General features: G+C 43.8%; 57 protein-coding genes, 2 tRNA genes and 1 riboswitch (2 of these 60 cut by a window edge). Of the genes, 42 read left to right on the plus strand and 17 right to left on the minus strand.

Features of this window, described 5'->3' with window-relative positions; translation table 11 throughout:
- Positions 1-236: the start of a citrate synthase gene (locus FE394_RS00255; protein WP_319924403.1), read on the minus strand. 1,048 nt of this gene lie to the left of the window's left edge; 236 of the gene's 1,284 nt are visible here — the first part of the coding sequence; it begins with the start codon at positions 234-236; the stop codon falls past the left edge of the window.
- A gap of 622 nt (positions 237-858) precedes the next feature.
- Here FE394_RS00255 and sdhC point away from each other — a divergent pair.
- The 23 genes from sdhC (at position 859) to aroG (ending at position 23,008) form a co-directional block, all read left to right on the plus strand.
- Entirely contained in the window at positions 859-1,248 is a 390-nt protein-coding gene (sdhC, locus tag FE394_RS00260) for a succinate dehydrogenase cytochrome b556 subunit (RefSeq protein ID WP_319924404.1), read from the plus strand.
- A complete protein-coding gene (gene sdhD / locus FE394_RS00265; protein ID WP_319924405.1) occupies positions 1,242-1,589 on the plus strand; it encodes a succinate dehydrogenase membrane anchor subunit in 348 nt (115 codons plus the stop codon). The genes sdhC and sdhD overlap by 7 nt, the downstream gene beginning before the upstream one ends.
- On the plus strand, positions 1,590-3,356 hold the full coding sequence (gene sdhA, locus FE394_RS00270; protein ID WP_319924406.1) for a succinate dehydrogenase flavoprotein subunit: 1,767 nt from the start codon (positions 1,590-1,592) through the stop codon (positions 3,354-3,356).
- A gap of 37 nt (positions 3,357-3,393) precedes the next feature.
- On the plus strand, positions 3,394-4,110 hold the full coding sequence (locus FE394_RS00275) for a succinate dehydrogenase iron-sulfur subunit (RefSeq protein WP_319924407.1): 717 nt from the start codon (positions 3,394-3,396) through the stop codon (positions 4,108-4,110).
- Between the two features lie 332 nt (positions 4,111-4,442).
- Positions 4,443-7,250, plus strand: coding sequence for a 2-oxoglutarate dehydrogenase E1 component (gene sucA, locus FE394_RS00280; protein WP_319924408.1), 2,808 nt, complete (start codon positions 4,443-4,445; stop codon positions 7,248-7,250).
- A gap of 13 nt (positions 7,251-7,263) precedes the next feature.
- Complete coding sequence (gene odhB, locus FE394_RS00285; RefSeq protein WP_319924409.1) at positions 7,264-8,478, plus strand: 2-oxoglutarate dehydrogenase complex dihydrolipoyllysine-residue succinyltransferase; 1,215 nt, start codon at positions 7,264-7,266, stop codon at positions 8,476-8,478.
- Positions 8,479-8,639: 161 nt separating this feature from the next.
- Positions 8,640-9,806 carry an ADP-forming succinate--CoA ligase subunit beta gene (gene sucC / locus FE394_RS00290; protein WP_319924410.1) on the plus strand — a complete coding sequence of 389 codons (1,167 nt, stop codon included), beginning with the start codon at positions 8,640-8,642 and terminating at the stop codon, positions 9,804-9,806.
- Positions 9,806-10,675 (plus strand): succinate--CoA ligase subunit alpha, encoded by an 870-nt coding sequence (gene sucD, locus FE394_RS00295; protein WP_319924411.1) that lies wholly within the window; start codon positions 9,806-9,808, stop codon positions 10,673-10,675. Before sucC ends, sucD begins: the two co-directional genes overlap by 1 nt.
- A 646-nt stretch (positions 10,676-11,321) precedes the next feature.
- The gene (cydA, locus tag FE394_RS00300; protein ID WP_319924412.1) at positions 11,322-12,893 is read left to right on the plus strand and encodes a cytochrome ubiquinol oxidase subunit I; all 1,572 of its coding nucleotides are present in this window, start codon (positions 11,322-11,324) and stop codon (positions 12,891-12,893) included.
- A gap of 14 nt (positions 12,894-12,907) precedes the next feature.
- Positions 12,908-14,047 carry a cytochrome d ubiquinol oxidase subunit II gene (cydB, locus tag FE394_RS00305; RefSeq protein ID WP_319924413.1) on the plus strand — a complete coding sequence of 380 codons (1,140 nt, stop codon included), beginning with the start codon at positions 12,908-12,910 and terminating at the stop codon, positions 14,045-14,047.
- Between the two features lie 12 nt (positions 14,048-14,059).
- Positions 14,060-14,176 carry a cytochrome bd-I oxidase subunit CydX gene (gene cydX, locus FE394_RS00310; protein WP_319924414.1) on the plus strand — a complete coding sequence of 39 codons (117 nt, stop codon included), beginning with the start codon at positions 14,060-14,062 and terminating at the stop codon, positions 14,174-14,176.
- Positions 14,173-14,463, plus strand: coding sequence for a cyd operon protein YbgE (gene ybgE / locus FE394_RS00315; RefSeq protein WP_319924415.1), 291 nt, complete (start codon positions 14,173-14,175; stop codon positions 14,461-14,463). Before cydX ends, ybgE begins: the two co-directional genes overlap by 4 nt.
- Before the next feature lie 115 nt (positions 14,464-14,578).
- On the plus strand, positions 14,579-14,983 hold the full coding sequence (gene ybgC, locus FE394_RS00320) for a tol-pal system-associated acyl-CoA thioesterase (protein ID WP_319924416.1): 405 nt from the start codon (positions 14,579-14,581) through the stop codon (positions 14,981-14,983).
- Positions 14,980-15,669 (plus strand): Tol-Pal system protein TolQ, encoded by a 690-nt coding sequence (tolQ, locus tag FE394_RS00325; RefSeq protein ID WP_319924417.1) that lies wholly within the window; start codon positions 14,980-14,982, stop codon positions 15,667-15,669. Before ybgC ends, tolQ begins: the two co-directional genes overlap by 4 nt.
- Before the next feature lie 24 nt (positions 15,670-15,693).
- Positions 15,694-16,125: a colicin uptake protein TolR gene (tolR, locus tag FE394_RS00330; RefSeq protein WP_319924418.1), complete on the plus strand. Its 432-nt coding sequence runs from the start codon at positions 15,694-15,696 to the stop codon at positions 16,123-16,125.
- A 35-nt stretch (positions 16,126-16,160) separates the two neighbouring features.
- Positions 16,161-17,240, plus strand: coding sequence for a cell envelope integrity protein TolA (tolA, locus tag FE394_RS00335; protein ID WP_319924419.1), 1,080 nt, complete (start codon positions 16,161-16,163; stop codon positions 17,238-17,240).
- A 190-nt stretch (positions 17,241-17,430) separates the two neighbouring features.
- A complete protein-coding gene (gene tolB, locus FE394_RS00340) occupies positions 17,431-18,729 on the plus strand; it encodes a Tol-Pal system beta propeller repeat protein TolB (protein ID WP_319924500.1) in 1,299 nt (432 codons plus the stop codon).
- Positions 18,730-18,776: 47 nt separating this feature from the next.
- Positions 18,777-19,280 (plus strand): peptidoglycan-associated lipoprotein Pal, encoded by a 504-nt coding sequence (gene pal, locus FE394_RS00345; RefSeq protein WP_319924420.1) that lies wholly within the window; start codon positions 18,777-18,779, stop codon positions 19,278-19,280.
- Between the two features lie 9 nt (positions 19,281-19,289).
- Positions 19,290-20,060: a cell division protein CpoB gene (gene cpoB, locus FE394_RS00350; protein ID WP_319924421.1), complete on the plus strand. Its 771-nt coding sequence runs from the start codon at positions 19,290-19,292 to the stop codon at positions 20,058-20,060.
- Between the two features lie 156 nt (positions 20,061-20,216).
- Positions 20,217-20,292: transfer RNA gene (locus FE394_RS00355), tRNA-Lys, on the plus strand.
- 32 nt (positions 20,293-20,324) lie between these two features.
- Positions 20,325-20,400 (plus strand) — tRNA-Lys (locus tag FE394_RS00360).
- A gap of 617 nt (positions 20,401-21,017) precedes the next feature.
- A complete protein-coding gene (gene pnuC, locus FE394_RS00365; RefSeq protein ID WP_319924422.1) occupies positions 21,018-21,743 on the plus strand; it encodes a nicotinamide riboside transporter PnuC in 726 nt (241 codons plus the stop codon).
- Positions 21,744-21,955: 212 nt separating this feature from the next.
- Positions 21,956-23,008 (plus strand): 3-deoxy-7-phosphoheptulonate synthase AroG, encoded by a 1,053-nt coding sequence (gene aroG, locus FE394_RS00370; RefSeq protein WP_319924423.1) that lies wholly within the window; start codon positions 21,956-21,958, stop codon positions 23,006-23,008.
- Between the two features lie 90 nt (positions 23,009-23,098).
- Here the strand turns inward: aroG and gpmA are convergent, their stop codons facing one another.
- The 4 genes from gpmA to modE all read right to left on the minus strand — a co-directional run bounded on the left by gpmA (position 23,099) and on the right by modE (position 27,381).
- Positions 23,099-23,851, minus strand: coding sequence for a 2,3-diphosphoglycerate-dependent phosphoglycerate mutase (gene gpmA / locus FE394_RS00375; protein WP_319924424.1), 753 nt, complete (start codon positions 23,849-23,851; stop codon positions 23,099-23,101).
- Between the two features lie 107 nt (positions 23,852-23,958).
- Entirely contained in the window at positions 23,959-24,804 is an 846-nt protein-coding gene (locus FE394_RS00380) for a CPBP family intramembrane glutamic endopeptidase (RefSeq protein WP_319924425.1), read from the minus strand.
- A 217-nt stretch (positions 24,805-25,021) separates the two neighbouring features.
- Entirely contained in the window at positions 25,022-26,497 is a 1,476-nt protein-coding gene (modF, locus tag FE394_RS00385; RefSeq protein WP_319924426.1) for a molybdate ABC transporter ATP-binding protein ModF, read from the minus strand.
- A gap of 92 nt (positions 26,498-26,589) precedes the next feature.
- A complete protein-coding gene (modE, locus tag FE394_RS00390) occupies positions 26,590-27,381 on the minus strand; it encodes a molybdenum-dependent transcriptional regulator (protein WP_319924427.1) in 792 nt (263 codons plus the stop codon).
- A gap of 169 nt (positions 27,382-27,550) precedes the next feature.
- Here modE and FE394_RS00395 point away from each other — a divergent pair, with 169 nt between their 5' ends.
- The 4 genes from FE394_RS00395 to modC all read left to right on the plus strand — a co-directional run bounded on the left by FE394_RS00395 (position 27,551) and on the right by modC (position 30,605).
- A complete protein-coding gene (locus tag FE394_RS00395; protein WP_319924428.1) occupies positions 27,551-27,685 on the plus strand; it encodes an AcrZ family multidrug efflux pump-associated protein in 135 nt (44 codons plus the stop codon).
- Between the two features lie 256 nt (positions 27,686-27,941).
- On the plus strand, positions 27,942-28,739 hold the full coding sequence (gene modA / locus FE394_RS00400) for a molybdate ABC transporter substrate-binding protein (protein WP_319924429.1): 798 nt from the start codon (positions 27,942-27,944) through the stop codon (positions 28,737-28,739).
- A 109-nt stretch (positions 28,740-28,848) separates the two neighbouring features.
- Entirely contained in the window at positions 28,849-29,541 is a 693-nt protein-coding gene (gene modB, locus FE394_RS00405; RefSeq protein ID WP_319924501.1) for a molybdate ABC transporter permease subunit, read from the plus strand.
- Complete coding sequence (gene modC / locus FE394_RS00410) at positions 29,535-30,605, plus strand: molybdenum ABC transporter ATP-binding protein ModC (RefSeq protein ID WP_319924430.1); 1,071 nt, start codon at positions 29,535-29,537, stop codon at positions 30,603-30,605. Before modB ends, modC begins: the two co-directional genes overlap by 7 nt.
- Positions 30,606-30,734: 129 nt before the next feature.
- Here the strand turns inward: modC and FE394_RS00415 are convergent, their stop codons facing one another.
- Positions 30,735-31,550: a pyridoxal phosphatase gene (locus FE394_RS00415; RefSeq protein ID WP_319924431.1), complete on the minus strand. Its 816-nt coding sequence runs from the start codon at positions 31,548-31,550 to the stop codon at positions 30,735-30,737.
- A gap of 147 nt (positions 31,551-31,697) precedes the next feature.
- Here FE394_RS00415 and pgl point away from each other — a divergent pair, with 147 nt between their 5' ends.
- The gene (gene pgl / locus FE394_RS00420) at positions 31,698-32,684 is read left to right on the plus strand and encodes a 6-phosphogluconolactonase (protein ID WP_319924432.1); all 987 of its coding nucleotides are present in this window, start codon (positions 31,698-31,700) and stop codon (positions 32,682-32,684) included.
- Positions 32,685-32,865: 181 nt separating this feature from the next.
- Here the strand turns inward: pgl and FE394_RS00425 are convergent, their stop codons facing one another.
- From FE394_RS00425 to bioA, 3 genes are all read right to left on the minus strand, one after another.
- On the minus strand, positions 32,866-33,438 hold the full coding sequence (locus tag FE394_RS00425) for a hypothetical protein (protein ID WP_319924433.1): 573 nt from the start codon (positions 33,436-33,438) through the stop codon (positions 32,866-32,868).
- A 341-nt stretch (positions 33,439-33,779) separates the two neighbouring features.
- Positions 33,780-34,346 carry a hypothetical protein gene (locus FE394_RS00430; protein ID WP_319924434.1) on the minus strand — a complete coding sequence of 189 codons (567 nt, stop codon included), beginning with the start codon at positions 34,344-34,346 and terminating at the stop codon, positions 33,780-33,782.
- A gap of 214 nt (positions 34,347-34,560) precedes the next feature.
- Positions 34,561-35,829, minus strand: a complete 1,269-nt coding sequence (bioA, locus tag FE394_RS00435; protein WP_319924435.1) for an adenosylmethionine--8-amino-7-oxononanoate transaminase — start codon at positions 35,827-35,829, stop codon at positions 34,561-34,563.
- A 95-nt stretch (positions 35,830-35,924) separates the two neighbouring features.
- Between bioA and bioB the strand changes: the two genes are divergently transcribed.
- From bioB to uvrB, 6 genes are all read left to right on the plus strand, one after another.
- A complete protein-coding gene (gene bioB, locus FE394_RS00440; RefSeq protein ID WP_319924436.1) occupies positions 35,925-36,965 on the plus strand; it encodes a biotin synthase BioB in 1,041 nt (346 codons plus the stop codon).
- A complete protein-coding gene (gene bioF / locus FE394_RS00445; RefSeq protein WP_319924502.1) occupies positions 36,965-38,116 on the plus strand; it encodes an 8-amino-7-oxononanoate synthase in 1,152 nt (383 codons plus the stop codon). The genes bioB and bioF overlap by 1 nt, the downstream gene beginning before the upstream one ends.
- Positions 38,100-38,873: a malonyl-ACP O-methyltransferase BioC gene (bioC, locus tag FE394_RS00450; protein WP_319924437.1), complete on the plus strand. Its 774-nt coding sequence runs from the start codon at positions 38,100-38,102 to the stop codon at positions 38,871-38,873. The genes bioF and bioC overlap by 17 nt, the downstream gene beginning before the upstream one ends.
- Positions 38,863-39,546, plus strand: coding sequence for a dethiobiotin synthase (bioD, locus tag FE394_RS00455; RefSeq protein ID WP_319924438.1), 684 nt, complete (start codon positions 38,863-38,865; stop codon positions 39,544-39,546). Before bioC ends, bioD begins: the two co-directional genes overlap by 11 nt.
- A gap of 432 nt (positions 39,547-39,978) precedes the next feature.
- Complete coding sequence (locus FE394_RS00460; protein WP_319924439.1) at positions 39,979-40,260, plus strand: hypothetical protein; 282 nt, start codon at positions 39,979-39,981, stop codon at positions 40,258-40,260.
- Positions 40,220-42,247 (plus strand): excinuclease ABC subunit UvrB, encoded by a 2,028-nt coding sequence (uvrB, locus tag FE394_RS00465; protein WP_319924440.1) that lies wholly within the window; start codon positions 40,220-40,222, stop codon positions 42,245-42,247. Before FE394_RS00460 ends, uvrB begins: the two co-directional genes overlap by 41 nt.
- A 92-nt stretch (positions 42,248-42,339) precedes the next feature.
- On the opposite strand, the gene yvcK is transcribed toward uvrB, so the two are convergent.
- The gene (yvcK, locus tag FE394_RS00470) at positions 42,340-43,248 is read right to left on the minus strand and encodes a uridine diphosphate-N-acetylglucosamine-binding protein YvcK (protein WP_319924441.1); all 909 of its coding nucleotides are present in this window, start codon (positions 43,246-43,248) and stop codon (positions 42,340-42,342) included.
- A 305-nt stretch (positions 43,249-43,553) separates the two neighbouring features.
- A riboswitch (molybdenum cofactor riboswitch) is annotated at positions 43,554-43,710 on the plus strand.
- Here yvcK and moaA point away from each other — a divergent pair.
- The 5 genes from moaA to FE394_RS00495 all read left to right on the plus strand — a co-directional run bounded on the left by moaA (position 43,700) and on the right by FE394_RS00495 (position 46,797).
- The gene (gene moaA, locus FE394_RS00475; protein WP_319924442.1) at positions 43,700-44,680 is read left to right on the plus strand and encodes a GTP 3',8-cyclase MoaA; all 981 of its coding nucleotides are present in this window, start codon (positions 43,700-43,702) and stop codon (positions 44,678-44,680) included. (Overlaps the previous riboswitch by 11 nt.)
- Positions 44,681-44,737: 57 nt before the next feature.
- A complete protein-coding gene (gene moaC / locus FE394_RS00480; protein ID WP_319924443.1) occupies positions 44,738-45,217 on the plus strand; it encodes a cyclic pyranopterin monophosphate synthase MoaC in 480 nt (159 codons plus the stop codon).
- Positions 45,214-45,459 carry a molybdopterin synthase sulfur carrier subunit gene (gene moaD / locus FE394_RS00485; RefSeq protein ID WP_319924444.1) on the plus strand — a complete coding sequence of 82 codons (246 nt, stop codon included), beginning with the start codon at positions 45,214-45,216 and terminating at the stop codon, positions 45,457-45,459. The genes moaC and moaD overlap by 4 nt, the downstream gene beginning before the upstream one ends.
- Before the next feature lie 2 nt (positions 45,460-45,461).
- Entirely contained in the window at positions 45,462-45,914 is a 453-nt protein-coding gene (gene moaE, locus FE394_RS00490) for a molybdopterin synthase catalytic subunit MoaE (RefSeq protein WP_319924445.1), read from the plus strand.
- 172 nt (positions 45,915-46,086) lie between these two features.
- Entirely contained in the window at positions 46,087-46,797 is a 711-nt protein-coding gene (locus tag FE394_RS00495) for a Bax inhibitor-1/YccA family protein (protein WP_319924446.1), read from the plus strand.
- Between the two features lie 140 nt (positions 46,798-46,937).
- Here the strand turns inward: FE394_RS00495 and FE394_RS00500 are convergent, their stop codons facing one another.
- Positions 46,938-47,096, minus strand: coding sequence for a hypothetical protein (locus tag FE394_RS00500; RefSeq protein ID WP_319924447.1), 159 nt, complete (start codon positions 47,094-47,096; stop codon positions 46,938-46,940).
- A gap of 105 nt (positions 47,097-47,201) precedes the next feature.
- On the minus strand, positions 47,202-47,789 hold the full coding sequence (locus FE394_RS00505; protein WP_319924448.1) for a TetR/AcrR family transcriptional regulator: 588 nt from the start codon (positions 47,787-47,789) through the stop codon (positions 47,202-47,204).
- A gap of 150 nt (positions 47,790-47,939) precedes the next feature.
- On the opposite strand from FE394_RS00505, the gene FE394_RS00510 reads away from it, so the two are divergent.
- Positions 47,940-49,136: an MFS transporter gene (locus tag FE394_RS00510; protein WP_319924449.1), complete on the plus strand. Its 1,197-nt coding sequence runs from the start codon at positions 47,940-47,942 to the stop codon at positions 49,134-49,136.
- A gap of 97 nt (positions 49,137-49,233) precedes the next feature.
- Here FE394_RS00510 and FE394_RS00515 read toward each other — a convergent pair whose 3' ends face one another.
- From FE394_RS00515 to FE394_RS00535, 5 genes are all read right to left on the minus strand, one after another.
- The gene (locus FE394_RS00515; protein ID WP_319924450.1) at positions 49,234-50,340 is read right to left on the minus strand and encodes an ABC transporter permease; all 1,107 of its coding nucleotides are present in this window, start codon (positions 50,338-50,340) and stop codon (positions 49,234-49,236) included.
- Positions 50,341-50,352: 12 nt separating this feature from the next.
- Positions 50,353-51,510, minus strand: a complete 1,158-nt coding sequence (locus FE394_RS00520) for an ABC transporter permease (protein ID WP_319924451.1) — start codon at positions 51,508-51,510, stop codon at positions 50,353-50,355.
- The gene (locus tag FE394_RS00525; protein ID WP_319924452.1) at positions 51,507-53,243 is read right to left on the minus strand and encodes an ATP-binding cassette domain-containing protein; all 1,737 of its coding nucleotides are present in this window, start codon (positions 53,241-53,243) and stop codon (positions 51,507-51,509) included. Before FE394_RS00525 ends, FE394_RS00520 begins: the two co-directional genes overlap by 4 nt.
- Before the next feature lie 9 nt (positions 53,244-53,252).
- Positions 53,253-54,260, minus strand: coding sequence for a secretion protein HlyD (gene hlyD, locus FE394_RS00530; protein WP_319924453.1), 1,008 nt, complete (start codon positions 54,258-54,260; stop codon positions 53,253-53,255).
- A gap of 100 nt (positions 54,261-54,360) precedes the next feature.
- Positions 54,361-55,038, minus strand: a complete 678-nt coding sequence (locus tag FE394_RS00535; protein ID WP_319924454.1) for a transcriptional regulator — start codon at positions 55,036-55,038, stop codon at positions 54,361-54,363.
- A 361-nt stretch (positions 55,039-55,399) separates the two neighbouring features.
- On the opposite strand from FE394_RS00535, the gene rhlE reads away from it, so the two are divergent.
- Positions 55,400-56,872, plus strand: a complete 1,473-nt coding sequence (gene rhlE, locus FE394_RS00540) for an ATP-dependent RNA helicase RhlE (protein ID WP_319924455.1) — start codon at positions 55,400-55,402, stop codon at positions 56,870-56,872.
- Between the two features lie 3 nt (positions 56,873-56,875).
- Positions 56,876-57,671: the 5' portion of a tRNA dihydrouridine(16) synthase DusC gene (gene dusC / locus FE394_RS00545; protein WP_319924456.1), read on the plus strand. 161 nt of this gene lie beyond the right edge of the window; 796 of the gene's 957 nt are visible here — the first part of the coding sequence; the start codon lies at positions 56,876-56,878; its stop codon lies off the right edge, out of view.

Genomic DNA, 57,671 nt, shown 5'->3' on the forward strand with positions numbered 1-57,671 from the left:
GTTGCGAGCTGATCGATGGGAAAACCACGGTGCAGCAAAATGCCTTCATCGCCATCGATATAGGTGATTTTCGACTCACAAGAGGCAGTGGAAGTAAAGCCAGGATCGTAGGTATAGAAGCCTTTTGAGCCGAGGGTACGAACGTCAATCACTTCATAACCTAAGGTTGGCGTTAGTACGTCTAGTTCGATAGCAGCTGAACCATTTATGTTCAACGTAGCCTTTTTATCAGCCATTTACATCTCCTTAGCGCTTATATTGATAACCCCTAACAACCAGATAGGCGCAATTTATACTGTGCCGAAGGCATTGTGCTACCGGAGAGAATTTAAAATCAGGCTGGTATCACATTTAACGCTGAAATTTCATTACGGATGACAATGGTTTTCAGGTTGTTAAAAAGTTTCTGGGAAGTATGTTTAAAGTATTCTTAACATCAAATGTTATCATTTTGTGCTTATACGATACTTTTACATAACTTTTGTTTTTCGTTAAGTATATTTCTTCATCGTAAAACGATGCTAAACAATATATAACGACATATATGTAAGGTAAATGTTTAATCTTTGTCAAACAAGATAATGGTTTTTATGAAAAATGTTTGAAGCGTGATCTTTCTCACTGTTCAAGCTAAATGTTAACAATCATATTGTGTGGGAATTGTAATAACAATGTGAAGTACTTATACTCCCGTCAGGTCTCCGGATTACCCTGATGTAGGAGCACCCAGCGTAATCAAATCACAACTTTTGATAAACATGTAAGGATTGTTAATTTAATTATGTTGTGTTTTTGTATCCTCTTAGCGCTGTCTGATTCCCGCCCAGGACCGGAGGATGGAAAATAAAAAAAAGCTTTGTGGGCAAAATTGTGAAAAAACAAAGACCTGTCAACCTTGATCTGCGGACGATTAACCAACCCGTCTCCGCGATAGCATCGATCTTGCACCGTATCTCAGGCGTCATCACCTTTATCGCAGTTGGTATTTTGCTGTGGTTGTTAGGTATGTCACTGTCTTCGCAGGAGGGATTCCTACAAGCATCTGAAATCATGACTGGCTTCTTCGCCAAATTTATCCTGTGGGGGATATTGACGGCGCTGGCTTACCACATTTGTGGAGGCATCCGCCATGTATTGATGGATTTTGGTTTCTTGGAAGAAAACCTCGCTACCGGTCGTGCATCTGCCAAAGTAGCAATAGTGATCGCGATTATTCTGTCTATTCTGGCTGGGGTATTATTATGGTAAGCAACGCATCCGCATTGGGTCGTACGGGTATTCAGGATTGGCTGCTGCTACGTGCATCTGCAATTATTATTGTTTTGTACGTCCTTTACCTCGTTGGTTTTGTTGCAACAACGTCAGATATTTCCTATGAAATCTGGCGTGGTTTCTTCTCTTCATCTCTCACTAAAGTGTTCACAGTGTTGACACTGCTTTCCATTCTGGTTCATGCATGGATTGGTATGTGGCAGGTGCTGACAGATTATGTCAAGTCACTCGCACTGCGTCTGCCGCTGCAATTGGTGATTATTGTGGCGCTGTTGACTTATTTGATTTACGGAACAATTGTTGTGTGGGGTGCATAAATGAAACTGCCAGTAAGAGAGTTTGACGCTGTTGTTATTGGTGCTGGTGGCGCAGGTATGCGTGCTGCACTGCAAATTTCACAAATGGGTTTATCTTGTGCCTTGATTTCCAAGGTATTCCCAACTCGTTCTCATACCGTTTCAGCACAGGGCGGAATTACCGTTGCTCTGGGCAATACCCATGACGATAACTGGGAATGGCATATGTATGATACGGTGAAAGGTTCCGATTATATCGGTGACCAAGATGCCATTGAATACATGTGTCAAACTGGCCCTGAAGCCATTTTGGAACTGGAACACATGGGGTTGCCATTCTCCCGTTTGGATAATGGCAGTATCTATCAGCGTCCATTTGGCGGACAATCCAAGAATTTTGGGGGCGAACAGGCTGCCCGCACAGCTGCTGCGGCTGACCGTACTGGTCATGCTCTGCTACATACCCTGTATCAGCAGAATCTGAAGAATCATACGACTATCTTCTCTGAGTGGTATTCCCTGGATCTGGTCAAGAATCAGGATGGTGCGATTGTTGGTTGTACCGCTATCTGCATTGAAACGGGTGAAGTGGTTTATTTCAAAGCCAAGGCAACCATTCTGGCAACCGGTGGTGCAGGTCGCATCTATCAATCCACAACCAATGCGCATATCAATACGGGTGATGGTGTTGGTATGGCGTTGCGTGCGGGTGTTCCTGTACAGGATATGGAAATGTGGCAATTCCACCCAACGGGCATTGCCGGTGCCGGTGTTCTGGTCACAGAGGGCTGCCGTGGTGAAGGTGGTTATCTGCTGAATAAAGATGGTGAGCGCTTTATGGAGCGTTATGCACCAAATGCTAAAGATCTTGCTGGCCGCGATGTAGTCGCACGTTCCATCATGATTGAAATCCGTGAAGGCCGTGGTTGTGATGGGCCATGGGGACCTCATGCGAAATTGAAACTGGATCATCTGGGCAAGGATGTATTGGAATCCCGTCTGCCGGGTATCCTCGAATTATCCCGTACTTTCGCTCACGTAGATCCGGTGAAAGAGCCGATTCCGGTTATTCCAACCTGCCACTATATGATGGGTGGGATCCCAACCAAAATCACCGGTCAGGCATTGACAGTCAACGAAAAAGGCGAAGACGTTATAATTCCGGGCTTGTTTGCTGTGGGTGAAATTGCCTGTGTATCCGTTCACGGAGCAAACCGCCTCGGTGGTAACTCATTGCTCGATTTGGTGGTATTCGGTCGCTCCGCAGGTCTGCATTTGAAAGAGTGCCTGATGGAACAAGGAACCAGCCGTGATGCCAGCGAATCCGATGTTGATGCTGCACTGCAACGTCTGAACCGTTGGGATAACAATCGTTCAGGTGAAGATCCAGTTGAAATCCGCAAGGCTCTGCAATCCTGCATGCAGAATAACTTCTCAGTGTTCCGCGAAGGCGAGGCTATGGCGAAAGGGCTGGAGGAGCTGAAGGTAATCCGTGAACGTCTGAAAAATGCTCGTCTGGATGATACTTCATCAGAATTCAATACCCAGCGTATCGAATGTCTGGAATTAGATAACTTGATGGAAACCGCTTATTCGACAGCAGTTTCTGCGAATTTCCGTACAGAAAGCCGTGGTGCCCATAGCCGTTTTGATTATCCAGAGCGTGATGATGCTAACTGGTTATGCCATAGCCTGTATTTACCGCAAACTGAGAGCATGACTCGTCGTGAAGTGAATATGCAACCAAAACTGCGTGAAGCTTTCCCGCCGAAAGTGCGTTCTTACTAATTGCGTTGCTGATGTTCCAGTTGCGGAGAAATAGATTATGAAACTTGAATTCTCGATTTATCGCTATAATCCAGATGTAGATGATGTACCCCGTATGCAGGACTACACACTGGAAGCAGAGGAAGGCCGGGACATGATGCTGCTGGATGCTCTTATCCAGCTAAAAGAGCAAGATCCAACCCTGGCATTCCGTCGTTCTTGTCGTGAGGGCGTTTGTGGTTCTGACGGCGTGAATATGAACGGCAAAAATGGTCTGGCATGTGTGACACCCGTATCAGCACTGCATCGTGGTAATAAAAAAATTGTTATTCGTCCATTGCCTGGTTTGCCGGTTGTTCGTGATTTGGTTGTTGATATGGGGCAATTCTACGCGCAATATGAAAAAATCCGTCCTTATGTGATTAATGACGGTAAAAACCCTCCTGCGCGTGAGCATCTGCAATTACCTGAACAACGTGAAAAACTTGATGGTCTGTATGAATGTATCTTGTGTGCCTGCTGCTCGACCTCTTGTCCGTCGTTCTGGTGGAATCCGGATAAATTTATTGGTCCGGCGGGTCTTTTAGCTGCGTACCGTTTCCTGATCGACAGTCGTGATACTGAAACGTCGTCACGATTGGATAATTTGAATGATGCTTTCAGTGTTTTCCGTTGCCATGGGATTATGAACTGCGTCGACGTATGTCCTAAAGGACTGAATCCGACAAAAGCGATTGGCCATATTAAATCTATGCTACTGAAACACAGTGCATAAATGAAATATCGTGCATAAATAACACATAAATCGCGTGTAAATAATGCATATAATGTTGCCCTCCACAATTTTGAAATAAAAATCAAACCAGTGGAGGGCATAAAGAATGAAAAATGATAAATTGCCTACTGCTAATGACGGCGCATGTTTCTAAATAAAGGAACTTTTACAAACTGTTATTCAGTTTGTAAAGGTTCCTTGAGGGGTAGGAAAACCCGAATTAAAGAACATGTATTAAGCACGTCCAAATGAACCTTTTATCAACACCGCTAATTAAGCGGTATTTGTTAACCACGGCGAAAACTAAAGCTTTCAAAGCTTAAGGGATCACAATGCAGAACGGCGCAATGAAGGACTGGTTGGACTCAAGCTTTCTGGCTGGTGCAAACCAGTCTTACATAGAGCAAATCTATGAAGACTATATAACCGATCCTAACTCTGTTGATGCAAGTTGGAGAGAAATTTTCCAACAATTACCAGATGCAGGGCTTAGCGGGGAACAACTTCACTCACAGACACGCGACTATTTCCGTCGTCTGGCAAAGGATGCAACACGTTACCACACTTCAGTCAGCGATCCAGCAATGGATGCAAAACAAGTCAAAGTTTTGCAGCTTATCAACGCATTCCGCTTCCGCGGACACCAACAAGCAAATCTTGATCCATTGGGATTATGGAAACAGGAATCTGTATCAGACCTCGATCCTGCTTTCCATAATTTAACAAAGGCAGATTTCGAAGAAACGTTTAATGTGGGCTCTTTTGCCATCGGTAAAGAGACAATGAAATTGGCTGATCTGTATGACACACTGAAGCGCATTTATTGCGGTTCAATTGGTGCGGAATACATGCATATCACCAATACAGAAGAAAAACGTTGGATTCAGCAGCGTCTGGAATCTGTGGCAGTTGGCTCACAATTCAATACAGAAGAAAAGCATCGTTTTCTGAGAGAATTAACGTCGGCGGAAGGCTTGGAGCGTTATCTGGGTGCTAAATTCCCAGGGGCGAAACGTTTCTCCCTGGAAGGTGGTGATGCACTTATCCTCATGTTGAAAGAGTTGATCCGCCATGCGGGTAAACAAGATACTCGTGAAGTTGTGCTGGGAATGGCTCATCGTGGTCGCCTCAACGTTCTGGTCAATCTCTTGGGTAAAAAACCTGCTGACCTGTTTGACGAATTTGCTGGTAAACATAAAGAACACCTCGGTACGGGTGACGTGAAATATCACCAAGGTTTCTCTTCTGATTTCGAAACCGAGGGTGGTTTGGTGCATTTGGCTCTGGCCTTTAACCCGTCTCACCTTGAAATTGTCAGCCCTGTTGTTATCGGTTCAGTGCGTGCTCGCCGTGATCGTCTTGATGAAGGCCGCAGTAATATGGTTCTGCCAGTCACCATCCACGGTGATGCAGCAGTAACAGGACAGGGAATTGTTCAGGAAACACTGAACATGTCTCAGGCTCGTGGCTATGAAGTCGGTGGTACTGTCCGTATTGTGATTAACAACCAGATTGGTTTCACCACGTCTAATCCGAAAGATTCTCGTTCAACACAATATTGTACTGATATTGTGAAAATGGTTCAGGCCCCGATTTTCCACGTTAACGCAGATGATCCGGAAGCCGTTGCATTCGTTACTCGTTTGGCACTTGATTTCCGCAATACCTTCAAACGTGACGTCATGATTGATCTGGTCTGCTACCGTCGCCACGGTCATAACGAAGCTGACGAGCCGAGCGCAACTCAGCCATTGATGTACCAGAAAATCAAAAAACAACCAACAGCCCGTAAAATCTATGGGGATAAGCTGATAGCAGAGGGTTTGCTGGCTGCCAATGATGTTACCGAGATGGTTAATCTGTATCGTGATGCGTTGGATCATGGGGAATGTGTTGTTGATGAATGGCGTCCAATGGGCCTGCATTCATTCACATGGGAACCGTATCTGAACCATGAATGGGATGAAGAGTATCCGCATAAAGTGGATATGAAACGTCTGCAAGATCTCGGCAAGCGCCTCAGTACGATCCCTGACGAAGTGGAAATGCATTCACGCGTTGCGAAAATTTATAGCGACCGTGCGGAAATGGCCAACGGTGGTAAATTGTTCGACTGGGGTGGGGCTGAAACACTGGCTTATGCGACGTTGGTTGATGAAGGCATCCCTGTACGTCTCTCCGGTGAAGACGCGGGCCGTGGTACTTTCTTCCATCGCCATGCTGTTATTCATGATCAAAACAATGCTTCTGTTTATGTACCTTTGGCGAATGTCCACAATGCTCAGGGTGTATTCAACGTATGGGATTCCGTACTTTCAGAGGAAGCGGTACTGGCATTTGAATACGGCTATGCGACAACAGAACCTCGTGCGTTGACGATTTGGGAAGCCCAGTTTGGTGATTTCGCCAACGTAGCCCAGATTGTTATTGATCAGTTCATCAGCTCCGGCGAACAAAAATGGGGCCGTATGTGTGGTCTGGTCATGCTGCTGCCACATGGTTATGAAGGGCAGGGTCCAGAGCATTCATCGGCACGTCTGGAGCGTTACCTGCAACTTTGTGCAGAACAGAACATGCAGGTCTGTGTGCCATCGACTCCGGCTCAGGTTTATCACATGCTGCGCCGTCAGGCTCTGCGTGGTATGCGTCGTCCTCTCATCGTCATGTCACCTAAATCACTGCTGCGTCATCCATTGGCTGTATCTACTCTGGATGAACTGGCTAACGGTAAATTCGAGCCAGTGATTGGTGAAATTGACGCCTTGGATCCAAAAGATGTTAAACGCGTTGTACTTTGCTCCGGTAAAGTTTATTACGATTTACTGGAACAGCGCCGTAAGAATGAACAGACCAATGTCGCTATCGTGCGGGTTGAGCAGCTGTATCCATTCCCACGTCAAGACATACAAACCCTGTTTGAACAGTATGCCCATGTGCATGATTTCGTCTGGTGTCAGGAAGAGCCGCTGAACCAAGGGGCTTGGTATTGTAGTCAACATAATTTCCGTGAAGCGATCCCATTTGGGGCATCTTTACGTTATGCAGGTCGTCCGGCATCTGCTTCCCCGGCTGTGGGATATACGTCTGTTCACCAGCAGCAACAGAAAGCACTGGTTGATGACGCATTGAACGTTGAATAAATAAGGATAGAAAATGAGTAGCGTAGAAATTCTGGTTCCAGAACTTCCTGAATCGGTTGCCGATGCCACTGTTGCAACATGGCATAAAAAACCAGGTGACACCATTGAGCGTGATGACGTGCTGGTTGAAATTGAAACTGACAAAGTTGTTTTGGAAGTGCCGGCAAGTGAAGCGGGTGTTCTGGAAGCGATTTTGGAAGAAGAAGGAGCCACCGTACTGTCCAAGCAACTGCTCGGTCGTATTCGTCTGGGTGACAGCACAGGCATACCTGCTGACGTAAAAGAAAAAACAGAAGCAACACCAGCGCAGCGCCAAACCGCGTCTTTGGAAGCAGAAAGCAATGATGCTCTGAGCCCGGCTGTTCGTCGTTTGATTTCAGAACATGATTTAGATCCTGCTGCGATTAAAGGCAGTGGTGTTGGCGGCCGCATTGTTCGCGAAGACGTAGAAAAATATATCGCTGCGAATAAAAAAGGAACTGATAAGCCTGCTGCGGCTCCTGCTGCACAGCAATCTTTGTTGCCACACCGTAGTGAAAAACGTGTACCAATGACCCGTCTGCGCAAGCGTGTTGCAGAGCGTTTGTTGGAAGCGAAAAATAATACGGCAATGTTGACGACTTTCAATGAAGTCAATATGAAACCAATTCAGGTATTGCGTAAGCAGTACGGCGATGCGTTTGAAAAACGTCATGGTATGCGTTTGGGCTTTATGTCTTTCTATGTGAAAGCGGTGGTTGAAGCACTGAAACGTTATCCAGAAGTTAACGCTTCTATTGATGGTACTGACGTGGTTTACCACAACTATTTTGATATCAGCATTGCAGTATCTACACCACGTGGTCTGGTGACACCCGTCCTGCGTGATGCAGATGCACTGAGCATGGCTGAAATCGAGAAAAGCATCAAAGAGCTGGCTATCAAAGGCCGCGACGGTAAGTTGACCGTTGAAGAACTCACTGGCGGTAATTTCACCATTACCAATGGCGGTGTATTCGGTTCTCTGATGTCTACGCCGATCATTAATCCGCCACAAAGTGCGATCCTCGGCATGCATGCCATCAAAGATCGCCCAATGGCCGTGAATGGTCAGGTTGAGATCCTTCCGATGATGTATCTGGCGCTTTCTTATGATCACCGTCTGATTGACGGGCGTGAGTCTGTAGGCTTCCTGGTGGCCATCAAAGAAATGCTGGAAGATCCAACACGTTTGTTGCTGGATGTATAGCATCACTATCGGCGGAGAGTGTTGAACTCCGCTCAGTCTGAAGTAGTACGATGTTGATGTAAAAATGTATATGCAGGCCAGCCCTTTTGGGCTGGTCATATCCAGAGCAACAAAATAGAAGGTAATTTACCTTTCTTATATTAAATTATGGATAGAACATCATGAATTTACACGAGTATCAGGCAAAACAACTTTTTGCACGGTATGGTTTACCAGCACCCGCTGGTTATGCTTGTACCACTCCGCGCGAAGCAGAAGAAGCAGCATCCAAGATTGGTTTAGGCCCTTGGGTCGTTAAATGTCAGGTTCATGCAGGTGGCCGCGGTAAGGCTGGTGGCGTGAAAGTCGTCAACAGCAAGGAAGATATCCGTGCTTTTGCTGAACAATGGCTGGGTAAACGACTGGTAACTTACCAGACAGATGTACAGGGTCAGCCTGTTCATCAGATCTTGGTAGAAGGGGCAACCGATATTGCCAAAGAGCTGTATCTTGGTGCTGTTGTTGACCGTGGTACACGTCGTGTAGTGTTTATGGCCTCTACCGAAGGTGGCGTCGAAATAGAAAAAGTGGCGGAAGAAACGCCCGAACTGATTCATAAAGCAATCATCGACCCACTGGCTGGCCCTATGCCGTATCAAGGCCGTGAACTGGCATTCAAACTCGGTTTGACTGGTAAGCAGGTTGGTCAATTCACCAAAATTTTCTTGGGATTGGCTAATTTGTTCCTGGAGCGTGATTTAGCTCTGGTCGAAATCAACCCGCTGGTTATCACAACGCAAGGTGATCTTATCTGTCTGGATGGGAAATTAAGCGCAGATGGTAACGCTATGTTCCGTCAGGCTGAATTGCGTGAAATGCACGATCCTTCACAGGAAGACCCACGTGAAGCTCAGGCTGCACAATGGGAACTGAACTATGTTGCGCTGGATGGCAACATTGGTTGTATGGTAAATGGTGCGGGTCTGGCAATGGGTACTATGGACATTGTTAAACTGCATGGTGGCGCACCGGCAAACTTCCTTGATGTGGGCGGTGGTGCGACGAAAGAGCGTGTTACCGAAGCATTCAAAATCATCTTGTCAGATGAAAATGTTAAAGCTGTTTTTGTAAATATCTTTGGTGGTATTGTCCGTTGTGACCTGATTGCTGACGGTATTATTGGTGCGGTGGAAGAAGTGGGTGTTAACGTACCCGTAGTCGTTCGTCTGGAAGGAAACAATGCTGAACTGGGCGCTAAGAAACTGGCAGACAGTGGTTTGAATATCATCGCAGCTACTAGTTTGACAGACGCAGCTAAACAGGCAGTAGCAGCAGCGGAGAATAAATAATGTCTATTTTAATCGATAAAAACACCAAAGTAATTTGTCAGGGTTTTACTGGTAGCCAAGGTTCTTTCCACTCTGAACAGGCGATTGCTTACGGCACTCAAATGGTTGGCGGTGTAACTCCGGGCAAAGGTGGTACTGAGCATTTGGGGTTGCCTGTATTCAATACCGTACGTGAAGCGGTTGAAGCAACGGGTGCGACGGCTTCTGTTATCTATGTCCCGGCACCATTTTGTAAAGACTCCATTCTGGAAGCGATTGAAGCAGGCATTAAGCTCATCATCACTATTACAGAAGGCATTCCGACACTCGATATGCTGACAGTGAAAGTGAAACTGGATCAAGCAGGTGTTCGCATGATCGGCCCTAACTGTCCGGGCGTTATTACTCCTGATGAATGTAAAATCGGCATCATGCCTGGTCATATTCACAAAGCGGGTAAAGTCGGTATTGTGTCCCGTTCCGGTACATTGACTTATGAAGCGGTAAAACAGACTACTGATACTGGTCTAGGTCAGTCTACCTGTGTTGGTATCGGTGGTGACCCAATTCCAGGCTCAAACTTTATCGATATCCTGAAGCTGTTCCAGGAAGATCCACAGACAGAAGCCATTGTGATGATTGGTGAAATCGGTGGTACAGCAGAAGAAGAAGCTGCTACTTATATCAAAGAGCATGTAACTAAGCCAGTCGTTGCTTATATTGCGGGTGTAACTGCGCCTAAAGGTAAGCGTATGGGGCATGCCGGAGCGATTATCGCAGGCGGTAAAGGTACAGCAGATGAGAAGTTTGCTGCACTGGAAGCGGCCGGTGTTAAGACTGTTCGCAGCCTTGCTGACATTGGTGATGCAGTGAAAGCATTACTGGCATAACCTGTTTTAAAATAAGCCGTTTTGATAGAAAAGGGCCGCCTCAGGGTGGCCCTTTTATTTTTATTTATAATGTTAACAGTGGGTTAGTTAATTTATAGGAAATGTTATTTTTAAATTTAATTTAACTGGTTTTAAGGATACCTATTTATTTTATAAATTTAATTTGGAATATTGAAAAAATATATTTTTCAAAGAATGAAAATGAAAAGTTAATTTTATAATTCTTTTTACAGCAAAAAATAAATTACAGCTCATTGCAAATAACAACTCATTAACACTCGGTAAACCAGAATGAAATAATAGCTGTAATACTTAACAAAACAAGGAAAAAATTGACTAAAATCAATTTATTACTCTAGATTGTATTCGCTAAAATTGTTTAAATTGATCTAAAATATATAAACGCTAGCCTGAGAATGCATGGGATTGTTGACCTATATTCAGAATTCTAATCTGAGTCACGTTAAAATTTATTTATTGTGTGTAAATATAGGCGTAATATTATTGTGGTATATACTGGATATTTGATTTAGTTAATAATTTATTATTGTGTTTGAGGCATTTATTGCTGGTAGTTACGAGACTTTCATTTTGTAAAGTCGGTTGCCGCAAGTCGGTGTCTTCCTGCTAGGAGCAAGGAGTCAAGATGTTTGATATTGTCGAACTGTCACGATTACAGTTTGCCTTAACTGCCATGTATCATTTCCTGTTCGTTCCATTAACGCTCGGTATGGCGTTTCTGCTTGCGATCATGGAAACGGTATATGTCCTTTCTGGCAAGCAGATCTACAAAGATATGACAAAATTCTGGGGCAAGTTATTTGGTATTAACTTTGCTCTGGGTGTCGCAACGGGCTTGACCATGGAGTTCCAGTTCGGAACAAACTGGTCATATTTCTCACATTACGTTGGTGATATTTTCGGTGCGCCGCTGGCCATCGAAGGTCTGATGGCTTTCTTCCTCGAATCTACATTCGTTGGTCTGTTTTTCTTCGGATGGGATCGTTTGAGCAAAAAACAACATTTGGCGGTTACCTGGCTGGTTGCATTAGGCTCTAACTTCTCTGCTTTATGGATATTGGTTGCGAATGGTTGGATGCAAAACCCGATTGCGTCTGATTTCAATTTCGAAACCATGCGAATGGAAATGGTGAGCTTCAGTGAACTGGTACTTAACCCGGTTGCTCAGGTGAAATTCGTCCATACTGTTGCTGCCGGTTATGTTACAGGTGCTGTTTTTGTGTTGGGCATCAGCTCTTACTACCTGCTTAAAGGGCGAGATTTTGCGTTTGCCAAACGCTCTTTTGCCATTGCGGCAAGTTTCGGTATGGCTGCAATATTGTCTGTTATCGTTCTGGGTGATGAATCTGGATATGAAATGGGTGATGTGCAGAAAACCAAACTGGCTGCGATTGAAGCAGAGTGGGAAACTCAGCCACCCCCAGCTTCATTCACGCTGATTGGTATTCCTGATCAGGACAAAATGGAAAACAAATACTCCATCCAAATTCCTTATGTTTTAGGTCTGATTGCCACTCGCTCCACAGATACACCTGTTGTTGGTCTGCGTGATTTGATGGGACAACATGAGCAGCGTATCCGTAACGGCATCAAAGCATACGAATTACTTGAAGAATTGCGTTCAGGCAATACTGACCCAAGTGTTCGCAGTGCATTCAATGAAAGCAAGAAAGATCTTGGTTATGGCATGCTCGTCAAGCGTTATACCGAAAACGTAACTGATGCGACAGAAGCGCAGATTCAAGCCGCAGCGAAAGATTCTATTCCGCGTGTAGCTCCGCTCTATTTTGCATTCCGTATCATGGTTGCCGCAGGTTTTATCATGCTATTGGTTATCGGTCTGTCATTCCTGAGTGTTATCCGCAATCGTATCGGTCAATATAGATGGTTGCTGCGTATTGCATTGTTCAGTATCCCATTACCGTGGATTGCCATTGAAGCCGGATGGTTCGTTGCAGAATATGGCCGTCAGCCTTGGGCAATTGGTGAAGTTTTGCCAACCGCCGTGGCTGCTTCAACACGAAGTGTTGGCGATCTCATTTTCTCAATGGTACTGATTTGTGGTCTGTACACCTTGTTCTTGGTCGCAGAGATGTTCTTGATGTTCAAATTTGCACGTCTTGGCCCAAGTAGCCTCAAGACTGGGCGTTATCACTTTGAACAGAAAACAGCTTCTTCAGCGAACAATATTGAGTAAGCAGGAGTCCACTTATGCTTGATTATGATGTATTACGATTTATATGGTGGCTGCTGATTGGTGTGTTGCTGATCGGTTTCACAGTGACTGATGGTTTCGATATGGGAGTAGGTATCCTGCTGAAAATCATTGGTAAAAATGATACCGAACGCCGCATCATGATTAACTCAGTTGCCCCACACTGGGATGGTAACCAAGTCTGGTTAATCACTGCGGGCGGAGCTCTGTTTGCAGCATGGCCAATGGTATATGCTGCGGCTTTCTCCGGCTTCTATGTGGCAATGATCTTAGTCTTGGCTGCACTGTTTTTCCGTCCGGTCGGTTTTGATTACCGTTCAAAACTGGAAAGCAGCAAATGGCGTAACATGTGGGATTGGGGATTGGTTATCGGTAGTTTCGTCCCTGCGCTGGTTATTGGTGTTGCATTTGGTAACTTGTTGCAAGGTGTGCCGTTGGCAGTTGACTCTTACTTGCGTGTTTCCTATGAAGGTTCATTTTTCGGCTTGCTGAATCCTTATGGTCTGCTGGCTGGTGTGATTAGCCTGATGATGATAGTGACACAAGGTGCGACTTACCTGCAAATGCGTACAGTCGGCGAATTGCATCTGCGTTCCCGTACCGCGACTCATGTTTGTGCAGCGATAACGGCAGTTGCATTCCTACTGGCAGGAGTATGGCTGATTTATGGTATTGACGGTTATGTTGTAACCAGCAATCTGGATGTTAATGCACCTTCTAACCCATTGCATAAAGAAGTTGTCCAACAGGCAGGCGCATGGCTGATTAACTTCAATAACTATCCGATTCTGTGGGCAGTACCGGCGTTGGGTGTGCTTCTCCCTCTGCTAACTATGTTGGCAACTCGGTTGGATAAAGGGGCTTGGGCATTTCTGTTCTCATCCTTGACGGTAACTTGCATTATTCTGACTTCTGGTATTGCTATGTTCCCATTTGTGATGCCGTCAAGTCTTGATCCTAATGTCAGCCTGACTATGTGGGATGCGACATCCAGTCAGTGGACGTTGCAAATCATGTTCGTTGTTGCGCTTATCTTCGTTCCTATTGTGTTGTCTTACACCATCTGGTGTTACTACAAAACCTTTGGACGTTTGGATAAGAACTACATTGAAAACAACAAACACTCACTGTACTGAAGGAGCATAGGCATGTGGTATTTTGCTTGGATTCTCGGAACGCTCTTAGCATGTAGTTTTGCTATTATTGCAGCTTTGGCTCTCGAACATAATGAATCAGAAAAAGCGATTGAGAGTGATAAAAAATGACGTTGGTTGATAAATTCTACCAACTTATGGATAAGGGCCTGTTGAGGGCCCTTATCCTCATCGCAGCTTTGGCGCTTGCCTCATGTGTATTCTGGGACCCGACACGTTTTGCGGCCAACACTAGCTCATTGCAGATATGGCAAGAGATTTTATTGATCTGGTCGGTTTGTGCCGGTGTTACTTTTGGCGTTGGATTTCATCCTCAACGTATTATCTGGCGTCTGTTTTTTCATCCATTACCTGCATTTTTCATTCTTCTTTTTGGCTTATATCATTTCTTTAAGTAAACTAATTATAATTTTATAGGTCGTTGGCCTATAAATTTTTTTTACTGACAAGTCATTCCAAAGCGCCATTGTCTTAAGTATAGTGACAGCGTCAATTCGCCTAAATTAGGATTATATGAGTAATATGTTGTTCCGTTGGCCTATCCGTGTTTACTACGAAGACACTGATGCTAGTGGTGTAGTCTATCATGCTCGCTATTTGGTTTTTTACGAAAGAGCCCGCACAGAAATGCTGCGTGAGAAAGGCTGCCACCAACAGTATATGCTGGATGAGCAAGTTGGCTTTGTTGTCAGCCGTATGACTATTGACTACCGGAAACCAGCAAAACTGGATGATCAGCTGGTTGTTGAAAGCGAAGTTACGAATATCCGTGGCGCTTCTCTGACATTTATTCAACGAATTGTTGATAGCAATGGTGTCGTTATCAGCAGCGCAGAATGTTTAGTTGTCTGCGTGAATTCATCTCAAATGAAGCCAATTGCGCTTCCAAAGTCTATTGTCGCGGAGTTTAAGCAGTGACTGACATGAATATCCTTGATTTATTTCTTAAGGCAGGCTTCTTAGTGCAGCTGATCATGTTGATTTTGATCGGCTTTTCTATTTTTTCTTGGGCAATTATTATTCAGCGAACAAAGATCCTTAATGCTGCAAGCCGTGAGGCAGAAGCGTTTGAAGATAAATTTTGGTCGGGTATTGAATTATCTCGCCTTTATAAAGAAAGTCAGTCACGCCTTGATTCGTTAAGTGGTACTGAACAGATTTTCCATTCTGGATTTAAAGAATATGCCCGTTTGCATCAAGCAAATAGCCATGCACCAGAAGCGGTTATTACAGGGGCTTCCCGTGCTATGCGTATCTCATTGAACCGTGAGATGGAGACATTGGAAAATCACATTCCATTTTTGGGAACGGTAGGTTCTATCAGCCCTTATATTGGTTTGTTTGGTACGGTTTGGGGGATCATGCATGCATTCATCGCCTTGGGCTCGGTCAAACAGGCAACGTTACAAATGGTTGCTCCCGGTATTGCTGAAGCTCTGATTGCAACCGCGATCGGTTTATTTGCTGCAATTCCTGCGGTAATGGCTTATAACCGACTGAATCAGCGCGTCAATAAATTAGAACAAACCTACGATAACTTTATGGAAGAATTTTTGGCTATTCTGCATCGTCAGGCTTTTACTTCCAACACCAATAAGTCGTAATAATCGTAAGGGGAAATACAGCGAATGGCGCGCACTCGTAGTCGCAGACGTGAGCTAAAATCCGAGATCAATATCGTCCCCTTGCTGGACGTGTTGCTGGTGTTGTTGCTGATATTTATGGCAACAGCCCCGATTATCACGCAAAGCGTAGAAGTCGATTTACCTGATTCGGTGGATTCAAAAACGGTTTCCACCACTGATAACCCACCAGTTATTGTAGAAGTTTCTGGGGTAGGGCAGTACAACATGGTTGTTAATCAGGAACGTTTGGAATTGTTACCTGAACAGCAAATCATTGCTGAGGCTAAAACCTTGATGAATACCAATCCGAAGACAGTTTTCTTGATTGGCGGCTCTAAGGAAGTTCCTTATGATGAAATTATCAAGGCACTCAATATGCTTCGTCAGGCAGGTGTAAAATCGGTGGGTTTAATGACTCAGCCTATCGGAGCCTGATTGCGGCTGTCACTTAAAGTTTCTGGATGTCGAGCGTGGGAAAGACAAGCGAGCAAAATAATAGGTTGAATCGCGCCATTATCATTTCGGTAATATTGCACATTATCCTGATAGGATTTCTGATTTGGGGATCTTTGGTGCAAAAAACGGAAATGGGGGGCGGTGGAGATAATGGCACTATCATTGATGCTGTTATGGTCGATCCGAATGCTGTAGTTCAGCAATATAACCAGAAGCAACAGCAGCAGGCCAATGCGAAGTTAGCTGAGCAACAGCGGAAGAAAAAGGCTGAACAACAGGCCGCTGAATTGCGGGCAAAGCAGGCGGAAGAGCAGGAACGCTTGAAAGTGGCTGAAGAAGAACGCATCAAAGCACAGCAAGCGGCTGAAACTCAGAAAAAACAATCTGAGGCTGCTGCCGCTAAGTCACGTGAAGAGCAGAAGCAAGCAGAAGAAGCTGCTGCAAAAGCGTTGGCAGAAAAAGAAAGAATTCTGAAAGAACAGGCTGAAGCTCAACAGAAAGCAGAAGCTCAGGCGAAGAAAGAGGCTGAAGAGGCCGTAAAACGTAAAGCGGCCGCTGAGGCAAAAGCTAAAGCAGAAGCAGAGGCCAAGGCAAAAGCAGCGGCAGAAGCCAAAGTAAAAGCCGAGGCGGAAGCTAAGGCAAAGTCTGATGCCGAAGCTAAAGCAAAAGCAGAAGCGAAGGCTAAAGCCAAAGCTAAGGCGGAAGCTGCGAAACAGGCTCAGTCCGTTGATGATTTGTTAGGTGGGTTGACATCGAATGCACCCAAGCAGGGTGGGGCAACAGCGGCAGGAAAAGGCGGCGGTAAGAAAAGTGGTCCTTCCGATTCAGATATCAGTAGTTACAAGGGGCAGATTCGGTCTGCGATAGAGAAGCAATTCATTGATGCGAACTTGTATATCGGACGTAACTGTGAGTTAAAAATAAAGCTGGCCTCAGATGGATTGCTGATTGATATTAAAGCGGTATCAGGTGATCCTGCTTTATGTCGAGCAGCACTTGCCGCAGCTCATTTGGTTAAAAAAATGCCGTCTCCACCAAGTAAGGAGATTTATGAGCATTTCAGGGATTTCACACTAGACTTTAAGCCACAATAAGATAAATATTTGGTATAGAAGCCTTATTTTCTAGATGAACCTTCGAATAATTTATATGAACAAACAAAATTATTAGATTTTATTTAGGTATCTAGTTTTGTTTGTTGGCGTTTGTTAGAATCCGGCGGATTATTGCGGGCAGATAAGAGATCGCGATAAGGGAGAGATGATGAAGCAAATTTTTAATCAGATGTTTAAGCAGAATTTAAAAATAATACTGGGCTTTCTGATGATGTGGGCAGCGCTGGCTCATGCAGAAGTTCGCATTGAAATTACACAAGGCGTTGATTCTGCCCGTCCAATTGGGGTTGTCCCATTTAAATGGACTGGTGAAGGCAATGCTCCAGAGGATATTGGTTCAATTATTGCGGCAGACCTGCGCAATAGCGGGAAATTCAATCCCATTGATCCAACCCGTATGCCACAACAACCGACTACTGCATCAGAAGTAACACCTGCTGCATGGACTGCTCTTGGAATCGACTCAGTAATTGTTGGGCGCATTCAACCAAGTGCAGATGGTAAATTTCTTGTTTCTTATCAGTTGGTTGATGCTGCTGGTACACCAGGAGCAGTGCTGGCACAAGAGCAATTCTCAATAGAGAAAAAGTGGTTGCGCTATGCAGCACATGCAGCAAGTGATCAGGTGTTTGAAAAACTGACGGGTATTAAAGGTGCATTTCGTACACGTATAGCTTATGTCGTCAAAAATACCAGTGGGGGTAAATATCCTTATGAGCTGCGTGTTTCTGATTATGACGGTTATAACCAATTTACCGTGCATCGTTCACCTGAACCATTGATGTCTCCGGCATGGTCACCAGATGCATCTAAACTTGCTTATGTGACTTTTGAAAGTGGTCGTTCTGCACTGGTTGTTCAGACACTGGCAACAAGTGCAGTGAGACAGATAGCGTCGTTCCCTCGCCATAACGGAGCGCCCGCATTTTCTCCCGATGGGACTAAACTTGCCTTTGCGCTATCGAAAACAGGCAGTTTGAATCTTAATGTGATGGATTTAGCCTCTGGTCAAATCCGTCAAGTCACTGATGGCCGCAGTAATAACACTGAGCCAAGCTGGATGCCCGATAGCCAAACACTGGTCTATACCTCAGATCAGGGCGGTCGTCCGCAGTTGTACAAAATCGATATTAATGGCGGTGCTCCACAACGCCTGACTTGGGAAGGATCACAAAACCAAGATGCAGATGTTAGCCCTGACGGTAGTTTTATCGTAATGGTTAGCTCGGCAAATGGCAGTCAGCATATCGCCAAACAAGATCTGGCAACGGGATCTGTCCAAATTTTGACGGATACGTTCCTGGATGAAACGCCGAGTATCGCACCTAATGGCACTATGGTGATTTATAGCTCCACTCAAGGGTGGGGAACTGTATTGCAGCTAGTTTCGACTGATGGGCGTTTCAAAGCGCGTCTTCCGGCCACCGATGGACAGGTAAAATCCCCTGCCTGGTCGCCGTATCTGTGATGCATAATAAAATAAGATGTATGGCAAACTATAAAAGGATCAAAGAGATGCAACTGAACAAAGTGCTAAAAGGGCTGATGTTAGCTTTACCAATCATGGCCGTAGCAGCGTGTACTACTAACAAGAATGGTAACAATGATCAGTCTGGTGTAGGCACTGTTGATAATTCTTCTAAAGCGGGTCTGTCTGCTGAAGAATTAGCACGTCAGCAGATGCAAGAGCTGCAAAACAACAACATCGTATACTTCGGTTTCGATAAGTATGATATTAACAGCGAATTTGCTCAGATGCTGGATGCACACGCTGCATTCCTGCGTACTAACCCATCTGTTAAAGTAACTATCGAAGGTCATGCGGACGAACGTGGTACTCCAGAGTACAACATCGCTCTGGGTGAGCGTCGTGCAAATGCAGTGAAAATGTACCTGCAAGGCAAAGGCGTTTCTGCTGACCAGCTCGCTATCGTTTCTTACGGTAAAGAAAAACCAGCTGTACTTGGCCATGACGAAGCAGCATACGCGAAAAACCGTCGCGCTGTAATCGTATACTAAGAGTAATGCATGAACAGTAACTTCAGACGTTATGTGTTGGGTCTGTCGTTATTGGTTGGCGTAGCGGCCCCTTGGGCCGCTACTGCCCGAGCGCCAATCAGTAATGTCGGCTCAGGCTCCACCGATGAGCGCCTCTCCCAATTAGAGCGTATTTCTGACGCTCACAGTCAATTATTAACTCAACTCCAGCAACAGCTTTCTGACTCTCAACGTGATATCGATACACTCCGTGGTCAAATTCAGGAGAATCAGTATCAATTAAATCAGGTTATTGAGCGCCAGAAAGATATTTATCAGCAGTTGGATAAAATCACTAATCCATCAAGCGCAGAGAGTTCTGAAAGCGCTGATGCTGCTTCTTCAGCACAAACTGGGGATAAACAATCCGCTGCACCGGCTAGGACGGGAAATGAAAAGGGAGACTACGATGCTGCCGTTTCTTTGGCAATTAACACCAAAGAATATGATAAGGCGATTGCAGCATTTCAAAATTTCGTCAAATCCTATCCTAAGTCTAAATATCTGTCGAATACCAACTATTGGTTAGGGCAGTTGAATTACAACAAAGGCAAAAAAGACGACGCGGCTTATTACTTTGCTACTGTTGTGAAAGACTTTCCCAAGTCACAAAAAAGTAGTGACTCTCTGTACAAAATTGGTTTGATAATGCAGGAAAAAGGACAAAAAGATAAGGCTAAAGCAGTTTATCAGCAGGTAGTTAAGCAATATTCTGGAAGTAGTGCGGCAAAAATGGCTGAGAAAAAACTTTCTGGAATGTAATAATTATCCCCGAAAGGTCATATATCGGTCTTTTCGGGGATAATTGATTGATTAGTGATCGCTTGATCGGGTTTTCTAAAATAAACGTTGCACCAATCTGAGAAATCAGTAATATAAGCCGCCGTTGGCAGGGATAACTGCCAAACAGATTTAAATGGGTCGTTAGCTCAGTCGGTAGAGCAGTTGACTTTTAATCAATTGGTCGCAGGTTCGAATCCTGCACGACCCACCATTTAAATCCTCGCTTTAAGCATATCCTCAGATGGGTCGTTAGCTCAGTCGGTAGAGCAGTTGACTTTTAATCAATTGGTCGCAGGTTCGAATCCTGCACGACCCACCATCTAAATCTTCACTTTAAGCATCATCCTTAGATGAACCTAGTTCAGTCGTAGAACATTGATTTTTACTCTCGTCTAACTCTTCTGACAGTATCACTTTTAACATATTGCTCATTTTCTTTTATTTCATAAATTTCGGCTTCTATTATCCTGTTAGATGGAATTCTATGTAATGCCACCTATTCTTGTTGTTCCTGTCAATTTGACTGTACAGTTGCATAAATGCGTCTAATCCCTTCGTAAATATTTCTTGTTCATTTCGTGAATCCAGCCGATAAACAAATATAGGAGAATGGTCCGCTCATCTTTAAATCACCATTTTTCTGACAGATAATTTTTTAAGGATAGATTTTTAAGGATAGGTTTTTAAGGATAGTTTTGTTAAGGGAAATCAGTAAGTCGTATCATATATCTCAATATCGCTATCATTAACAGGTCTGATGTGATTATGTAGAAAAACAAAGCGTTTCAGCTAATGCGAATTGTTGAACTTTATTGATAAATTCGTTATCTTGTTTAGCATGCAAAACATAAAAAGGCAAAATAGCTAATTTATCTCGTAATTTAACGTTTGTTGTATGGATATACTAAACATTACTTATGGTAAGGATAATAAAGCATGGGTTTTTTAAGCATTAAAAACACGTTAGTACATATTCCGTTAGGGGCAGGTGGTTATGATCTTTCATATATTGAAGCAATTGGCACGATAGCGGGATTATTATGTATCTGGCTCGCTAGCCAAGAAAAAATCATTAATTACCTATTTGGGTTAATTAATGTCTCACTATTTGCCATAATCTTTTTTCAAATCCACCTCTACGCTAGCCTGATCCTACAAATCTTTTTCTTTGCTGCTAATGTTTATGGCTGGTATGCCTGGAGTCGAGTGGATGATCAAAAACAAGCAGAGCTTAAAATTCGCTGGCTTAATCCCAAACAGATGATCATGGTTGCTGCGGTTTCTATATTTGCCATATTGGTTATGACATTTAATATCGATCAAATCTTTGGCTATATGGCAAAAATTGTGGTTCTTGCCTTACAGGCTATGGGCGCAAATATCATCATGGAACAATTGCCGCCAGATGATTTCCCATTCTGGGATTCCGTGATGACGATATTATCGATAGTGGCAATGATATTGATGACCCGTAAGCATGTGGAAAACTGGCTGATATGGATCATTATCAATGTTATCAGTATCGTAATTTACTATCAGCAAGGCGTCTTGGCGATGTCGCTACAGTATATTATTCTGACAGGTATTGCGCTGAATGGTGCTCGCTTGTGGATTAAAGCGGCTAAACATCAGGAACCACCGCTAGAAGAAAATATAAATTAAAACTCATAACAGGCCATAGGCAATAAATCTGCTTATGGCCTGTTATGTTTCCATTTATCTGAATTAACATCATTTTTACGTTTAATAGCGTTTTTTATAAAGAATGCATCTTCTTTTTATTCACAAATATTATTTACAGCACAGCGCCTAGCAGTTAGATTGAGATCACAAAATTACTTCAAATAACTGTAAACACATTAGGTGAAAGGACAATGAATTACCAGAATGACGATATAAGAATAAGAAAAATAACGGAATTATTACCACCAGTGGCATTACTTGAAAAATTTCCTGCGACAGTAGAAAGTGCTATTACTGTTCGTAAGGCACGTGAATCTATTCACAATATTTTAATTGGTGAAGATGATCGTTTATTGGTAGTAATTGGCCCATGTTCAATTCATGATCCACAAGCGGCATTGGAATATGCAGGGCGCCTGAATAAATTACGTGAAGAATTGAAAGATGATTTAGAAATTGTCATGCGGGTTTATTTTGAAAAACCCCGCACAACGGTAGGCTGGAAAGGCTTGATTAATGATCCAAGTATGGATTGTAGTTTTAATATCAACAATGGATTACGCCTTGCCCGTCAGCTGCTGCTCGATATTAATAACACAGGGCTGCCTGCTGCGGGTGAATTCCTCGATATGATTACGCCTCAGTATTTGGGAGATCTTATGAGCTGGGGTGCGATAGGCGCACGTACAACGGAATCTCAGGTTCACCGTGAACTGGCATCAGGGCTTTCTTGTCCGGTAGGTTTCAAAAATGGTACAGATGGCACGATCAAAGTTTCCATTGATGCTATCAATTCAGCCAGTTCGCCACACTGCTTCCTGTCTGTTACCAAATGGGGTCACTCAGCTATTGTTAATACGACAGGTAACCAAGATTGCCATATTATTCTGCGCGGTGGTAAAGAGCCTAATTATAGTGACAAGCATGTCAGCGCCGTTAAGGAAGGTCTGGAGAAATCAGGATTATCGCCCCGCGTGATGATTGATTTCAGCCATGCAAACAGCGCGAAGCAATTCAAAAGACAAATGGTTGTAGGTGCTGATGTTTGTGGCCAGATTGCTGGCGGCGAGAATGCTATCATTGGTGTCATGGTTGAAAGCCATCTGGTCGAAGGGAGCCAAAATCTGGAGAGTGACAAACCTTTGGTTTATGGACAGAGTGTGACAGATGCTTGTATCGGCTGGGAGGATACAGAAACATTACTGCGTCAATTATCTCAGGCTATCAGGGATCGCAGAAGCTAACTTTTAGAATAAATAACCAATAAAAAACCAATAAAAAAGCCGGGATAACTTCCGGCTTTTTAACATTATTTTGCTTGAATCCTTAAAGGATTACTTTGCTTTACCTTGGTTTGCTACCGCAGCCGCTTTTGCAGCGATTTCATCAGCATTACCCAGATAATAGTGCTTGATAGGCTTCATGTTTTCATCAAACTCATAAACCAGTGGCACAGCCGTTGGGATATTCAGTTCAAGAATTTCATCTTCACCCATATTATCCAGATATTTAACCAATGCGCGCAGAGAGTTACCATGAGCCGCGATGATGACTTTCTCACCTTTTTCGACGCGAGGCTTGATAACTTCTTCCCAATAAGGAATCACACGCTCAATAGTGGTTGCAAGACTTTCTGTTACTGGAAGTTCTTCTGCTTTCAGATTCGCGTAGCGAGGATCATGACCAGGGTAACGCTCATCGTCTTTGGTCAAATCAGGAGGAGTAATAGCGAAGCCACGACGCCATAATTTAACTTGGTCATCACCGTACTTAGCGGCGGTTTCTGCTTTATCCAGTCCTTGCAGTGCACCGTAGTGACGCTCATTCAGTTTCCAGCTTTTTTCAACCGGCAGCCATTGCTGATCGACTTGGTCCAGGATATTCCACAAAGTGTGAATGGCACGTTTTAAAACGGAAGTGTAGGCGAAATCAAAAGCGAAGCCTTCTTGTTTCAGCAATTGACCCGCTTGTTGTGCTTCAGAGCGGCCTTTATCAGACAGTTCAACGTCAGTCCAGCCAGTAAAACGGTTCTCTTTGTTCCACTCACTTTCTCCGTGCCTTACAAGAACCAGTTTAGTTACAGCCATAGCTTAAACTCCTATCAGTACTTTTTAATACGAAATGAAATGATCGCAGCGGGCATTATATGGCGCGATAGACCGATACGGCAAACAATAGTCTTGCAACTCTTGTTTTAAATCATACCTGCCAATTTTATTGGATAAGTAAAAAACAGCAGATGCATTAGATTAAGTGAAACATGGAACGCAACAGCCACCCATAAGCGGCCACTCCACATCCACGTTAGGCCATAGATCAATCCTGCCAATGTAGCGAAAACCACCAGCAGAGCACCACCAGCAAAATGTGCAGCACCAAATAGCAGAGAAGTAATGACAAGAGCCAGATATGGATTCATCCATTGACTCAGTCTTTGCTGAATATAGCCACGGAACAGAGCTTCTTCAGCTAAAGAAACAAAGAAAATATTGGCAAAGACAAAAGCAGGAAACCAACTAGGTAAATGGAGCTCAACGGATAATCCGCCCAACGCTGTCGCAAGACCTAATAATGCTGGAATGGTAGCAATGAGTAATGCCCATCCGTGCGCAGGGGCATTGACTATAGGTTTTCGGATGAACAAAGTAGGTAAGCAGCATAACAAGATAAACGGCAGTAGCGCTTTATCAAAGTTGAAATACATTGAAAAAGGTGCGCTTAGTGAGCCGACCTGTACTTTATCCAGATATTTGAGATTATCGAAACCAGGAACATAATGCATGAACAGAAGGATGCCAGAGATCAGCAGTAATGATTCTGTCATAATTCTGGAAATTGCATATTTTTTACAATATGTATGCTTTCTGCAATAAATGTGCGCCATACCTAAAATGCTAATCACTGCCAGCGTGATTACTGCGGGGTAGGTGAGTATGTTAGCGCTGATTCCGGCAATGATAGCGAAGAGTGCAATGAGAAAAGCAATTTTCTGGCGACGTTCCAAAAATGCTAATGAAACGGCAAGTAATGCCCAAGCCATATAATTCCCTGTTACCTTTAAAAAAAATTAAACTAACTAAAAATAGGCAGCGATTTTATAGTAATGGTTAAAAAATTCAAAAATAATAATAAAAAACATTCTAAAAATCGTGTTTTGTTTCATAGGGATTGAATTTAGGTGGAGAAATGACCTGTGATCCCTCCCTATCAAGAAAGGAATCACAGCAACAGATTAGAAAATAAAGCAATTACAGAGATTATCGGGAGATACTCTCAGTCTGATACTGATAAATATCACCATCAGGGATAAATTTTAGTCGATGGGTAATGCATGTCGGTGCATCTTCCTGATGGTGAGAAACGAACAACAGTTGTGTATCACCATTGGAAATCATGATATCAATGAAGCGCAGGACTAACTGACGATTGAGGGGATCAAGCCCTTGTAAGGGTTCATCCAGAATTAATAAAGCAGGGTGTTTCACTAAGGCACGGGCGATCAAAACGAGTCGTTGCTGACCCCATGACAAGCTATGAAATGGACTCATTGCCGTTGCTCCAGATAATCCTAATAAATCCAGCCACTCATCAGCCAACTGTTGCTGTCGCTCTGAAACCGCCTGATAAAGCCCTATTGAATCGAAGAATCCTGAAAGAATGACATTTCTGACACTGGTACTGACACGATATTCGAGATGAATACCATTACTGACATAACCAATATGGCGTTTAATGTCCCAGATTGTTTCACCGCTGCCTCGTTGCCGACCAAACAAGACTAACTCATTACTGTAACCCTGGGGATGATCACCTGTAATCAGACTGAGGAGTGTCGATTTACCTGCACCATTCTCACCAATGATCTGCCAATGCTCACGGGGATTCACTTGCCAGCTCAAATCGTGGAGGATCGGCTTGTCATTATACTGAACAATGACATTACGCATCGACACCAAAGGTTGATCAGATGGAAGCTCTTCATCAACACGATATTCATCTTTTTCGGGGAGATGCGTGTTTTTCAGCTCTTCACTGTGCGCCAATTGTGCGACAAGAGATTCAGCCAGAATGTCCGCTTTTTCTCCGGACAAAACCAGATGACAATCCGCCAGCACACCGATTTTCTCGATAAAATCCGGAATTTCATGGAATCGGTTTAAAATCAAAACCAAGGTAATGCCTTTTGCAGCCAACGCTTCCAATAATTGGGAAAGTTGCTCTTGAGCATAAGCATCCAGTCCGTCAAATGGCTCATCAAGGATCAACAGATCGGGATCTGCCATCAATACCTGACAGAGTAAGACCTTACGGACTTCTCCGGTAGAAAGATATTTGAAACGACGGGAAAGCAAATCCTTAATACCAAAATACTCGGTTAATTCAAGGCATAGCTCATTGTCTTTATGATGACGTTGAATGATATCTGCGGCGGTACGTCCGGTGTCTTCTTCGTCTTCACTGAGTAAATCCGTATTATTACGTTGCCACTCTTCATCGGTAAGTTTTTGTAGTTGTTCTAAAGAGAGGCGCATTGGTGTATGAAATGAACAAGAGCGTTCTCCTGCCAATTGAATTAATTCATTTGACAGGGCGCGAGCCAATGAAGATTTTCCACTGCCATTTGCGCCAACAAAAGCCCAATTTTCCCCGGAAATAATGTTCAGTGACGGTATCCGTAGAGTACGGGTGTCACTTAAACGGAAACTACCTTGCGTTATATGCAATTCAGACATTTTTCTTCCTTATTTAAGCAACATCAACTAAATAATAACCAGAAATAAGCGGAATAATACTCAATGTCAATGCGTATTCGTCTGTTAAACAATTAACACAGTGTGGCAATAATCACTTTATCTGCATTGAACAGTGCAGTGACAAAATTATGGGGTTGAAGTTTCAGGCGTTCTGCTTCTTGATTTGGTAAGGTAACGCAGAGTGATTCTTTACCATCAAGTGTCAGGATAATTTCGCTGTATTCGGTTCCCGTTTCAATCTGGCTAATCTGACCAGACAGGACATTATCAAACGAATTGGAAGGAATATAATCTTTGGTTAACGTTATCCACGGAGCCTTAATCAGCAGAAGAACTTCTTTTCCTTTCTCAAGATCCAGTTTATTCGCGCTTTGTTCCGTGAGAGCGGCATAGATGGATGTTTTACCATCTGCCAGCAGGACACGAACGTGTTGTTGGATATTTTCATGATTGCGTTCAATGATTGTACCGAAAAATTGATTTCGGGCGCTGGTTTGTAATGAAAAGCGGGATATAGCGGCAAGCAGGCTATTCAAGGGCAGAGAATCTTCTTTCAGGACGTCAAATGCTTTTTGTTGAATTTTTACGAGAAGCTCATAAAGCTGCAACAGTCGTTCGCCATAATGGGTTAGCTGGGCACCGCCACCACCTTTTCCTCCTGTAGTACGTTCTACTAACATCTCATCTGCGAGTTGATTCATTTCATTAATCGCATCCCAGGCGCTTTTATAGCTGATCCCTGCCTGCTTTGCTCCCTGACTGATAGAACCCGTGATTTTAACCTGCTTAAGCAACTCAATGCGCCGGGGATCAGCGAAAAGACGTTGCTGTAATTTGAGTGTTAACAATATTTCGGCTTGCATAGTGATTCATTTCAGGCAAATATTTGAGAGTTTTTATAAGATAACCGTAAGAATCGCACGTTTCGACGGTTAGCGTTACTTTTTATTGTCTAGAATAGCGGGATTAGTGTCTGTGTTATGCCAGATATGACACAGTGAGTTTATTAGTTACTCAGGATATGAGGTTGGCATGTTTGAATTGCTTAGAAGTATGGGATTTGCGCTGATCATGGTCCCCGTGGTGATGGCCACTATTTTGGCGCTAATTTACGGGCTTGGCGGATTGTTCAACGTTATTTCCACAACAGGAAATACCGAACGATAGTCGTATACATCTAATTTCCATTACCTAATTTCCATTACCCGGTTATCCGGGTAATTTTCGCTTTCTGTTATCCCTTCCTAATCGCTATTTCCATTCTCTCGAATGTAACCCAGAAGCAAAACTAACATAAAAGCTAAAACTAGCTCACAACTTGCCGATTAATCTCAGAATAGTATTTTCATTTAACGTTGTATCTTGTTATATACGACGCACTATATTGGACGCACTATATTGATAGTCTTAGGTGAAATCTAAAATGAAAAAGAAAATTCATCCGCTGCTGATAGGTGCTGTAGTCTCTTTGGCGTTTGTTGGCAACGTTTGGGCGGAAGATAAAGTCACCGTTTTTGCTGCGGCTTCATTGACTAACGCACTGGACGATATTGCAGCTCAATATAAAAAAGAAAAACAGGGGAATATCGTTACCTCTTACGCGTCATCTTCGAAACTGGCTCGCCAGATAGAACAGGGAGCGCCTGCGGATATCTTTATTTCTGCCGATCAACAATGGATGAATTATGTCGCGGATAAGCAACTGATTGCTGAAAATACCCGCCATACCTTATTGGGTAACCAACTTGTCCTGATTGCTCCCCAAAAGAGTCAACTGGACAAGGTTGATATTAATCGGGAAACAAAATGGAAATCTTTGCTGGCGGGAGGACGTTTAGCGGTTGGTGATCCTGATCATGTGCCAGTTGGCATCTATGCCAAGGAATCGCTGCAAAATCTAAATGCATGGGATACGGTGAGTCCGTTGATGGCTCGCGCTAACAATGTGCGCAGTGGTATGGCGCTGGTGGAACGGGCAGAAGTTCCGCTGGGGATTGTCTACGGCTCTGATGCAGTTGCCAGCAAAAAAGTAAAAGTCGTGGGGGGTTTTCCGCCAGAGAGTCATAAACCGGTGGAATATCCAGTAGCAATAATCAAAGGTCATGAAAAACAGGCGGTTCGCGATTTTTATGATTATCTCAAAACTCCTGAAGCCGCTGCAATTTTCAAGCGTTACGGTTTCATACCCATTGGATTTCAAGATGCAGGAGCCTCTCATTAATTCCCGGGAGCATAGAGAACTATGTGACCGGGGTGAGCGAGCGCAGCCAACAAAGCTGCAACTTGAAAGACGACAGGCATAGTCCACTGTAGGAACTGATCTTTTGGATATATTAAGTGAATACGAATGGCAGGCTATTTTATTGAGCTTACAAATCTCAGGAATTGCGGTGTTATTCAGTTTGCCATTCGGGATCTTAATGGCATGGATGCTGGCTCGTTGTCAGTTTTTCGGGAAATCTTTGCTTGATAGCATTATCCATCTGCCACTGGTTTTACCGCCGGTGGTGGTGGGTTATCTGTTACTTATCAGCATGGGACGTCGGGGAGTCATTGGTGAATTTCTTTATGATTGGTTTGGTATCAGCTTCGCATTTAATTGGACGGGCGCGGCATTGGCTTCGGCTGTAGTGGCATTTCCGCTGATGGTCAGGGCTATTCGATTGTCACTGGAAAACATAGATCGACGTTTGGAACAGGCTGCCCGTACATTGGGGGCAAGTTCGCTTAAAGTCTTTTTTACCATCACGTTGCCATTGTCATTACCGGGGATCATCGTGGGAGCGGTGTTGGCATTTGCCCGATCTCTGGGCGAATTTGGTGCAACCATCACTTTTGTTTCGAATATTCCGGGAGAAACCCGAACTATTCCCCTTGCCATGTACACATTGCTAGAGACGCCGGGAGCTGAAACAGCCGCCGCGCGTTTGTGCATAATTGCTATTATGCTGGCGCTGATTTCATTGATGCTTTCCGAATGGTTGGCGCGTTGGGGCAAAAAACGTCTGGGGGCAGCATGTTAGAACTGGATTTTGAGCAGCGATTGGGTGAGCTGCACATGCAGATTGATACCACTTTGCCAACAGAAAGTATCACTGCCATATTTGGGCTTTCAGGTGCAGGAAAAACCTCACTGATCAACGTCATTGCCGGATTGACTCGTCCCCAAAAAGGCCGGATTGCTTTAAATGACCGAATCTTAGTGGATGTGGAACAGAAAATCTTTTTGCCACCGGAAAAGCGCCGGATTGGTTATGTTTTTCAGGATGCCCGCCTTTTCCCGCATTATCGCGTCAAAGGTAATTTGCAATACGGTATGGCACCAGAGATGAAACCTCAGTTTGAGAATATCATTGGCCTATTGGGTATTGAGCACTTGTTGTCACGTTTTCCCGTCACATTATCTGGTGGAGAAAAACAGCGGGTAGCGATTGGCCGGGCACTATTGACTGCCCCTGAAATCCTGCTGATGGATGAGCCGCTTGCATCATTGGACTTACCCCGTAAGCGCGAATTATTGCCTTATCTCGAAAAATTGTCTGAAGACGTTAAAATTCCGATTTTGTATGTCAGCCATAGTTTGGATGAAATTTTGCGCTTGGCAGATAACGTAATTGTCATGGATAAGGGTAAAGTCAGGGCAACAGGGACATTGGAAGACGTTTGGTCGAGTAGCGCCTTGCGTCCGTGGCTACAAAAAGAGAGTCTCAGTAGCATATTGAGCGTTTCTGTCATGGAACACCATCCGCGTTATCAAATGACTGCGGTGGCGGCGGCTGATAAACCCCTTTGGATACCCCGAATTGATGCGGCCCCGGGAACTGACTTACGTATCCGTATTGATGCCTCGGATGTTTCCTTAGTTTTGGAACCCCCAAGAACCAGCAGCATTCGTAATACCTTGCAAGTAAAAGTCATTGAGTTTTTTGAGGACAATGGTCAGGTTGATGTCAAACTGGCGCTGAGTGAACATATCTTATGGGCGAGAATTACGCTTTGGGCACAGGAAGAGCTTAATTTGCGGGTAGGGCAATGGCTGTATGCACAAATTAAGAGTGTTTCGCTGAATCGTCATCTCTCTCAATAGATTTAAAATTACAGCGAACAAAGCCGCAACTTGAAAGACGATAGGCAGAACGAATGGGAACATATTCAGGGAGCGACCGCTGAAAATTTTGCGGTTGCTTTGCGCTCCCATTGATATCGGACGCAGCGATTAAAGCACGTATTTTCGAATAATTTCAGCGATGCCGGGTTGGGTATTATCCCGAGTGACAATATCTGCCCGCTCTTTAGCCGCATCGACACCATTGCCCATGGCAACACTCAGCCCCGCAGCTTCCAGCATACTGAGGTCGTTATGATTATCACCAAAGGCAATAACATCCTTCATGCTCATTCCTTGAGATTCAACCCATTGCTGCAAACGCATACCTTTGCTATTCCCTTTTTTAGCGATATCCACTTGATCAAACCATGACCACTCACACTCAAGGCCAAGGTTTTCTTCAATTTTTTCGCTTATCTCACGTAGCTGTACTAAATTGGGTGAATTGGTGGCAAATTTCCAAATGAAATCCACGGCGTGAATTGCATCCTGAAACTTACTGATTTGATTGACATTAGGACGCTGATGCTCAGGCAATGAATCAGACCATGCAAGAGTTCGGGCTACAGTATGCGGATGCTCATATAAAATGGCATCATCAACATACATGACGTGCTGAATTTCTGTGCCTTGCAGATAAGAAAGCGCCTGAATAGCTTCTTGGATGGAGAGAGGATCAGAAGCCAACACTTTCTTGGCAGGATAATCATACGAATAAGTCCCATTGCAGCAAATCGCAGGGGTATCAAGTTGCAGAACTTGATAGAAAGGATGGATGGAGACATGATGTCGGCCAGTAACAATCAAAATCTTGATACCGGATTGGCGGGCTTCATTCAGGACAGCCAGCGATTCAGGAAGAATACGCTTTTGTGGATCGAGCAGTGTCCCGTCTAGATCCAGTGCAATGACGCGATATGACATGGTTGGCCTCTAGGTTATCTGTGATGTAGACAGATATTATACGTTAGTAAAAAATAGTTAAACTTTCATGTCAACATTTTAACAGAGCAGAATTTTCTAAAATCATTACAGATCAATGAAATAGTGATGAAGTCTTAAGGAGAGAAAATGAAACAGGTGGTTTATACAGCCAGCCCGAATAGCCGTCAGATCCACGTCTGGTCGCTCAATATTGTTGGTGAGCTTTCACTCATCCAGACAGTAAATGTGCCGGGCGAAGTGCAACCAATGGTGATAAATCCTGATGGCAGACACTTATATGTTGGGGTCCGCCCTCAATTCAGCATCGTGAGTTATGCCATTGGAGAAGATGGGTGTCTTGAACAGCAGGCTATTTACCCATTGCCGGGAAGTCCTACCCATATATCAACAGACAGAGCAGGGCGTTTTTTATTTTCTGCTTCTTACAGCTTCAATAATCTAAGTGTTCATCCTATTGATGAAAATGGTATCGCCGGAGCGCCGGTTCAAATTGTGGAAGGTCTGCAAGCTCCGCATTCTGCCAATATCGATCGGGATAATCGTCAATTACTGATTCCATGCTTGAAAGAAGATCACATTCGTATTTTCAATTTGGATGAACAGGGTTATCTGACCGAAAGCCGGGCTGATGAAATCACGACGGTAGCAGGAGCAGGCCCGAGACATATGGCATTCCATCCGGAAAAACAGGCGATTTACTGCATTAATGAGTTGGATTCAACGGTTGATGTTCTGCGTAAGTGGGAAAAATACCGTATCGTACAATCTGTTGATTCACTACCAGCGGATTTTTCCAGTACTCGTTGGTCGGCAGATATTCACATAACACCGGATGGCCGTCATCTTTATACGAGTGAGCGTTCAGAGAGCCTGATCAGCCACTTCCTCGTATCAGAAGAGGGTTATCACCTAACATTAGCGGGGCATTACGCGACAGAAACTCAACCCCGTGGTTTTGCCATTGATCATAGCGGCAGCTTCCTGATTGCATCAGGGCAGAAATCGGATCATATTTCAGTATCCCGTATTGACAAATATTCAGGGAAACTAACCCAACTGGCGCGTTATCCAGTTGGTAAAGCCCCAATGTGGGTTACGGTATTGGCACTGTAAACCTGAGCCGCGCTGTGTCGGGCGCGGCATATATTTTTTACGATGAAAAAGATAAAAATGAAGCATAAATTGTGATCTATCAACCCAGCCACATAATTAACTATATGACTGGGTAGTTGATTCTTTACTACAGTGTTGCAATTTAAAGATTGTTGAGTATTAAATGAAAAATGTACTGATATCAGATGAAATTAAAAGTACCTACCCCGGAAACAGCAATCGGATGTGTGACTATAATATTGTTCTGATACGTGGAAACCAAATCTCCTATATAAATATTTCCTCTGAAAAGACGCAGAATTACATTTTTAGGATTTATAAAAATCTGGAAGCTCAGTGGCGTGTTGATAATGGTTTGTGTATGTCTGACTATTCCACTAAGATGGATATTATTAAAGTTAAGTATAGGGAGGTTATATCCACCGTAAACATAGCCATTAAAACTGGTTCTTCTCCCCGTATGAGGTTCATGGCCAATTATTGTAGAATAAGATAATACCTGGATAAAAGGATAACTGCCTTGTTGATAGTATGTGTGGATGTTAAAATATCCACTAATATATTCTGTTTGTTTCAATGGTGGTATGATTAATGAATCTGGTTGTGGGTTTTCTGAGAAAAGCTGAGCCAGTTCAGGTTTTTCTTTTACAAGAGTTTCATAATGTGCAATTTCTTGATCATATCTGTTTTTAGATATTTCAAATAGAGATTGTACTTCTTCTTTAGAAGGTGCCATTAAGTCTTCATTATTCATAATATATTCCTATTTGTTTGAATGAGTATGGATTTCGCAAGAAATATATCAGGAAATTAATTTTAAAGTGATATGAAGTGCCTGTAATTGTTAATTAATGTTTATCAGTGATTGATTTTTTAGAATGTCTTTGTGTTCTTTTATTTTTTATCAGTAATTGAGTTTTTAAGTATTTTTATCATTGAGTTTATTATGATAACTTTATTCTAAATCATATAAATAAGAATTTATAATAGCAATACACTTCACTCATAAAGACGCCTTACTCCTCATGGCGCGAGGAGTAAGGAAGTGATCTAACATTTTGAATATTTTTCTCTCTTTTAATGAAACTGCTTGTATCATAAAAAAGAACCTGTTCCGAAAAACTCAATAGGCATAGGTGCACGAAAATTATGTTGATATATAGAAACTAAATCACCTAAGTAAAGGTTTCCTTCCAAAAGCCGCAGAGTAACATTTTCCGGGTTAATGAATAATTCTATATTCAGCGTAACACCTATAATTGAACCTATGTTCTGTACTGTTCCCGCGAGAAAAAGGTTTTCAAAATGAACTTCAGGCATATCATATCCGCCTTGGATATAACCATTAAAATAAGTTGGCTGACCAACATTTGGTTCATATCCAATCATAACAGGATTAGCTGTTATCTGAATGAAAGGATAAGCCCCATTCTGGCGATATGTATTAATATTAAAATAACCACTAATATATTCTAACATACCATTTCCATAGCCACACAATGAAGCTACTTTTGGGTCCTTCACAAATAGATGTGCTAATTCAGGTTTTTCTTTTGAAACAGTTTCATAGTGGGATTTTTGTTTTTCATGCATTTTATTCGATAATTCAAATGCAGTTTGCATATCTTCTTTACTGGGTAAAGGTAGTTCTTTTTTATTCATGATTATTTCCTTCTTTAATGTTAATTATACTTCTGTTTTAATTTTTTCTGAATATATCATAAAATCCTTTTAAAAAGTGATTTAAAGTTCTTATCAGATGATAATTAATATTTATCAGTGTTTTTTGATGTAATTGTTTATGGTTGGTATTTTTAATATAGAGATTTTTTTATAAAATGACAGTCAGCATTAATAAGATGCTGACTGTCATTATTTAATTTATTGCACCAACAATCGCATTTGTTAGTTTTGATAGCTGCTCAGGCTGAATAATATAAGGTGGCATCAAATAAATTAGCCGACCAAATGGTCTGATCCAGACACCATGTTGGACAAAATGACGCTGTAATTCAGCAACATTAACCGGTTGTTTCATTTCTACAACACCGATAGCGCCCAATACCCGAACATCCGCGACGGTATTGTGTGACTTGAGAGGAAGTAACTCCGCTTTTAACTGAGTTTCAATTGAGTGAATACGTTGTTGCCACGGGCTATCAGAAAGCAATTTCAGGCTGGCACTGGCTACGGCACAAGCGAGTGGATTTCCCATAAAAGTCGGGCCGTGCATAAAACAGCCAGCTTCTCCCTGACTGATTATTTCAGCGACATGACGGGTAGTCAGCGTTGCTGATAACGTCATATAACCCCCCGTCACCGCTTTACCTAAGCACAAAATATCCGGTTCAATTTGTGCCTGTTCACAGGCAAATAATTTGCCGGTTCTCCCGAATCCGGTCGCTATCTCATCTGCAATCAGCAGGATTTGATATTCATCACAGAGCTGGCGAACCTGACGCAAATACTCCGGATGATAAATCCGCATTCCACCCGCGCCCTGCACAATCGGCTCCAGAACCACGGCTGCGATTTCATCATGATATTGCAACAATAATCGTTTGAAAGAATTGATATCCTCCGGTTGCCATTTATCATCAAACTGGCATTGAGGGGCATCAGCAAACAAATGGTTAGGGAGATAGCCGTTATACAGGCTATGCATAGAATTGTCTGGGTCACAGACAGACATGGCTCCAAATGTGTCGCCATGATAGCCATGACGTAATGTCAGAAAACGTTGACGCTTTTCCCCTCTGGCCTGCCAGTATTGCAACGCCATTTTTAGGGCAACTTCTACAGCAACAGAACCGGAATCCGCCAAAAAGACGCACTCCAGCGAATCAGGTGTCATTGTAACTAATTGCTTACATAGTTCTACCGCAGGAGGATGGGTTATACCGCCAAACATGACATGAGACATTTTGTCGATTTGGGATTTAGCCGCTTCATTGAGAGTCGGATGGTTATAACCGTGAATGGCTGCCCACCATGAAGACATGCCATCAATCAGTTTACGGCCATCTGATAAAACCAGCTCTACGCCTGCTGCTGATATAACGGGATAGGCAGGGAGTGGCTTCGTCATTGATGTATAGGGATGCCAAATATGGCGCAGGTCAAATTCAATATCTGAAGGGTTCATAATAACTTTGTTGTAAACCTTTTTGTGTTCGTTTTGGTTGACATGATAGCGGCGTTATTTAAACTGACAACATTTTTCACATTGGAGATGTTATTGTGAGCGAGCGCCAACAATGGACTATCAAGCAGGCACAAGACCTGTTTGATAAGCCTTTTTTTGAATTATTATTTCAGGCACAGCAGATACACCGTGAACATTTTGATCCACAGCAAGTCCAAGTCAGTACACTGCTTTCGATAAAAACCGGTGCTTGCCCGGAAGATTGCAAATATTGTCCACAAAGTTCCCGTTATAAAACTGGCTTGGAAAAAGAGCGGTTGATGGAAGTGGAACAGGTCATCGAATCAGCGCATAAGGCGAAGAATGCTGGCTCAACTCGTTTCTGTATGGGAGCAGCCTGGAAGAACCCACATGAACGTGATATGCCGTATTTGGAGAAGATGGTAAAGGAAGTCAAAGAACTGGGAATGGAAACCTGCATGACGCTGGGAATGTTGAATCAATCTCAGGCAGCGCGTTTGGCAAAGGCGGGTCTGGATTACTACAACCATAACTTGGACACCTCACCAGAATTTTACGGCAATATCATCACCACTCGTAGCTATCAGGATCGGCTGGATACGTTGGATAATGTTCGGGATGCAGGGATTAAAGTTTGCTCTGGTGGGATCGTCGGATTAGGCGAGCAAATTCGCGACCGTGCAGCACTATTGGTACAACTGGCGAATTTATCGAAGCCGCCGGAAAGTGTGCCGATCAATATGTTAGTAAAAGTAAAAGGAACACCACTGGAAGATAATGAGGATGTCGATCCTTTTGACTTTATTCGCACCATTGCCGTAGCGCGGATCATGATGCCAAAATCCCATGTCCGCTTATCTGCGGGACGTGAGCAGATGAATGAGCAGACTCAAGCCATGTGCTTTATGGCAGGTGCCAACTCCATTTTCTATGGCTGTAAATTACTGACCACACCAAATCCAGACGAAGATAAAGACTTACAGCTATTTCGTCGCTTGGGTATCAATCCTCAACAGACAAAGACGGCATTCGGTGATAATCAACAGCAGCAGCACCTGACCGAAGCCATTATTCATCATGCTGATAACGAACAATTTTATAACGCGGCAATATGATGGGCTGGTCAGATTCTCTCTCCCGACGTTTGGCCGAACGTCGGGGAACTTCGCTATGGCGTAACAGGCAAGTCCATCAGGGTTCTGATGGGCGTTTATTGTACACTTCAGAGGGTCAATACCTAAATTTTTCCGGCAACGACTATCTTGGATTGAGTCAGCATCCTGAGATTATTGCGACATGGCAGCAAGGTGCTGAGCAATATGGTGTGGGCAGTGGAGGTTCGGGGCATGTTACGGGTTACACAACGGCACACTATGTACTGGAACAGCAATTGGCTGAATGGTTGGGATATTCTCGTGCTTTACTGTTCATTTCTGGTTATGCGGCGAATCAAGGCGTCATTGCAGCGTTGATGGAAAGAGAGGATCGCATCATTGCTGATCGCCTCAGCCATGCTTCGCTGATGGAAGCTGCCATGTATTCTCCCGCCCAGCTTCGGCGTTTTCTGCATAACGATATGGACTCCTTGCGGCAACACTTGCTAAAAAAGTGCTCAGGTAAAACGTTGGTGATAACGGAAGGTGTTTTTAGCATGGATGGCGATTGTGCGCCGCTTGAATATGTTGCGCAACAGGCAAAAAACACAGAAAGCTGGCTGATGGTGGATGATGCCCACGGCATCGGAATTATTGGTGATGAAGGACGTGGTAGTTGTTGGGCACAAAATATCAAACCGGAGATTCTGGTTGTCACTTTTGGTAAAGCGTTTGGATTGAGCGGAGCGGCGGTTTTGTGTGATGAGCCTACCGCAGAATATCTACTGCAATACGCCCGACACCTGATTTACAGCACCTCAATGCCACCGGCTCAGGCCGTTGCACTTTCTGAAGCTGTACGACAAATCAGGGCTGGGGATGAGTTGCGTAACGCATTGCGAAACAATATTCGCTATTTTCGCCATGAAGCGCGGCACCTGCCTTTTAAACTCATGGATTCAGAAACGGCTATTCAGCCGTTAATTGTTGGTGATAATGAACGTTGTATTGCGTTATCCCATACACTCAGGCAGAAAAAAGTGTGGGTCAAAGCAATACTCCCGCCGACTGTTCCCCCTGACAGTGCCCGTTTGCGCATTACACTGACCGCAAGTCACACACGACAAGATATTGATGTATTACTGGAGGCACTGCATGGAACTGGCTGTTAAATCCGTGGATAAACAAGCAATTGCTGGTGCCTTTGGTCGTGCTGCTTCCAGATATGACACTATAGCTAAATTGCAACAGCAAACCGGCGAGTACTTGATGGAACTGGCACAGGCAGAAAATATCGGTATACGGGTATTGGATGCGGGATGCGGGACAGGTTTTTTTAGCTCTCGCTGGAAACAACAGGGTAAACAAGTCATCGCCCTCGATTTGTCTGCCGGTATGCTGAGCCATGCTCAGGGACAGCAAGTTGCTGACTATTATCTGCAAGGGGATATTGAACATTTGGGATTGGCCGATAGCAGCGTCGATATCTGTTTCAGCAATCTGACGGTGCAATGGTGTAATGATTTGTCCGGTACATTAAACGAGTTTTATCGCGTCACCCGTCCCGGTGGTCTTATTGTTTTCTCTACACTTGCTCAGGGTTCACTGCATGAGCTGGAAACAGCATGGGAGCGTGTAGATGATTATCGGCACATTAATCAATTTCTGCCGTTGAAAGTGATTAAACAAGCGTGTGAGCCTTATCGGCATCAGGTCATGAGCCGACAATATTGTCAACATTATCCGCAACTTCTTCCTTTACTGAACTCTCTTAAAGGAATAGGAGCGACTCACCTTCATCACGGTCGTCGGCAGGGTTTGATGACCAGAAAACGTCTGAACTTACTTGCTGAAGCATATCCACGTAATAACGGAAATTACCCATTAAGCTATCAAATTATTTTTGGAGTTATTTATTGTGACAAATAAATATTTTCTGACTGGAACCGATACTGAAGTAGGTAAAACGGTTGTCAGTTGTGCTTTGCTGCAAGCGGCGAATAAAAAAGGATATCAGACTGCGGGTTATAAACCAGTGGCATCGGGTAGCGAAATGACAGCGGAAGGGATTCGCAATAGTGATGCACTCGCCTTACAGCGTAATAGTGTGGTGCCATTGACTTATCAGGAAGTGAATCCATTGGTATTTATTGAGCCTACATCGCCTCATATTGTGAGCGCGGAACTGAATCAGCCGATTGATTTTTCAGTATTATCACAGGGGTTAGCTGTATTGGCAGAAAAATCTGACTGGATTTTAGTTGAGGGCGCGGGAGGCTGGTATACGCCATTGTCGGAAAATACCACTTTTGCTGACTGGGTTATTCAGGAAAACTTACCTGTGATTTTGACAGTAGGCGTTAAATTAGGTTGTATTAACCATGCAATATTAACGGCAAAAGCTATTCAACATGCGGGATTGAAATTGGTGGGCTGGGTGGCTAATGAAATTGAGCCAGCGGGTAAACGTCAGACCGCGTATCTGGAGACATTGGTGCGCATGATCCCGGCACCTTTACTGGGCATTATTCCCCATTTAAGCGAGATGTACATTAATAATAACATTGGGGAATATATAAACATTGATTCATTGGTTAACTAATTGTTTACTTTGAGTTAGCTAAAATAACGGAATGAAATGGCTGTTGAATCATTCTTTTTCTGCAAAAAATGGCTCTTTTCAACAATTATTGAGCTGTTTTTAAACAATAAATAATGTGAATTAATCCCAAAACGGGATAAAAATATTCTGCTATCGAAAAAATTCATGAACGAGGATAACTCCGCAACTTCCCATATCTAATAGGGTTTGTTGAGTTATCCACTATTACTGTGGATAACCTTGTGCATTAGTTTTAGAAAAGTATCCCCACGCAAGATAACACGCGGCTTGCGCAAGATTTGCTGTTATTCTCTCCTTGAATATTTTATTTATTTGAATCAACGCGTTAAATAAAAGCAATCTCTTTCCATATCCCTCTGCCATTCGGTGCTTTATCATTTCAGTAGCTAATACAAAAATCGGAAAAAGCAAGTGCATTATCTGGGGATAAAAATAGTCATTAATAATGTTAACAAAAAGTTAATGTCACTGTGCGGTCGGTCATGCTGGCTCTCTATTATTTATTCAGGTCTTCCTTTAGATATTCCTTTGAGTACCTCTTTAGCTTCCGTGAAAAGAAAAACAAGATTAATTTTGCCAGCTTCACTTGAAGCTGTTTTTTTATCCAGTATCATTAAAGAGTTTTGTCAGCGTACAGATAGGCATGGGGAAAATGAACAAAGAAACGAGCAAGGCATTCAAGTTGCACTCTGATTTTGAACCGGCAGGCGATCAGCCATCGGCCATCAGTCAATTACAGGAAGGGCTGGAGGATGGTTTGGCCCATCAAACACTTCTCGGGGTAACGGGTTCAGGTAAAACGTTTACGATAGCCAATGTTATCGCAAACTTGAACCGTCCTACTATGGTTCTTGCTCCCAATAAAACATTGGCGGCACAGCTTTATAGCGAAATGAAAGAGTTTTTCCCTGAGAATGCGGTGGAATATTTCGTTTCTTACTATGATTACTACCAACCAGAAGCCTATGTGCCCAGTTCTGATACTTTTATCGAAAAAGATGCGTCGGTGAATGAACATATCGAACAAATGCGTTTGTCGGCAACAAAAGCATTGTTAGAACGTCGTGATGTTGTCGTGGTCGCTTCCGTTTCCGCGATTTATGGCTTGGGTGATCCCGATAGCTATCTGAAAATGATGCTTCACTTATCTGATGGCATGTTCATTGACCAACGCGCTATCTTGCGTCGTCTGGCTGAGTTGCAATATAGCCGCAATGATCAGGCTTTTCAGCGTGGCACATTCCGGGTACGTGGTGAAGTCATTGATATTTTCCCCGCAGAATCAAATGAACATGCGTTGCGTGTTGAGTTGTTTGATGACGAAGTAGAACGCCTTTCCCTGTTTGATCCGCTGACAGGTCAGGTTCAGTTTAATGTACCGCGTTATACCATCTATCCTAAAACTCACTATGTTACACCGCGTGAACGTATTCTTCAGGCGATGGAAGAGATCAAAGTTGAATTGGAGCAACGACGCAAGATATTGTTGGCGTCAGATAAATTGTTGGAAGAACAACGCATCAGCCAGCGAACACAATTCGATCTCGAAATGATGAATGAGTTGGGTTATTGCTCAGGTATTGAGAACTACTCCCGTTACCTGTCCGGGCGTACTGAGGGTGAACCACCTCCAACACTATTTGACTACCTTCCGGCAGATGGATTATTGGTGGTAGACGAATCCCATGTGACTATTCCACAGATTGGCGGTATGTACCGTGGCGACCGTTCCCGCAAAGAAACGCTGGTGGAATACGGTTTTCGTCTGCCATCAGCGTTGGACAATCGGCCATTGCGCTTTGAGGAGTTCGAGGCGTTGGCACCACAGACGATCTATGTTTCAGCAACCCCCGGTCGCTATGAGTTGGAAAAGTCCGGTGATGAAATCGTTGAACAGGTTGTGCGTCCGACGGGGCTGATTGATCCAGAAATTGAAGTTCGTCCTGTTGCGACTCAAGTTGATGATCTGCTGTCTGAGATCCGTATCCGTGCAGCGAAAAATGAGCGTGTGCTGGTAACCACTTTAACCAAGCGGATGGCGGAAGACTTGACGGAATATTTGGAGGAGCATGGTGAGCGGGTGCGTTATCTCCATTCCGATATTGATACTGTTGAACGTGTGGAAATTATCCGTGATCTGCGTTTAGGTGAGTTTGACGTTCTGGTTGGCATTAACTTGCTGCGCGAGGGCTTGGATATGCCGGAGGTTTCGCTTGTTGCTATTTTAGATGCTGACAAAGAAGGTTTCCTCCGCTCAGAGCGCTCGCTTATCCAGACTATCGGACGAGCGGCGCGTAACCTGCATGGCAAGGCGATTTTGTATGGTGGCAGGATTACGGATTCTATGGCAAAAGCCATCGGGGAAACCGAGCGCCGTCGAGCCAAACAGCAGGCATTTAACGAAGAACACGGTATCGTGCCGAAAGGCTTGAATAAGAAAATTGGCGATATCCTGAAAATTGGTCAACCGGTCAATGGAAAAGGAAAAAATAAAGGGAAAAGTAACGTTGACTTGGATATGGATGATTACCGTAAGCTGTCAGCGAAAGAGCTGGAGAATAAAATCCGTGAACTGGAAGATAAAATGTACCAGCATGCACGGGATCTTGAATTTGAGCAGGCGGCTAACATCCGTGATCAGGTACAGGCATTGCGGGCGCAATTTATTGCTAATTCCTGAGTAGGATAAACGCCAGATAGAGAGTGAATATAGGGAGTAAATAATTTCGCTCTCTATCTGGGAGAGATAAAATAATTATCTGAAAAAGGTCATCACCCCAGTTTTTGCAGAGTGCTCTCTATCGCCTGCCGCAATAATTCACGGTCATGGCGATAGGGAATATCCTGAGCTTCCAAAACTTGCTGCATCACAATCCGGTCACTGAAAGGACTGATATCAGTCGATGGGCCGACGATAAGCGCATTAATCATCTTGCGCCCAATCTTATCTTCCATGATCCCAAGTTTATCTTTTAACGACAATCCGGCAGCGGCATGACTAAGTTCTTTCCCCAGATTCCCGATATAAATCATGTTCGCGTTACTGCGGCGCAGAGACTGGGTTAAATCTTCCAATAATAGCAACGGCATCAGACTGGTGAAAAAACTGCCGGGGCCGATCAGAATCAAATCTGCCTGTTCGATGGCATCCAATGCTTCTTTCGTGGCACTGACATGGGGATAAAGTGATAACTCTTGTGGCACAGAATGGAGTTGATCGATATTCACTTCGCCATAAATAGTATTGCCTTGATCATCCACAGCCATTAAATCAACGGATTGCTCTGACATCGGGATCAAATGCGCATTAACTTTCAGTAAATTGCGGAGCAGATTGATTGCCTCAAGAGGACGGACACTTAAGTGATCCAGCGCCTTCAACATCAAATTACCCAGATTATGCCCAGCCAGCTCACCATTACCACTGAATCGGTACTCAAACATGGCAGATGCGACAGTCGGTTCTGTGATTAACTGATTGAGACAGTTACGCATATCTCCCCATGCTATCCCTCCTTCTGAGCGGCGTATTCTTCCGGTTGAGCCACCATTGTCGGTTGTCGTGACAATACCTGTCAGGCGGGCTCCGAGAGATGAAAGAGAAGACATAACACGTCCGAGTCCATGACCGCCTCCGAGGGCGACAACGCGATCCAAATCAGCTAATGTGCGATTTCGCATAAGGTTCCTGTTACTGGCTAAACGTAAAGAGCTTTAATAAAACCGATGTAATCTATCATAAAATATGCTTCTTTCAGAAATGACTGTGGTTTTGTGTGGTATTTACTTGGTATTGTTGAGAAACAGTCTGGAAACACAGTCATAATCTGGTGTCATAACGTACAGTTAACTAGCTGTATAATAAGATATATATCGGGGTTGTTATTCGCTTTTTTTTATCTTAAGCGTTAGAATCTTTGCCGAGCATATCGCTACTCTCGTAGCTATTCACATAAAAGTTCACATAAAAGTTCACATAAAAATTTAATTGATATTAACTCCTAGCCTCTGTGTCTAAGTCGCTGTTCTATCAAATGGATACCACATTGATATGATGCTCTGGCCGTGGCTCCTGAGCCACCGGGATGCAAGGTAGAAATACCTGCATCTCCCGTACTTGGAAGGTGTTATTGTGGAACAACTTGTCGATGCATTCTCGCGTAAATTTTATTATTTGAGGTTATCTATTACAGATGTGTGTAACTTCCGTTGCACATACTGCCTGCCTGATGGATACCGGCCTCATGGCCATAAATCGTTTCTTTCCCTGCCAGAAATTGGACGCATTGGTCGCGCATTTGCTGAACTTGGCACAGAGAAAATCCGCCTGACAGGAGGAGAGCCAACCATGCGTCGTGATTTCTGCGATATTGTTGCAGTAGTTCACGAAAATCCGCAGATAAAAAAAATTGCTGTCACAACCAATGGTTATCGAATGGAACGGGACGTATCTCAATGGAAAAAGGCAGGATTGACAGCAATTAACGTCAGCGTTGATAGCCTCGATCCTCGACAATTCCACGCTATTACTGGTCAGGATAAATTTTTTCAGGTTATGCGCGGCATTGATGCGGCATTTGAAGCCGGATTTAACACCGTGAAAGTCAACGCAGTGTTGATGAAGAATGTGAATGATACCAACTTGCCTGCTTTTCTTGACTGGATTAAAAATCGCTCAATCCAATTGCGTTTCATTGAATTGATGGAGACGGGGGAAGGTAGTGACATTTTTCATCGTCATCATCTTTCGGGTGAGGTTATCCGTCAACAGTTGCTGCAACAAGGCTGGCAGCAGCAGCAACGCGAACGCAGTGACGGACCCGCCCAAGTTTTTCATCATCCTGATTATCAGGGACAAATTGGTCTTATCATGCCGTATGAAAAAGATTTTTGCCAAAGTTGCAATCGCTTAAGAGTGTCTGCAATTGGTCATCTTCACTTGTGCTTGTTTGGTGAGCAAGGTATTCCATTGCGTGATTTGTTATCTGATGATGCATCGCTTGATGATCTGAAGTTACGGATTCAGGGTGGTTTACGTCATAAACGTGAAACTCACTTTTTACATCAGGGTGACAGTGGGATTACTCCCAATCTTTCTTTTATTGGCGGTTAATTGCACTATTTATGTTTTATTTATGTTTTATTTATGTTTTATTTTCAGGAGTAAAAAATGCCCCAATTAACCCATATTAATACTGCGGGTGAAGCTCATATGGTGGATATTTCTGCCAAATCTGAAACTGTGCGTGAGGCCAGGGCAGAAGCATTTGTTGCAATGCAGGCTGAAACACTGGCCATGATTGTTGCTGGTGATCACCATAAAGGTGATGTTTTTGCGACTGCTCGTATTGCAGGTATTCAGGCAGCAAAAAGGACTTGGGAGTTAATCCCGCTTTGCCATCCACTGTTGCTCAGTAAAGTAGAAGTCCAACTGGAAGCGCAAACAGAACACAATCGTGTCAGAATCGAATCTTGCTGTCGTTTGACAGGAAAAACAGGCGTGGAAATGGAGGCGTTGACAGCGGCATCTGTGGCAGCGCTGACGATTTATGATATGTGTAAAGCCGTGCAAAAAGATATGGTTATCGGGCCTGTGCGGTTGTTGGAAAAAAGTGGTGGTAAATCAGGGGATTTTAAGGTGGAAGCATGATAAAGGTACTGTTTTTCGCTCAAGTCCGTGAGCTGGTGGGGGTGGATTCACTCGAACTGCCGAATGATTATTCAACGGTTGCACATCTTCGCGATGCACTGACTGAAAAAGGTGAGCGATGGGCATTGGCACTGGAAGAAGGCAAACTACTGGCGGCGGTTAACCAGTCTTTTGTCCATGCCGGGCATCCTTTGAATGATGGTGATGAAGTGGCTTTCTTCCCGCCGGTTACGGGAGGATAATCATGGGAAACACGCGGATTTGTGTTCAACGTGAGATATTTAATGTTGGCGATGAATATCAGTGGCTCTCACAGTGTGATGAAGATGGTGCTGTTGTAACTTTTACAGGCAAAGTCCGCAATCATAACTTGGGAGATAACGTCAACGCGCTGACGCTTGAACACTATCCCGGCATGACGGAAAAAATGTTGCAGGACATTGCTGATGAGGCCCGCCAACGTTGGTCTCTGCAACGTATCAATATTATCCATCGCATTGGTGAGCTGTATCCGGGAGATGAAATCGTTTTTGTTGGTGTCACCAGCGCTCATCGCAGCATGGCTTTTATGGCGGCAGAATTCATCATGGACAACCTGAAAACCAAAGCCCCATTCTGGAAAAAAGAATCCCTTTCGGGAGGTGAGCGTTGGGTCGAGACGAGGCAGAGCGATCAGGACGCAGTAAATCGCTGGTAGATCATTCTGTGGACTACCTCGAAAACTGGATAGATAAATAATATGTCACTAAAATTGCCATTAATTGGCGGATGGCTTTGTTAATGTTCTATGCTAATGTATAACTTTTGTATAGATTGTTTATTTTTAAACAATCTTAATCCTTAAACATTATTATGAAAAGGTAATCATCATGGATCGATATCAACGTTCTAATGATTCGATTGTCCAGAAAACTGGTTCTGGTATACAAACATATATGGCGCAAGTCTATGGCTGGATGACTTGTGGTCTGTTGCTAACTGCATTTGTTGCATGGTATGTGGCAAATACTCCTGAGATTTCAGACACCATTTTCAGTAACTCCATTGTTTTTTATGGATTGATCATTGCGCAGCTTGCACTGGTGTTTGTGCTGTCTGGTCTGGTTCATAAAATGAGTGGAACATTGGCAACAGGCTTGTTCATGCTGTATTCGTTGCTAACCGGGCTAACACTTTCCATTATCTTTGTGAAATATACTAGTGGTTCTATTGCCAGCACATTTGTGGTTTCTGCGGGCATGTTTGGTGCATTGAGTGTTTATGGCTATACCACCAAACGCAGCCTGAGTGGTATGGGTAGCTTCCTGTTTATGGGGCTTATCGGTATCGTTCTGGCTTCTTTGTTAAACATCTGGCTGAAAAGCCCGGCGTTAATGTGGGCAATCACCTATATTGGTGTTCTGGTTTTTGCAGGTCTGACTGCATATGACACCCAGAAACTGAAAGAAATGGGTGAAGAACTGGATGTTAACGATAAAGAGAACCTGCGCAGATACTCTATTACCGGCGCACTGACTCTGTATCTTGACTTCATTAACCTGTTCCTGATGTTGCTGCGTATTCTGGGTGATCGTCGGTAGTTGCCGATATACCGAATCATTTATGAATAAAAAACCCTGCTAAGGCAGGGTTTTTTATAGGAATTAATAATGTTTCATGGTAGGTGGTGTGGGGTAAAATCTACATGTTCTTTGTATATTATATAGAGTACCATTATCCATTAATTGGTAACTTTCCGATTTTCCAGTGAATAAAATTGACGTTTAGGTTCTGATAATTTTAATCGTTCAGTCTCTCTATAAAGTTTATTTTCATTTTTTAAATTAAATAAATTTCTTGTATGAGTTAACGCATTTCGGATAATGTTTTCTATAGACATATTGTTATCCTTATATTAACTGTGCTGTATAAAATCCATTTTTACTTATTTCTTTATGGAGGATGATAACTTTTTTATTTAAAAAAATTTATTCCATTGATTTTATTATTTTTTTAACCCATTCAGTAAAACATCAAGGGAATTTAATGCTTCAGACAAGGCTTTGTCTGGCTGTTGGCTTTTGGCGATCCACAAAGCGGCATCCATCAAACCTCCATTAATTAATCGAGCCAGAATATGTGGAGAAGTCGGTGTAATCTGACCTTTTTCCATTAGTGTATTTAACATCGCTGCGATTGAAGCAATACATTGTAATCTGGCATCTTGTAACTGTTCGGCATCCAAAACAGAAGATGCGTCACATAGGACAACCCGTTGTATTTCTGGTTCTATGGCCATTTCTAAGTATGCATGACAGCGACCGGTGAATACTGTCCAAGTATCTGTTTCATGCATTGAGATTTCTGTCAGGCGGCCATCCATTTCTGCATCAATTTGTTGCAGTACGGCAAGAAACAGCCCTTTTTTATCCCCGAAATGATGATACAGAGCACCCCGTGTCATTCCTGCTTTAGCGGTCAGGTCATCCATCACAGTATTTGCATATCCTACCGTACCAAATTGTTGGCGTGCAGTTTCAATCAATTTTCGTCGGGTTGCTTCAATCATTTCAGTTCTGGATTTACGTACCATCTCTTCTTAACTCCAAATTTATGCAGTTCGATTTTTATAATTGACATATATAGCGTATGTCAATTAACTTTGCATACGTCTCGTATGTAAGTTTCTGGAAATTTTTGATTTTATAAATATGCTGACTTCATAGGTTACTCAGGAGTATTTATGGCAAATCCGTACAAAGAGTTGTTTAGTACACCCGGCGCATTGGCATTTTCTAGTGCCGGATTGATTGCACGAATGCCAATTTCTATGGCAGGGATAGGAATTATTACCATGCTCTCGCAATTGAAAGGATCTTACTGGATTGCCGGGGCTGTTGCTGCTACGTTCACTTTTTCTATGGCGATATTGGCTCCGCAAATTTCACGGATGGTAGATCGTTTTGGACAAAGTAAAATATTGCCTTACGTGACTGCGTTTAGTGTTATCTCAATGTTCATCCTTTTACTTTGCACTCATTTTCAGGCGCCGAATTGGACATTATTTGTTTTTGCCGCTTTATCCGGTGGGATGCCAAGTATGCCTGCGATGGTCAGGGCGAGATGGTCCGAAATCTATCGGGATGATCCACGTCTGCATACCGCTTTTTCTTTTGAGACGGTTTTGGATGAAATCTGTTTCATTATCGGTCCTCCGATTTCTGTTGGATTAAGTGTGGTTGTAGCACCGGAAGCCGGACCACTAGTGGCTGCACTCTTATTGGCTATCGGAGTCATGGTGTTCATATCACAAAAACAAACCGAGCCTCCTGTACATCCACATGCAATAGCAAATACCGCCACTGTTTTGAAAATACCTTCTGTACAAATATTGGTTTTATCACTAATCGCATTGGGTACAATTGTCGGGACTATTGATGTCATCAGTGTGGCTTTCGCCGAGCGACAAGGGCAACCTGCTGCTGCAAGCATTGTTCTGTCAGCATATGCCATTGGTTCTTGTTTTGCAGGATTGGTATTTGGTGCAATTAAAATAGCGGTTCCTTTACCCCGTATGTTTATGTTTGCAGCATTGGCGACAATGTTGACGACTGTGCCGCTATTGCTGGCCTTCGATATTTTGACACTTGCAGCGATAATATTTGTTTCTGGATTGTTTTTTGCTCCGACAATGATTATTGCGATGGGATTAGTGGAAAATACAGTACCTTCCCATAATTTGACTGAAGGTCTGACTTGGGTGATCACAGGGTTAGGTATTGGCGTTGCTTTTGGTGCTTCACTTGCCGGATGGGTGGTCGATGAAATGGGTATTCAAGCGGGCTTTATTATTACGCTGGTTGCAGGCATTGTCGTATTTTTGGCATCTGTTTGTGGTTATAGATTGATGCAACCTAATAGTATTCAGCGCCTGACCTAAATTCATTTTTTTCTATTTTTTTTGAGAAAACAGAAGTTGGGAAAGAGAGCATATTTTGTTAAATATCGCTCTCTTTTTTGTCTGGTTTTAGCTTCAATCAAGCAATTTTACTGCGGAACAGTCGATAAGCGATCCCACCCGTCGTTGCAGTAATTGCCAACAATGGCCATAAATTCGGCCAAATTACTGACAAATCAGCGCCTTTCAAATAAATCTGTTTAGTGATATCCGTAAAATGCCGAATCGGATTAATCCACGTGATGTCCTGTAACCAGACGGGCATATTTTCCACCGGAGAAATATACCCAGAGAGCAGGATTGCGGGCATCATGAAGACAAACACGCCGATAAAAGCCTGTTGTTGGGTGGAGCAGACCGCAGAAATCAGCAAACCGAAACCAACCAGAGATAAGCCATAAATCAACATGCAGCCATAAAATAACAATAATGAACCTGCGAAGGGGATTTGATAAAACAATGTACCAATCAGCAGAACAATGGTTGCCTGCATGGTCGCCACAACTAATGCGGGAATAGCTTTACCGAGGAATATTTGCCATGTTGCCAGTGGAGAAACCAGCAATTGATCCAGCGTTCCCTGTTCCCGTTCACGGGCAACGGACAGTGCCGTGACAATCAGAACGCCGATGGTGGTAATCATGGCAACCAGTGACGGTACGACAAACCATTTATAATCCAAATTGGCGTTATACCAGTTACGAATGACTAGCTCACTATTATTGAAACGGGGAGAATCTCCCAATAATTGTTTCTGGTAATCCATCACAATTTGTTGGATATAGTTAGCAGCAATCTGGGCACTATTTGAATTACGCCCGTCCAGCAAAACTTGAATTGAGGTTGGGTTATGATTGGCAATATTGGCACTGAAATTCTGTGGAAAGCGGACTAATAGCAAAGCTTTGCGATCATCCAGAGTAGGACGGATCTCTTGCGAACTGGTCAGTAAAATGACATCAGGAAATGCTTTTGATTTCGCCAGCCGTTGGGTTAACTCAATAGAGGCTTGCCCTTTATCCTCATTATAAATCGCAATGGTGGCATTTTTGACTTCCAGTGTGGCAGCCCACGGAAACAGAATCATTTGCAGAATCACGGGCAAGATCAAAATATTTCGTGTTTGCGGCTCTCTTAATAGAGACTGCAACTCTTTCATGATTAGCGTATACAGACGATAAAACATGCTATTTCCCTTTTAATCCAGATGCCGGCGGGTTTTCCACGCAGTCAGGCCGATAAAGACGATGGAGCTGGCAATTAGCAGGAGAATATTGGTGATCAACACCGTACCGATATTCCCGGCCAGAAAGAGCGTCTGTAAGCCACTGACAAAATAACGTGCAGGGACGACATAAGTAGAAGCCTGAATAAGCACGGGCATACTGTCTATTTCAAAAACAAAGCCGGATAACATAATGGCAGGCAAAAAAGCGGCATTGAGGGAAATCATCGCTGCATTGAACTGATTTCGTGTCAGGGTGGAGATTAGCAGCCCCATACCTAAAGCCGTCGCGAGATAGAGACTGGAAACCAACGCCAAGATCCAGAGTGAGCCGCGATAGGGAACGCCCAGCACAAAAACTGCAAATACCATGCAAAGCACCATGACAAAAGATCCCAGTGCTTGATAGGGCAATAATTTGGCGAGCAGTAATTCTGTTCGGGTAACTTGGGTTGAGAGCAGGGCTTCCATCGTCCCGCGCTCCCATTCACGGGCAACTACGAGCGAGGTAAGGATTGCGCCAACCACGGTGATAATGATAGATACTGCACCGGGTATAAGAAAATGTTGGCTAATGGCTGCGGGATTAAACCAGTAGCGGATTTGTGTATCGATTAGTGGTGTAGTTGAAACGCCACGATCCTGCCCTCGTTGCTGAAGCCAGATTTGCCAGATACCTTTGGTATAGCCCTGAACAAAGTTGGCGGTATTGGGTTCGCTGCCATCGGTTATCACCTGAATAGGAGCATGACTATCTGCACGGGCAAGTTGGGCATCAAAATTCACCGGGATTACAATGATGCCCCGAATTTGGTTTTCCTGCATTTTTTTGATTAAGAACTGACGATCGTCGCTGATCGTCGCATCAATATAAGGCGAACCTGTAAACGCATGTACTAATTCACGGGCATCTTCGCTTTGCTGCTCCATCAGAATACCAAGACGAAGTTTGCTGGAATCAAGGTTAATGCCATAGCCAAAAATAAATAGCAGCATCAAAGGGATCACCACCGCAATCAAGGTACTGCTGGGATCACGGATAATCTGCTTCGTCTCTTTGATGCAAAGGGCTTTTAATCGACGCCATGAGAAACTGACTGCTTTCTGGGCTGCATGTTCAGGGTGACTCATTGCGGCTCCTTATCGTAATTCACTACGAGATCGATAAACGCATCTTCCATGGAAGGATTAGGACGCTCATCAGTGGCGACCAATTGTTTCAGCTCATCGGGGGTTCCTGCCGCAATCAATTTGCCTCTAAATACCAGCCCGATCCGATCACAGTACTCTGCTTCATCCATAAAATGAGTGGTGACCATCACAGTAACACCTTTATCTACCATTCCATTGATATGTAACCAGAATTCTCGGCGGGTCAGAGGATCGACACCTGAAGTCGGTTCATCCAAAAACAAAATGTCAGGTTCGTGCATCAAGGCGCAGGAAAGGGCAAGGCGCTGTTTAAAGCCGAGTGGAAGACTATCCGTTTTTTGACCCAAAATGGGTTCGAGATTAAAAGCACTGATCATATCGGTCATCTTTTCTTGCTGACGCCGGCCTTTCAGTCCGTAAACCCCGGAAAAGAATTTCAGATTCTGCTCAACAGTCAGGTTGCCATACAGCGAAAACTTCTGAGCCATATAACCAAGACGTTCGCGAGCCTTGCCAGAGCTGGTTTTTAAATCCATATCCAGAACCAGTGCACTGCCTGATGTGGGGATCATCAGTCCACACATCATTTTGAAAGTCGTGGATTTTCCTGCTCCATTTGGCCCCAGCAAGCCAAAAATTTCTCCTCGCTTCACTTGGAAATCCACATCATCGGTGGCGGCAAAATCCCCGAATTTTTTGGTCAGGTTACAGGCTTCAATCACGGTTTCTGTCGGATTTGGCGGGATTTGGGGCATAATTTCAGCCAATGCCGAACGATGGGACGGGCCTCCACCCAATAAATCAATAAAAGCATCTTCGAAACGAGGTTCCGCATCGAAGATATTGGCTTCAGATAGCCCTGTTTGCCGGAGTAATTCGTTTTTATCCGCCTCTGCTTTTAAGATCAGACGGACATATTTTCCCTGAATCACACCATCGGTCACTTGGGGCAGGGTAAGAACATGTTGCAGCATTTTGCGACGAGCGTCGGGTTTGACATCAAGCAAAAAAGATCTGCCCGCAATATTTTTAGTCAAATTTTGCGGTTGACCGCGATAGAGCAACTGACCATGATTCATGAGCAAAACATCACGGCATAACTCAGCTTCATCCTGATAAGAGGTACTCCACAGGATTAACATACCCTCGGAGGCGAGTTCGTGTACCATTTGCCATAATTCACGGCGGGCGATGGGATCAACGCCGACACCGGGTTCATCAAGCAACAAAACTTTCGGGCTACCCAATAACGTACAAGCCAGCCCTAATTTTTGTTTCATGCCTCCGGACAATTTTCCGGCCAATCGTTCAGTAAAACGGGTTAAATCTGTGAAGGTCAGTAATTTTTGAAATGTAGCTTTGCGTTCTTCACCAAGTACACCACGCAGATCGGCATATAAAGTGAGATTTTCCATCACGGTTAAATCTTCATATAAACCGAATTTTTGTGGCATGTAGCCGAGTTCAGAACGGACTTGAATGCTGTCCTTGATGGGATCAAGTCCCATGATTTCAATATTGCCGCTATCAGGCCTCAATAATCCGGCCAACATACGTATCAACGTGGTTTTTCCAGCCCCATCCGGACCGACAAGACCTGTAACTGATCCACCCTGAATTTCTGCCTGTAGGTGAGATACAGCAGGAGCGTCCAATCCTGGAAAGGTTTTCTCCACGCCGTTCAGTTTTATCGTATAGGCTGAACTGGTCATGTTATCACCTTACTTATTTACTTCAGTAGAACTTGAATCAGCAAAGCGCAGGGTGACTGGCATTCCTTGTTTCAGACTTTCATCCGGGTCAAGGACAATAACCCGCAAGCGATAGACCAAATCGGTTCTTAAATCCGGCGTTTCAACATTTTTGGGAGTGAATTCGGCAGTCGGAGAAACAAAACCGATTTTGCCATGATAGGGCTGGTTTTTTCGTCCATCGGTATAAATCAGAATTTCCCGTCCTGCGGTTGCTTGATTCAGGTTGGGTTCATCGATGTATGCTCTGATCCAGACAGGATTAGTTAATGACAGGGTAAAAACAGTATTTCCGGCCGCCAGCATCGTGCCCGGTTCAATGGCTCGTGTCAGGATCACACCGGTTGATGGAGAGGTGAGCTGAGTATCTTTTATGTTGAGCTCAGCTTGTGCTACGGCAGCGTCTGCTTGAGCCAACTGAGCTTTGGCAGCCGCAATTTCTTCTATGCGATAACCGGTTTCGAACTGGCGTAATTTATCTTTTGCTGCCTGATAAGCTGCCAGTGCTTGATTGCGTCCGGTTCTGGCATTTTCCAGATCATTGGCTGAGATGGTTTTGCTCTGCCACAATCCTTGCTGGCGTTTCAGAAAACTATCAGCAAAGCGGAATGCCGACTCTTTTTGAGAGACTTCGGCACGTACCTGGGCGATTTCTTCGCTACGATAACCAGCTTCGGATTTGGCAAGATTAGCTTTGGCAACATCTTGGGCAGCTTTGGCTTGATTCAGGGCATTGATAAAGGGAGCATCATCAAGATGACCGAGTAGCTGTCCGGCATTAATGGCATCCCCTTCATCTACTTGTAAGTTTGCCAGCTTACCGGCAACCCGAAAACCAAGATTGACAGTTCTGACATCGACATTGCCATACAGGGTTAATTCCCTGCGATTTTGTTCCTGATAATAATAGATACCAACAACAGCACTGATAACAACAATGAGCACCAATAGGGCAAGAGCAAACTTTTTACTGTTCATACTATCCCTTCTGTCTTGTTCGATTTATATCCGGCGCCTTTCAAGTTGCGACGTTGTTGGCTGCAACCTGGAATCCATTGGATATATATTGTTTCCTGCGTTACTTCTTTCTTAATCCATCGAGCAATAAATTGATATGTTGAGATAAAACTTGATTGATTAATTCATATTCTTTAGCGCCAATATTATCCCAGCCTGTCTGGCGCAATAAGGCTTCCCGGGCCAGACGGAAAGAGAGGATTTCACCCAATAGGGCATGAGTGTGGATCTGGGTTGAAATTTCGTTTTCATCAGCACCAATATAATTGGCAATTAACTTATTCAGACGGGAATAAATCGGTGCCAGTCCTTGTTCATGCATGACATTGTAAGCCTCTGTTGGCGTTAGCTGCTCATGCGACATGATGCGACTGATATTGATACTGCTTTTTTCAAAAATCAGGCGGTTGTAGCTAACCATTCCTTGATGGATAAATGTCAATATTTGTTCTTGTGGATAGGGTTTTGGTGTTTCGGCAAAAAAATGATCAATTGCTTTAATTAAGGGAGAAAACTCTGATTTTAGCCTATCGGCAATATGTTGCACGACAGCGAGGTATAATCCTTCTTTAGAGCCAAAATAATAAGCAATGGCGGCAATATTCTGTTGTGCATGTTGGGCGATATTGCGGGTAGTCGCACCATCCAAACCTGATTTACCAAAAATTTCGATCGCTGCTTCAAGGAGTTGCTGTTTGGCTTGTTCGCCTCGTGAGGTTTGAGCCGTCTTTGCTGCCATGTTAGAATATTTCCTGTTACAAAGAATTTCCGAGTGTCGTAAATATATCAATCGTATGATTAACTTTAAAACTAAAGTAACTAGATGTAAAGCCGACACAAATTGTCTTTTTAATAGACAGTAATAAAAAATAATTTGCTTTTTTTGATTAAGACCCAAAGATAATTGTCTTCAATCAGCTCTTTTACGTGAATAATTGTCTTTTTTGAGTCTGCTTGGAAAAACATATCTGTTATAATCCCCCACCTAATGGTGCATTGCAGTTTGTGTAATTTCTTTGCGTTTATCGCGTCTGTTTTCTTCCCATAAAACTGCCCTGAATTGATATCAGGAATGGTGAAGTCTGGAGTATTTCTTATTTATGAATTTTGAATCACTCGGCTTAAAAGCTGATATTTTGCGTGCCGTTGAAGAACAAGGCTATGCGGAACCTACCCCTATTCAGCAGCAGGCCATTCCTGTTGTACTTTCCGGAAAAGATCTGTTGGCCAGCGCCCAGACAGGAACGGGGAAAACAGCAGGATTTACTTTGCCTATTCTGCAACTCTTGAGTGAATCCCCGATTCAGGCAAAAAATCGTCGTCCGGTCAGGGCATTGATTTTGACACCAACCCGTGAGCTGGCGGCTCAGGTAGGTGAAAATGTACGTAATTACAGCAAGTATCTCGGATTGCGTTCGTTTGTGGTATTTGGTGGTGTCAGCATCAATCCGCAAATGATGAAATTACGTGGCGGCGTGGATATTCTGGTCGCAACACCGGGACGTTTGCTGGATTTGGAACATCAAAACGCAGTGGATCTTTCCCGCGTTGAAATTCTGATCCTTGATGAAGCTGACCGTATGCTGGACATGGGCTTTATTCATGACATTCGTCGGGTATTAAACAAGTTACCGGCAAAACGCCAGAATCTTCTGTTCTCCGCAACTTTCTCTGATGAAATCAAGGGCTTTGCCAATAAGTTGCTGCATGATCCGGTGAGTGTCGAAGTCGCTCGTCGTAACTCTGCATCTGAACAGATTGCTCAATCAATCCATTTTGTAGACAAAAAACGCAAAAGCGAATTGCTTTCCCACATGATAGGCAGTCAGAACTGGCAGCAAGTATTGGTATTCACGCGTACCAAACACGGAGCGAACCGGCTGGCAGAACAACTGAATAAAGATGGAGTGACTGCCGCAGCTATCCACGGTAACAAGAGTCAAGGTGCAAGAACCCGTGCACTGGCTGATTTTAAAACGGGACAAATCCGTGCATTGGTAGCGACGGATATCGCTGCCCGTGGATTGGATATCGACCAATTGCCCCATGTAGTCAACTATGAATTACCGAACGTTGCAGAAGATTATGTTCACCGGATTGGTCGAACGGGCCGTGCGGATGCGACAGGACAAGCGATATCACTGATATGTGTTGATGAACACAAATTGCTGAAAGATATTGAGCGATTGTTGAAACGGGAAATTCCACGCATTGCGCTCCCGGGTTATGAACCTGATCCTTCCATCAAGGCTGAGCCAATTCAGAACGGACGCAATGATCGTGGTAACAGCCCGCGTGGAAACAGTTCTCATGGAAACAGTTCTCGGGGGAACAGCTCACGTAATAGCCGTTCTCGTGATAACGATTCCAATGGAAACAGTCCTTGGGGTAGCGGCTCTCGCGATAATCATTCACGTAGTGAACAATCTCAAAGTCAACGCAGCAATGGTAAACAAGGTCATTCGAAACCAAACCAAGCTAGCCAAAATGGTGATCGTCCGCGTAGTCAGGGGGCGCCATCGCGTCAACGCAACACAACTAAAGCACCACGTACCACAACATCAAGAGATTAATCAATGCGTGTTTTGCTGGCTCCAATGGAAGGTGTTCTGGACTCTCTGGTCAGGGAATTGTTGAGTGAAGTCAACGATTACGACCTTTGTATCACAGAATTCCTGCGAGTGGTTGACAGCTTACAACCGGTAAAGGCTTTTTACCGGTTGTGTCCTGAATTGTATCACCAGAGTCGTACATCATCAGGAACACCAGTCAGAATCCAGCTTTTAGGGCAATATCCAGAATGGTTGGCAGAAAACGCAGCCAGAGCGGTTGAATTAGGATCATGGGGTGTTGACCTAAACTGTGGCTGTCCGTCCAAGGCAGTAAATGGCAGTGGTGGAGGGGCGACGTTATTGAAAGATCCTGAACTTATCTACCTTGGTGCTAAAGCCATGCGTGAAGCTGTGCCTGCACATTTACCGGTAACGGTAAAGGTTCGTCTGGGATGGGATTCCGGATCACGTCAGTTTGAGATTGCAGATGCTGTCCAGCAGGCAGGCGCAACTGAATTAGCGGTGCATGGACGAACCAAAGAAGATGGTTACAAAGCAGAACTCATCAATTGGGAAGCGATTGGCGAAATCCGGCGTCGTCTCTCTATTCCTGTGATTGCCAATGGTGAAATCTGGGATTGGCGGAGTGCTCAGGAGTGCATCAAAACGACAGGATGTGATGCTGTCATGATAGGACGTGGCGCATTGCATATCCCAAACTTGAGTCGGGTGATTAAATATAACGAACCAAGAATGTCATGGGACGAAGTGCTTAATCTGTTGCAAAAATATACTTATCTGGAAAAGCTGGATGCACCGA

It is taken from the genome of Xenorhabdus littoralis (assembly GCF_033949345.1).
GTDB lineage: Bacteria > Pseudomonadota > Gammaproteobacteria > Enterobacterales > Enterobacteriaceae > Xenorhabdus > Xenorhabdus littoralis.

Coding starts and splice junctions, on each gene's coding strand:
- sdhD (WP_319924405.1), top strand. CDS start 1,242: ATGGTAAGCAACGCATCCGCATTGGGTCGTACGGGTATTCAGGATTGG.
- sdhA (WP_319924406.1), top strand. CDS start 1,590: ATGAAACTGCCAGTAAGAGAGTTTGACGCTGTTGTTATTGGTGCTGGT.
- FE394_RS00275 (WP_319924407.1), top strand. CDS start 3,394: ATGAAACTTGAATTCTCGATTTATCGCTATAATCCAGATGTAGATGAT.
- sucA (WP_319924408.1), top strand. CDS start 4,443: ATGCAGAACGGCGCAATGAAGGACTGGTTGGACTCAAGCTTTCTGGCT.
- odhB (WP_319924409.1), top strand. CDS start 7,264: ATGAGTAGCGTAGAAATTCTGGTTCCAGAACTTCCTGAATCGGTTGCC.
- sucC (WP_319924410.1), top strand. CDS start 8,640: ATGAATTTACACGAGTATCAGGCAAAACAACTTTTTGCACGGTATGGT.
- sucD (WP_319924411.1), top strand. CDS start 9,806: ATGTCTATTTTAATCGATAAAAACACCAAAGTAATTTGTCAGGGTTTT.
- cydA (WP_319924412.1), top strand. CDS start 11,322: ATGTTTGATATTGTCGAACTGTCACGATTACAGTTTGCCTTAACTGCC.
- cydB (WP_319924413.1), top strand. CDS start 12,908: ATGCTTGATTATGATGTATTACGATTTATATGGTGGCTGCTGATTGGT.
- cydX (WP_319924414.1), top strand. CDS start 14,060: ATGTGGTATTTTGCTTGGATTCTCGGAACGCTCTTAGCATGTAGTTTT.
- ybgE (WP_319924415.1), top strand. CDS start 14,173: ATGACGTTGGTTGATAAATTCTACCAACTTATGGATAAGGGCCTGTTG.
- ybgC (WP_319924416.1), top strand. CDS start 14,579: ATGAGTAATATGTTGTTCCGTTGGCCTATCCGTGTTTACTACGAAGAC.
- tolR (WP_319924418.1), top strand. CDS start 15,694: ATGGCGCGCACTCGTAGTCGCAGACGTGAGCTAAAATCCGAGATCAAT.
- tolB (WP_319924500.1), top strand. CDS start 17,431: ATGTTTAAGCAGAATTTAAAAATAATACTGGGCTTTCTGATGATGTGG.
- pal (WP_319924420.1), top strand. CDS start 18,777: ATGCAACTGAACAAAGTGCTAAAAGGGCTGATGTTAGCTTTACCAATC.
- cpoB (WP_319924421.1), top strand. CDS start 19,290: ATGAACAGTAACTTCAGACGTTATGTGTTGGGTCTGTCGTTATTGGTT.
- pnuC (WP_319924422.1), top strand. CDS start 21,018: ATGGGTTTTTTAAGCATTAAAAACACGTTAGTACATATTCCGTTAGGG.
- aroG (WP_319924423.1), top strand. CDS start 21,956: ATGAATTACCAGAATGACGATATAAGAATAAGAAAAATAACGGAATTA.
- gpmA (WP_319924424.1), bottom strand. CDS start 23,851: ATGGCTGTAACTAAACTGGTTCTTGTAAGGCACGGAGAAAGTGAGTGG.
- FE394_RS00380 (WP_319924425.1), bottom strand. CDS start 24,804: ATGGCTTGGGCATTACTTGCCGTTTCATTAGCATTTTTGGAACGTCGC.
- modF (WP_319924426.1), bottom strand. CDS start 26,497: ATGTCTGAATTGCATATAACGCAAGGTAGTTTCCGTTTAAGTGACACC.
- modE (WP_319924427.1), bottom strand. CDS start 27,381: ATGCAAGCCGAAATATTGTTAACACTCAAATTACAGCAACGTCTTTTC.
- FE394_RS00395 (WP_319924428.1), top strand. CDS start 27,551: ATGTTTGAATTGCTTAGAAGTATGGGATTTGCGCTGATCATGGTCCCC.
- modA (WP_319924429.1), top strand. CDS start 27,942: ATGAAAAAGAAAATTCATCCGCTGCTGATAGGTGCTGTAGTCTCTTTG.
- modC (WP_319924430.1), top strand. CDS start 29,535: ATGTTAGAACTGGATTTTGAGCAGCGATTGGGTGAGCTGCACATGCAG.
- FE394_RS00415 (WP_319924431.1), bottom strand. CDS start 31,550: ATGTCATATCGCGTCATTGCACTGGATCTAGACGGGACACTGCTCGAT.
- pgl (WP_319924432.1), top strand. CDS start 31,698: ATGAAACAGGTGGTTTATACAGCCAGCCCGAATAGCCGTCAGATCCAC.
- FE394_RS00425 (WP_319924433.1), bottom strand. CDS start 33,438: ATGAATAATGAAGACTTAATGGCACCTTCTAAAGAAGAAGTACAATCT.
- FE394_RS00430 (WP_319924434.1), bottom strand. CDS start 34,346: ATGAATAAAAAAGAACTACCTTTACCCAGTAAAGAAGATATGCAAACT.
- bioA (WP_319924435.1), bottom strand. CDS start 35,829: ATGAACCCTTCAGATATTGAATTTGACCTGCGCCATATTTGGCATCCC.
- bioF (WP_319924502.1), top strand. CDS start 36,965: ATGGGCTGGTCAGATTCTCTCTCCCGACGTTTGGCCGAACGTCGGGGA.
- bioC (WP_319924437.1), top strand. CDS start 38,100: ATGGAACTGGCTGTTAAATCCGTGGATAAACAAGCAATTGCTGGTGCC.
- uvrB (WP_319924440.1), top strand. CDS start 40,220: ATGAACAAAGAAACGAGCAAGGCATTCAAGTTGCACTCTGATTTTGAA.
- yvcK (WP_319924441.1), bottom strand. CDS start 43,248: ATGCGAAATCGCACATTAGCTGATTTGGATCGCGTTGTCGCCCTCGGA.
- moaC (WP_319924443.1), top strand. CDS start 44,738: ATGCCCCAATTAACCCATATTAATACTGCGGGTGAAGCTCATATGGTG.
- moaD (WP_319924444.1), top strand. CDS start 45,214: ATGATAAAGGTACTGTTTTTCGCTCAAGTCCGTGAGCTGGTGGGGGTG.
- moaE (WP_319924445.1), top strand. CDS start 45,462: ATGGGAAACACGCGGATTTGTGTTCAACGTGAGATATTTAATGTTGGC.
- FE394_RS00495 (WP_319924446.1), top strand. CDS start 46,087: ATGGATCGATATCAACGTTCTAATGATTCGATTGTCCAGAAAACTGGT.
- FE394_RS00500 (WP_319924447.1), bottom strand. CDS start 47,096: ATGTCTATAGAAAACATTATCCGAAATGCGTTAACTCATACAAGAAAT.
- FE394_RS00505 (WP_319924448.1), bottom strand. CDS start 47,789: ATGGTACGTAAATCCAGAACTGAAATGATTGAAGCAACCCGACGAAAA.
- FE394_RS00510 (WP_319924449.1), top strand. CDS start 47,940: ATGGCAAATCCGTACAAAGAGTTGTTTAGTACACCCGGCGCATTGGCA.
- FE394_RS00515 (WP_319924450.1), bottom strand. CDS start 50,340: ATGTTTTATCGTCTGTATACGCTAATCATGAAAGAGTTGCAGTCTCTA.
- FE394_RS00520 (WP_319924451.1), bottom strand. CDS start 51,510: ATGAGTCACCCTGAACATGCAGCCCAGAAAGCAGTCAGTTTCTCATGG.
- FE394_RS00525 (WP_319924452.1), bottom strand. CDS start 53,243: ATGACCAGTTCAGCCTATACGATAAAACTGAACGGCGTGGAGAAAACC.
- hlyD (WP_319924453.1), bottom strand. CDS start 54,260: ATGAACAGTAAAAAGTTTGCTCTTGCCCTATTGGTGCTCATTGTTGTT.
- FE394_RS00535 (WP_319924454.1), bottom strand. CDS start 55,038: ATGGCAGCAAAGACGGCTCAAACCTCACGAGGCGAACAAGCCAAACAG.
- rhlE (WP_319924455.1), top strand. CDS start 55,400: ATGAATTTTGAATCACTCGGCTTAAAAGCTGATATTTTGCGTGCCGTT.